The organism is Actinoplanes sp. ATCC 53533 (assembly GCF_003947245.1).
Genome location: NZ_QHHV01000075.1, coordinates 1 through 48,648, shown reverse-complemented (window position 1 = coordinate 48,648; position 48,648 = coordinate 1). Strand labels below are relative to the sequence as shown.

Sequence of the window (48,648 nt, the reverse complement as noted above, 5' to 3'; positions counted from 1 at the left end):
CACGCTACGTGTTGGCAGATTGATAGATCATCTGTTCAAGTTGACAGAAGTTCTGTCAACCGCCACGCTGGGTACATGCTGTTCCGTGCGCCCAGCCTCGACCCGGACGACCTTCGAGTCATCGAAGAAATCAACCAACTACGCCGCGAGCTGCGCATCTACCTCCACGAGCCGAGGCGGTGGAAGGGTCAGATGCGGCGCAACCTCAAGGCCCGAGCGGTTAGAGGATCGAACAGCATCGAAGGGTACGACGTCAGCCTCGATGACGCCCTCGCGATCATGGAGGACGAGGAGCCGCTCGATGCCGACCGACGCACGTCACTTGAGATTGTCGGCTATCGCAACGCACTAACCTACATCCAGCAACTGGCCGATGATGCCGCCTTCAGTCTTGATGAGTCATTGATTCGAAGTCTACATTTCATGATGCTGGGCCATGATCTTTCAAAGAGTCCTGGCCGATACCGACCGGGGCAGATCTTCGTCCATGACGAGGAAAGAAATGTCAAAGTGTACGAGGGCCCGGACGCCGACGATGTGCCTGCCCTGATGCAAGAGCTCGTTGCGAGCCTCACAACATGGGATGACGAGTGTCCTGTTTTTGTCCGAGCTGCGATGGCTCATTTGAACCTTGTCATGATTCACCCCTTCCGGGACGGCAACGGGCGCATGGCCCGCGCGTTGCAGACAATGGTGCTCGCCAGGGAGAAGATCCTCTCTCCGGAGTTCAGCAGCATTGAAGAGTGGCTGGGTCGCAATACGCAGTCGTACTACTCGGTCTTGGCTGAGGTCGGATCTGGGGAATGGCATCCAGAACGAGATGCGAAGGGCTGGGTTCGCTTCAACCTCGTCGCTCACCACATGCAGGCACAAACTGTTCTCAGGCGGGTTGATGATGCCAGCAGGACGTGGGCCGAACTGGAGAAGGTCGTGGTGCAACGCCGATTGCCAGAGCGGGCGGTCTTCGCACTGTATTCGGCCACACTAGGGTTGAAGGTAAGGCGGCCCGTGTACGAAAAGGATGCAGATATCGAAGTCGGAACCGCAAACCGAGATCTTCGATTCATGGTGAGTGCGGGCCTCCTGGAGGCCCAAGGAGAAACGAGAGGGCGTTACTATCTGGGGACGCCCGAGTTGCGCGAGATCAGAAGAAGCGTGATCCGTGAGCGTCCGCGAACCCATAATCCCTACGAGCAACGGACCAACACCGCAAGACGTGCCTGATGCCAGCGGCATCGCTTGACCTGGCAGGAGGAGGGTACCGGGCTACCGCCGGCCAAGACCGAACACGTCCCGGTAGACCATCCTGCGGCGGCTCCAGACATCCTTCGACATACCAGTAACACGCACGCCGGCTCGACTGAACTGAAGATAGCCATAAAGCACGGCCGCCAGATTGGCGAGCCAGAGCAGCGTTGTTGGCCAACGCGGGAGGAAGGACAGGGCGGTGTTGGAGAGGAGCACCGCTGCGATTACCAGCATTGCGCGAAACGCCCAGACTCCGGCCCTGTATTCGGGCTTGTTGCGGGCAGCCGCGAGGGCGTCTTCGACAGTTGACACGCAGGCACCGTAGCGGACCGACCGGCATTGCTGCGGCCCTACCGCTGCCGAGGAACTACCAGCCGCAAGGGCTCACGCGCTCTGCCCGAGCGCAGTCTCGTCCTCGCCGGACAGGCAGGCTCCCAGGATGACGCGATCTCGGCGGTGCTGGGTGGTCGGTGGCTCTGCGGAGCCGGTGCCTTGAGGGCGACGGACGAGTCGACCTGTACGCCGGATTCTGTGCGCGACGGCCTTTCGGCCGCCGGCGGCGGTCATCCATCTAGGCGTGCCGTTGCCGGCATGCTCTTGCGGCCTACCCGCAGACTTGGGCGAGCAGCCCTCGAGTGCCTGCGCCAGCCACCGCCTCGCGGCGGTGGCCTTTCTTGGCCTTGCTCCGGGTGGGGTTTACCAAGCCACCCCGGTCGCCCGGGGTGCTGGTGGGCTCTTACCCCACCGTTTCACCCTTACCGGCACGAGGCCGGCGGTCTCTTCTCTGTGGCACTTTCCCGCGGGTCACCCCGGGTTGCCGTTAACAACCACCCTGCTCTGTGGAGTCCGGACGTTCCTCGGCGGCGTTCTCGGGAGAACACCAACGCGACCGCCCGGTCGACTCGTCCGTCGCGAGACCATCCTACCGACGTCGCAGGGCGCGCGGGCAGCGGACCGACAAGCGACAGGGCCTGCGGCGCCACGTAGATTCCTCGGCATCATGGATCTCGCCCACATCGTGCTGCTGGTCGCCGCCGGGCTGGCGGCCGGAGTGGTCAACGCCATCGCCGGGGGCGGTTCGCTGATCACGTTTCCCAGCCTGATCGCCGTCGGGTTGCCGTCGGTGGACGCCAACGTCACCAATTCGACCGCGGTCTTCCCCGGTTATGTCTCCAGCGTCGTGGGGAGCCGGGCCGATCTTGCCGGGCAGGGGCGGCGGTTGCGGGCCGTCGTGCCGACCAGCCTGCTCGGGACCGTTGTCGGCTGCCTGCTGCTGCTCGGCACGCCGGCCCGGGCGTTCGAGGTCGTCGTGCCGTTCCTCGTGCTCGGCGCCGCCGCGATCCTCTTCTTCCAGGACCGGCTGCGGGCCCTGGTCGGCCGGGCGATCGACAGGCGGACCGGCCAGGCGACCCAAGAGCAGACCAGCCCAGCGGCCCAAGAGCAGATCGGCCAGGCGGCCGACGCGCGGACCAGCGGCCCGATCAACAAAGCAGCCAGCAACAGAACCGGCGAGAGGACCGAAGACAAGACCGAAGACAAGACCGAGGAGAGGGCCGAGGAGAGGGCCGAGAAGAAGGCCGAGAGGGCCGAGAAGAAGGCCGGCGTCAGCAACCTGACCCTGCATATCGTCGTCTTCGCCGGGGCGGTCTACGGCGGCTATTTCGGCGCGGCGCTCGGTGTCATGTACATAGCCGCGCTCGCGCTCGTGCTGGACGAGACGCTGAATCGCATCAACGCGCTCAAGAATGTGCTCTCCGCCTGCGTCGGGCTGACCACCGTGGTGGTCTTCGGGTTCTTCGCCCCGGTGCACTGGGGGGCCGTACTCGCGATCGCCCCGGCCACGATCGTCGGTGGGTACGTGGGCGCGCGGCTTGCCCGTCGCCTGCCCGCGCGGGTGCTCAAGGTGCTCATCGTCACCTTTGGCGCGGTCGTCGGTCTCATCCTGTTGTGGCGGGCCTTCGGCTGACGTGCTTCCGGCGTACTGTCAGGAATCCTCAAAACCATAGCGACGACCGGGGACGGACAGATGGCGGACGACGACTCGGCTCTCGGGGTTATCGAGACCCAGGTGGCCATGCTGATGCGGCTGGGTGAGGCGACCCGCCGTTCCTCGCCGCGCCCGCATCGGGCGCTCGACCGGGCCGCGTACGTGATCCTGCGCTTCCTGCAGGAAGCCGGCCCGCAGAATGTCTCCGCCGTCGCCACCCGGCTCAATCTGGACGGCTCGACCGTGACCCGGCAGGTCAGCGCCCTGCACCGGGACGGCCTGGTGGTGCGCACCCCCGATCCGCAGGACGGCCGCGGCAGCGTCGTCGCGGCCAGCGACCGCGGCCTCGCCCAGGTCGACGCCGTGAGCAAGGCCCGCCGCGAAATCTACGCCGAGGTCCTGCACGGCTGGTCGGCCCAGGAACGCCGGGAGCTCGCGGGCACCCTGCTGCGGCTGACCCAGGACATGGACGCCTACCTGAAAGGCCGCGGCCCCGGATAGGACATCCGGGGCCGCGGCACCGAGGGGCGGTCGGGTCAGGTCGAGGAAGCGAGAGCGTCCGGGGTACGGCGGGACTCCTCCAGCCGCGGGTCGCCCTCGTCGGCGAAGTAGTCGTCCGGCTCGGTGCCGTCGATGCCCTCGGCTGTCCTCATCGCCCGCAGGATCAGTGTCACGACCACCGCGACCAGCAGGTTGAGCAGGACCGCTACGAAGCCGACGTAGATCGTCCTCGGGGTGTCGAAGCCGAACTTCTCCAGCGGGAACGCCGAGCCGCCGAAGTGCGCGCGCTTGGTCGCCGCGTTCGGAATCTGATAGAGCATCCACAGGCCGAGGCCCATGCCGGCGGCCCAGCCGGCGATCAGGCCGCCGCGGTGCAGCCACCGGGTGTAGAGGCCGACGGCCACCGCCGGTGCGGTCTGCAGGATGAGAACGCCGCCGATGAGCTGCAGGTCGATGGAGAACTGCGGGTCCAGGAAGATGATGAACGCGACCGCGCCGAGCTTCACCACCAGCGAGGCGATCTTGGCGACGCCGGCCTCCTGCGCGTGGGTCGCGTCCTTGCGGATGTATTCCTTGTAGATGTTGCGGGTGAACAGGTTCGCCGCCGCGATCGACATGATCGCCGCCGGGACCAGGGCACCGATGCCGATCGCCGCGAACGCGACGCCCGCGAACCAGGACGGGAACTGCTGGTCGAAGAGCAGCGGCACGACCGTGTTGCTGTCGACGCTGCCCTGCGTGGCGCCGGGCAGCGGCTTCACCCCGGCCGAGATGGCCATGAAGCCGAGCAGGGCGATCAGGCCGAGCAGCAAGCTGTACGCCGGCAGCGCCGACATGTTCCGCTTGATCACGTTGCGGTTCTTGCTGGCCAGCACGCCGGTGATGCTGTGTGGGTACAGGAAGAGCGCGAGCGCCGAGCCCACCGCCAGGGTGATGTACTGGAGCTGGTTGTTGGTGTTGAGGGTGAGCCCGTCGTTGGGTGCGGGTGAGGCCTCGAACTTCGCGGCGGCGTCGTCGAAGATCGAACCCCAACCGCCCAACTTGTACGGCAGGTAGAGCACCGCCACCAGGATCACGATGTAGATCAGCGTGTCCTTGACGAACGCGATCAGCGCCGGCGCCCGCAGCCCGGACTGATAGGTGTACGCCGCCAGGATCGCGAAGGCAACGATGATCGGCGCGTGCCGGGCGAGCGCGCTGTCGCCGGTCACGCCCATCGTCTTGAGCACCGCCTCGATGCCGACCAGCTGCAGCGCGATGTACGGCATGGTCGCGACGATGCCGGTGATGGCGACCAGCAGCGCGAGCAGCGGCGAGTCGAAGCGGGTCCGGACGAAGTCGGCGGGGGTCACGAAGCCGTGCCGGTGCGACACCGACCAGAGCCGGATCAGGATGAGGAAGAACAGCGGGTAGATGACCACCGTGTACGGCACCGCGAAGAAGCCCGCCGCGCCGGCCCCGAAGATCAGGGCGGGCACCGCGACGAACGTGTACGCGGTGTAGAGGTCACCGCCGACCAGGAACCAGGTGACCCAGCCGCCGAAGCTGCGCCCGCCGAGCCCCCACTCGTCGAGGTGCGCCATGTCCTTGGGCGCCCGCCACTTGGCCGCCACGAAGCCCATCGCGCTGACCAGCAGGAACAGCAGCGTGAAAACGACGATCTCGGTGATGTGCTCACTCATCCGAAGCCTCCGACGAGGACGAAGACGAAGACGACGGAGCGGAAGCCGGCGAGGACGGTGGCTTCCGGGTCATTTGATACACGATCGACGTCGTGGCGACGCCGACGAAGACGAAGGAGAGCTGCAGCCAGTAGAACGCCGGAAACCCCCACAGCCGCGGGCTGTCGAAGTTGTACAGCGGGGTGATCAGCGGGAGCACGATCGGGATGACCAGCAGCCAGTTCCACGGGCTGCGGTCGCTGCGCGGCGTAGACAAACGCGGGACCTCCTCATCGGAGCGCAGACGAGGCGGTGACCGTAGGTCACGCCATCGCCGCAGGCTACCGAGAGGTTTCGCCCGAGATGTGCCGGGTCGTGATCGAGTTGCGCCGAACGGCCGGAGCGCTGCGCCGAACGGCGCAGCGCTCCGGCCCGCGAAAGCTACCGCCAGGGGGTCCAGAGACCCGCCGAGATGGTACGGGTGAGCGAGGCCCGCTCGTCGTCGCCGTCGAGCGACCACATCATCGCCCCGCCGAGCCCCTCGGTGCGGATGTACGCCGTCTTCTGCAGGATCTGCGCCGGGTCGTCGTAGGTCCAGAAGGTAGTGCCGTCGGAGAGCCACGAGTGCCCGGAACGCCAGTCCCGGTGCAGCCGATAGCCCTGCTTCGGCAGGTTCTTCAGCACCTTGTAGTCCTCGGTGCCCACCGCGAAGGTGCCGGGCGCGCCGCCGGTGGCCGCCGAGAAGAGACCGCCGGTGGTGCCGGTCCAGCCCTGGCCGTAGTACGGGATGCCCAGCACGAGCTTGCGGCCCGGCGCCCCGCGGTCCCGCCACGTGTCGATGGCGACCTCGACGGAGAAGTCGGGGTTGTCGGGCGCGCCCGCCGGGACCCGCAGGGCCGACTGCTGGTTGGTCCTGGCCTCCCACGAGCCGTGGAAGTCGTAGCCCTGCACGGTGCCGAAGTCGAGGTACTTGAAAATCTTCTTCGCCTCGAAGCCGGCGTCGATCTTGGCCGGGGCGGCCGGCAGGAACGCGGTGAGGTCGTAGTGCCGGCGGTTCTTGCGGCCCAGCGCGTCGAGTTGGCTGCGGAACTCGGCGGTCAGCAGGGTGAAGTTCGGCTTGTCCTCGGGCCGGATCACGTTGCCGTCGTTGCCGGAGGAGCCGGGCCACTCCCAGTCGAGGTCGATGCCGTCGAAGATGCCGGCGGCGACGCCCGCGGACAGTCCGGGCAGGTTGCCCTTGAGCCACAGGTCCACGCAGGAGCCGACCAGCTTCTTGCGGGCGGCGTCGGTCAGGGCCGCGTCGGAGAAGGTCGCCGACCCGGTCCAGCCGCCCAGCGAGATCAGCACCCGCAGCTTCGGGTTCTTCCGCTTGAGCTCGGCGAGCTGGTTGAGGTTGCCGGCGATCGGCTGGCCGGCCACGTCGGCGACGCCGTCGACGCTGAGCGCGTCGGTGAACGGCACTCCCCAGTCGGCCCAGGGGTCGGCCGAGTCGCAGACGCCGGCCGCGGTGACCGGCCCGAAGGCGTAGTTGAGGTGGGTGAGCCCGGCGGCCGCGCCGGACTGCTGGACCTTGGCGAGCTGGAAGTCCCGGCCGTAGATGCCCCACTGGGTGAAGTATCCGACCTTGACGTACGACTTCTGCTGGTGCGCCTGTGCGGCGGTGGGTGCGGCGGTGACGCCGACCAGTACGGCGGCGCCGGCGGCCAGCAGACGACGGGAGAATCCGCGCATGTGCCCTCCAGGGGCGGACGGAGGCTGTCGAGAGGAATGGTGAAGAAACTTTCCTATTCGAGGAAGCTAAACGTCCGCACCCGGCGGGTCAATACCTCAGCGCAGGTGGGCTGTCTCGTTCACCGAGCGGACCGCGATGCCGCCGTCGGGCCACATGTCCATGGTGGAGACGCCGGCCGCGTCCAGGAACAGCCGGTGCAGGAAGGCGTCACCCGCGGCCAGCGCGTCGCGCAGGATCAGCTTGATCGGCGAGACGTGCGAGACCACGACCACGGTGCCCGACGGGTACGCCGACTGCAGGGTGGCCAGCGCGCCGCGTACCCGTTTGGCCACGGCCTTGAAGGACTCCCCACCCGGCGGGGCGACGCTGGTCGAATCCAGCCAGCGGTCCAGCTCGGCCGGCGAGCGCTCGCGGACCTCCGCGAACGTCAGGCCCTCCCAGTCGCCGAAGTCGCACTCGATCAGCTCCGGCAGCACGGTGACCGTGACGTTGCCCAGCTCGGCGGCGATCAGCTCGGCGGTGCGCGTACACCTCCGCAAGGGTGAGGAGACGACGGCCGTGACGTCGCGCGAGATGCCCGCCACCCGCCCGGCCGCGGCCATCGCCTGGGCCTCGCCCTGCTCGGAGAGCGGGACGTCGCCGCGCCCGGAATAGCGGCCCTGCACGGTCAGCGCGGTCTCGCCGTGGCGGACCAGGATGAGCCGGGTCGCGGTCTCCAGCGACGGCGGGGCCCAGTTCTTCGGGGCCTTGGCCTCGGTCGGGGAGGCGAAGGCCGGGGTGTCCGAGGGGACCCGCTTGCCGGCCGCCTCGTCCATCGCGCGGTTGGCCAGCGCGTCGGCCAGCTTGTTGCGCTCGCGCGGGATCCAGTCGAAGGTCACCGCCGCGAAGCCGTCCACGAGCTTCGCCGCCTCGGCGGCCAGCGGGCGCAGACCCGGGTTCTTGATCTGCCACCGGCCGGACATCTGCTCGATAACCAGCTTGGAGTCCATCCGCACGTCGACCCGGGTGGCGCCCAGCTCGGCGGCGGCGCGCAGGCCGGCGATCAAGCCGGAATACTCGGCGACGTTGTTGGTGGTGACGCCCAGCGCGGCATACCGCTCCAGCAGCACCTCGCCGGCGCCCTCGGTCAGCACGACAGCGCCGTAGCCGGCCGGTCCGGGGTTGCCCCGAGACCCGCCGTCGGCCTCGACGGTGACCCGCAGCTCGGTGCTCATAGGCCGGATTCCGCGGTACGGACCATGATCCGACGGCATTCCTCGCAGCGGACGACCTCGTCGGCGGGCGCGGACTTCACCCGGGCCAGGTCGGCGCCGTACAGCTCGATGCGGCAGCCGCCGCAGCGGCCGGCGCGCAGCAGCGCGGCGCCCAGGCCCGAATCCTGGCGGATCTTGTCGTACAGGGTGACCAGGTCGGACGGCAGGTCGGCCGCGAGCGGGGCCCGCGACTGCGTCTTGAACTCCCGCTCCTTGTTGATCTCGTCGGTCGCCTCGTCGCGCCTGGCCTCGGCCGCGGACCGCCGGCCGCCCGCCTCGGTGAGCTTCTTCTTCACGTCGTTGAGCGCCTGCTCGGCGCTCTCCCGCTGCTCCATCAGCTCCAGCTCGGCGTCCTCCAGCTCGGACTGGCGGCGGTTCAGCGTGGCCAGTTCGTGCTGCAGGCCCTCGATCTCCCGCAGCGCGCCGCCGGCGTTCAGCCGGGCCTCGTCGCGGCTCTTGCGGGTGCGGACCTGCTCGATGTCCTTCTCGAAGCGGGCGATGTCGCGGTCGAGGTCGTCGACGGCCACCTGGGCGCGGACCCGCTCGTCCTCCAGCGCGGACAGCTCGCGGGAGATCGTGGCGATCTCCGCCAGCTCCGGCAGCGACTTGAGGCGGTGGGCGAGCTGTGCCAGGGCGATGTCGACGGCCTGCAGATCGAGGAGTCGGCGCTGGTCTTTCGGGGCGGCCTTCACGGCAGGTACTCCTTATTTTCCGCTGACCGCGTGCACGGTCCAGGGGTCGGTGTCGAGGTCGGACACGAGGGCCGTGACCGGGAACTGGGCGCGCAGCCAGCCTGCGAGGTCGTCGAGCCAGGGGCGTTCGGTGGCCCAGTGCGCGACGTCGAGCAGCGCCGGGCCGCCGGCGGCGAGATTCTCACTGACGGGATGGTGCCGCAGGTCCGCGCAGAGATAAGCGTCCACCCCCGCGGCGGCGGCCGCGGACAGGAACGAGTCGCCCGCGCCGCCCAGGACCGCCAGGGTACGGATCAGCCGCTCGGGGTCGCCGGCCGCACGCACCCCGCCCGCGGTGGCCGGGAGCCGCCGCGCCGCGAAGGAGGTCAGCTCGGCCAGCGTCATCGGGGCGGCCAGCTCGCCGATCCGGCCGAAGCCTCGGCCGTCGCCCGCCGCCGGGCTGCCCGGCGCCGCCGGGAGCAGCGGGCGCGGGTTTACCAGATCCAGGCGGGTGACCAGGGAATCGGCGACTCCCGGGTTGGCGACGTCGGCGTTGGTATGGGCCGTGTAGACGGCGACACCGGCCTTGATCAGGCGATGCACGAGGCGGCCCTTGGAGGTGTCCGGGGAGAGCGAGGAGACGCCCCTGAGCAGCAACGGGTGGTTGGCGACGATCAGGTCGGCGCCGACGGCGACCGCCTCCTCGACGGTTGCCGCCACGCAGTCCACCACGCAGAGGATGGTGCGCACCGGGGTGTCGAACTCGCCGAGGACGAGGCCGACCCTGTCCCACTGCTCGGCCCAGGCGTGCGGAAAACGGGCGTCGAGGGCGCCCACGACGTCACGGACGGTCGGCGGCGCATCGGCGGTATCGGTCACGGCCGCCAACTCTACTCAATCCACGAACTTGCCTTTTTGTTTTCCGCCGCGGGTTGGCAGAGCTTTAGGAACGGGCTCCCGGCTCGACTCGGTTGTCGGTCTGGAAACGGGTGTGCAGGGCCTGCAGCGCTCGCCGCCACGGGAACTGGCTCCGGAAACGATCGTTCTGTCCCGGTCCGCCGAGCCGTACGACGTCGTCGCCGTAAAGCACCTGAACGCCCCAGTTGCGCAGTCTGGCCATGCTCTCGTGCAGCGTGGGGTGCAGGGCCATGACCTTGTTCGTGTACGGCACCACGACGGTCGGAATGCTGAAGCCGTACCCCTCGACCAGCAGCCCGAGCACCAGGGTGTCGGTGATGCCGGCGGACCACTTGTTGATGGTGTTGACCGTCGCCGGGGCCACGATCATCGCGTTGGCCGGCGGCAGCAGGTCATCGTCGCCGGGGTTCTTGTAGTAGCTGCGTACGGCGTGCCCCGTCTGGGCCTGCAGCGCGGCGGCGTCGACGAACTTGCGCCCGTCCGGCGTGGTGATCACACAGACCTCCCAGCCGTCACGCTGCGCCAGGTCGACGAGGATGCCGACATCGCGGGCGATGGGCGAGCCGCACACGAGGATGTACAGCACGCCGGGTGAGGTGTCGACGCTCATCACCCGAGAACCCACCTCATACGCCGACTCCCATCTGCTCTGCCAGCTCCGCGATCGGCGCCGGCGGTGTGCCCCGGGTGCGTCGCAGCACGTCGGAGATGACCTCGTGGGCGAGCGGCCGGCAGCGGATCTCCGAGGGGGCGAGCCGATCGCCCTCCAGCAGCATCTCGCTGGCCTTCTCCACGTCGCCGACCTGCGTGTAGCCCCGGGCGATGTCCAGGTAGTGGTGGGCGCGGCGCTCCGGCAGCATCGCGGCGAAGTGCTCCTGGTTGATCCGGTTGTGCGTCTCGATCGCCTTGCCGCCGTCGCCGAGCTCGACCGCGGCGGCGGCCCGGTGCAGCTCCACGTTGGTCGGCCCGAAGGACGTCCAGTAGTAGTTGTAGTCACCACCGAGCGCGCCGGCCGCCTGCTCGGCGCCGCACACCAGGTCACGGACCGTGGCGCTGTCGCCGATCCGGGCGGCGGCCATGGCGCCGGTGAGCAGCAGCAGGCCGTAGACCGAGAGCCGTTCCGGGGTGGCCGCCTCGGGCGTCAACGGCGCGAGCCGGTTGGCGATGTTGACGTTGACTTCGAGGGCCGAGCGGACCCGGCCGAGTGAGAGCAGCGCCATGCCGACCCGGTGACTCGCCATCCCGGCGAGCAGCTGGTCGCCGGCGCGCTGCGAGACCGCGATCGAGCGGTCCGCGGCCAGCCAGGACAGCTCGTGCTCGCCGACCTTGCGCAGCGCCGACGAGGCGATCTGGTAGACCTGCCCGAGCAGGTGGGCCGCGGCGCGAGCGTCCTCGCCGCTGGCGTTGGCGCTGTCCGCCGCCTGGGCGTCGCGCAGCAGCTGGGGAAGTTTGCGGGCGAGGACGCCGTACTTGGCGTGCTGGTAGGTCAACCAGGCGTGGCTCACCGCCTTGTGCATCTCGATCAGCGGCGGCGCCACCGGCACGGGATTGAAGAACGCGCTCATCTGGTCGTACCGCTCCAGCGCCGCGCGGATCTCCTCGACCTCGACCTGGTCTATGCAGTTCTGCGTCTCCGGCTTGCGCTCGACGTCCTTGCCCAGCAGCAGCTGGACGTCGATCTGCAGGACGTCGGCGATCTCATAGACGACGGAGAACTTGTCGAGCCGGCGGACGCCGCGCTCCACCTTGTCGACCCAGCTCTTCGACTTGCCCAACCTGTCCGCGAAGACCTGCTGGGACATCTTTCGGCGACCGCGCCAGTATGCGACTCGGCGGCCGATCGGCAGCTCGTCCACGGTGCCTCCCCCACTCATCCGGCGACCCCCGCCGGTGAGCATTTCGGTGTATCAGCCGCAGTGTGGACCTCACTCCTCAGTGCGGGTCGCACAAGCTGTGTGATCGTCTGCTCACCGATGCTCGATAGTTTCTCATGCAAGTTGCAAAACGTGATCTGCCCGAACAAACGAGGCGTGTCGAGCTTGGTAACGGCCGTCGCACCTGCTAAAGCGGCCACAAGTGCCGGATCGGGGGTATTCCGACCATGCAGTGGAACAACCGATGGCCGATCGGCCCATGGGAGTTCATGGATCGGCTGCGACTGCGGCGAGCCGCCCTGCGGTACGCCGGCAGAGGCTGGGCCGTGACACCGGGCGCCTATCTGGCCGGCCACCGCTTCGCCTGCGGCCGGCCCGGCTGCCCGATCATGGGCTGCCATCCGGCCATCGAGTCCTGGGAGGACGATTCCAGCACCGACCCGGTGCGGGTGGCGCGCTGGTGGCACCGTCGGCCGTACACGGTGCTGCTGGCCACCGGCTGGAAGTTCGACGTGCTGGAAGTGCCCGCGGCCGTCGGCCTGCGGGTGCTGGGCGCGGTGCGCCTGCACACCGGCGTGCTCGGCCCGGCCAGCGGCGACGCGCACGGTCCGGTCGCGGTGACGCCGTCCGGCCGCTGGATGTTCCTGGTGCGGCCGGGCGCCGACCTGCGGCCGGAGCTCGGATCCTGCCTGGACGTTCTGCGGCACGGTCGCGGCTCGTGGATCCCGGCGGCACCCAGCCGTACGCCCGAGGGCCCGGTGCGCTGGGCCGTCTCCCCGGAGCAGACCGGCTGGCACCTGCCCGAATCGGCGGTCGTGCAGGCGATGCTGCTGGACGCGTTGGAGACGCTCGGCCGCCGGCCGCAGCCCGCCGTCGCGGTGAGCGTGCCCCGGCAGATGTCGACTGCCCGCCGGGCCGCCTGACCGGGCGCCGCCGGACGCCGCGAACCCGCCGCCGCCCGGATCGTTGATCCTCGCAGCGGACGACCTCCGGGCATGGTCAGCAGCGCTCATGTCAGGTGACAACCTATTTGCCTACCTTGGGGTAGCGAGTCACCCGAATGGGTGATTGCCTGCTCAGGCCCCCTGGGATGGGGCCGACGTGATCACCAAGAGGTACGTCGCGCCCGCTACGCGCGGATCATTTCGTTCGCCAAGGACCTCTAAGGTGTCCACATGGGGCACTCACCCGACTCCGTGGACTGGGCCGAGTACGGTCCCGACCTGATCGCCGACGCCGAGATCAACGCCCCGATGGTGAACCGGGCGCTGGAGTGGCTGTCCCGGCGCGTGCCGCAGGCCGGCCTGATCCTCGATGTGGGCAGCGGGCCCGGCGTCGCTGCCTGCAGGTTCGCCCAGTTGCTGCCCGGCGCGACCGTGGTGGCGGCGGACGGCGCCGCGCCGCTGCTGGCGCTGGCCCGCGAGCGGGCGGAGCGGCTCGGCGTCGGCGACCAGCTCACCACCCGGGAGGTACGGCTACCGGAGGGCATTGCCGCCCTGCCCCGGGCCGACCTGATCTGGGTCGGGGGCGTTGCGCACCATCTGCCAGATCCGGCGGCGGGGATCCGGGCGTTCGGCGAGCTGCTCCGGCCCGGCGGCGTGCTCGCGCTGCGCGAGGGCGGGCTGCCGCTGCACTATCTGCCGGCGGCCGCGGACGACGGACTCACCGCCCGGATCAACGGGGTGGACCACAAGCTGTCCCACGATCACGCGCACCCGATGGGCGCCATCGTGGCGCCGCGCTCCTGGCCGGAGCTGCTCGCGGAGGCCGGGCTGACCGGGGTGCGGAGCCGCAGCTTCCTGCTGGACCTGCCGGCGCCGCTGGCCGACGCGGCCCGCCGCCACCTGGCCCGCACGCTGCACCGCACCCGGGAGTTGCTCGCGAAGCACCTGACCGCCGACGACGTCGACCGGCTGGACATCCTCACCGATCCGGAGCACCCGGAGAGCGTGCTGCGCCGCCGCGACGTCTTCATGCTGCGCGCGACGACGATCCACACCGCCGTCCGCACCCGCGGCCTCTGACTTTCTCGGTGGACGGCCTCTTTCTCAGTGGGCGGCCTCTCTCAGTGGGCGGCCTCTGACCTTGCTCAGTGGGTCGAGCGGGCCCGGACGTGCATACGCTCGCCTTGGCGGCCGAAGATGCTCAGGAACTCGACTGATTCGCCGTTGGCGCTGCCGAACCAGTGCGGAACCCGGGTGTCGAACTCGGCCGCCTCACCCTCCGGCAGGACCAGATCGTGCTCGCCGAGGACCAGCCGCAGCCGGCCATGCAGGACGTACAGCCACTCGTACCCCTCGTGGGTCTTCGGGTCCGGCTCGGCCGGCGGGCCGGCCACGATGATGTGCTTGAAGGCCTGCAGGCCGGTGGCCTGCCGGCTCAGCGGCAGGATGGTCTGGCCGCTGCGGTGCCGCAGCGGGCGGGCGTAGATCCGCGGATCGCCGGTGGGCGGGGCACCGACCAGCTCGTCCAGCGGCACCCGGTAGGCCCGGGCCAGCGGCAACAGCAGTTCCAGCGTGGCGCGCCGCTGGCCGGACTCGAGCCGGGAGAGCGTGCTCACGGAGATTCCGGTGATCTCCGACAGCGCCGCGAGCGTGGTGCCTTGTTCCTGCCGCAGCGCCCGTAACCGGGGCCCGACCGCTGCCAGCACGTCCTCATTTGCCGTCATGGCAACAAAGTTTGCCACTTTCCCCCCGCTGGGGCGACCGTCATGACATGACCTATGACGTGATCGTGATCGGCGGCGGGCCCGCCGGACTGAGCGGCGCGGTGGCCCTGAGCCGCGCACTACGCTCGGTGCTGGTAATCGACGCGGGCGAGCCCCGCAACGCGCCCGCCGACGGCATCCACAACTTCCTGACCCGAGACGACATCGCGCCGGCCGACTTCCGGGCGGCCGGCCAGACCGAGGTACGGCACTACGGCGGCGAGATCATCAAGGGCCGGGTGACCGGGGCCGGCCGCGACGGCGACCTGCTCACCGTGCGACTGGCCGACGGACGGTCGTACGCCGCCCGGCGCCTGCTGGTCACCACCGGGCTGACCGACGAGCTGCCGGACCTGCCCGGCCTGCGCGAACACTGGGGCCACGCCGTGGTGCACTGCCCGTACTGCCACGGCTTCGAGGTGCGCGGCCGGTCCATCGGCATCCTCGGCTCCTCACCGATGTCCCTGCACCAGGCGCTGATGTGGCGACAGTGGAGCGACGACATCACGCTGTTCCTGCACACCGCACCGGAGCCGGACGCGGAGCAGGCCCGGCAATTCGCGGCGCGCGGCATCACCGTGGTGACGGAGAAGGTCGCCGAGGTACTGGCCGAGGACGGCAAGCTGACCGGCGTACGGCTGACCAACGGCACCGTGGTCGCCCGCGACACCCTGGTCGTCGCCCCGCGCTTCGTCGCGAACGCGGAACCGCTACCGTCGCTGGGCCTGACCGCGACCGACAACGACTTCGGCAGCGCGGTAGCGGCCGAGCCCACCGGGCGCACGGCAGTGCCGGGGGTCTGGGTGGCCGGCAACGTCAGCGATCAGATGGCCCAAGTGATCAGCGCGGCCGCGGCCGGCCTGAACGTGGCCGCCCAGATCAACTCTGATCTGATCATGGAAGACACCACCCGGGCGGTAGCGGCTCTCGGCTAACCCACAGCCGACTGGACCGCAGCCGACTGGACCGCAATCGGCTGGACCGCAATCGGCTGGACCGCAGCCGGTTGGGCCGCAGCCGGAGCGAGCGCGACCCGGTTGGGCCACAGCCGGTTAGACCACAGCCGGGTAGGCCGCCACCCGAAGCAAGCGCGACCCGGTTGGGCCACAGCCGGTTGGGCCGCGACCGGGTAGGCCGCCACCCGCTGAGCCGCAGCCGGCTGGCGATCGGTGGTGGGTCCGGTTCGGGCTTCAGCGGTCGGCGGCCAGCTCTCGGTAGGCGGCGATCACCGCTGCCGTGCGTTCGGCCAGTTCGGGGCCGGCCTCGATCTGGGGTGGGCCGGCCGCCGTCAGGCGGGAGATGGCCAGTTCCGCTTGCCGGGCGGTTTCGCCGATGCCTTGCTCGCGGATGAGATTTTCGCCCGCCAGCGCGGCGGCGTTGATGCTCGCCAGGATGCGGTTGGCCGCCGCCGCGGTGGACCGCCAGAGCGCCTCGGCCTTCAGGCGTTGCTCGGCCAGGGCCCGCACGGCCGGGCTGTCCGCCGGCAGGTCGTGCCGCGTCGCCTGGGCGAGTTCCTCACGCAACCGGCGGATCTGCTGACGGCGGGCCATGATCCCGGCGAGTTCCGCCAGGGCCGCGGACAGGCTGCGGTCGGCGTCGTCCGGGTCGATCATGTGCCGAAGCGCGGGCCAGGTGCGCCGCACCCGCTTGGCCACGACGACGGCACGCTCGAAGGCGAGCCGTTCCTCGACGGCGTGCAGCACGTGCGAGCCCTCGCCCTTGGGCAGGGCGATGACCCCGGCCCGGGCGGCACGGGCCTGCTCAACCACGACAAAGGCGACGAGCGCCACCGAACCGCTCGCCGCCGCCCACCAGGCGATGCCGAGCGCGCTCAGCACCGCCGAGAGCACGACCAGCGCGAGGGTGAGCTGCGAGGCGAACCGGATCCGGTCCTCGCGGCTACGCCCGCTGGGCGGAACCGGCACGACCTCGGTGACAGATCCGCAGCGGGACCGCTTGGCCCGGCCGATGCGCATCTTGAGCGGAAGCGGCGACACGACGACCTTCTCCGCGTCGATGCCGATGTGCAGACCCTTGGGCCCCGGTGCCACCACGGTGCGCCCTTCCGTCTGCGGGTAGCTGAGCGGGCCCAGGCGCCGAGGGGGTGCACCCGGGCCCGCTCACTAGCGGAGCCGTCCGCCAGTGCCTGAAGGAATCGGGTGGCCACCGCCCTACTTGAGCCCGCCCCGGGTGCAGGGTGGGTGCATCCCTCCGGGCACGCCCCCTTCCAGGCACGGTCCGCTTCCGGCACTGTCACGACCAAGGCGATCACGACCAGGCGATCACGACCAGGCGCCGTGGCCGAGCGCCATGACCGAGCGCCATGACCAAGCGCCATGACCAAGCGCCATGACCAAGCGCCATGACCGAGCGCCATGACCAAGCGCCGTGACCAAGCGCCGTGACCAAGCGCCGTGACCAAGCGCCGTGACCAAGCGCCATGACCAAGCGCCATGACCAAGCCGGTAGCCCAGGTTGGGAGGACGCGGGCCGCGCGGACGACCCGCGTCCGCTGCTCACGCCGCCTCGGAGATCACCCCCGTTTCCTCGCCCGGACCACTGCCGCCGCCCTTTCTCGCGGTGACCGGCACGCCGTCCGGGGTGATGAGGCCGAGGTGCTCCAGCCGGGCGGTGATGCCGCCGCGGCTGCGGCCGAACTCCTCCATCAGCGCCTTCGGGCTCGCGCCCGCCCGGTGGCGCGCCGCCAGCCGTTCGTCGTCCTCGGCCGACCAGCGAACGCCCTGGTTACGATGACGCTTCGGCGGCAGCCCGGGCAGGGCCGACGGTGCCGTCGAGGTCAGGCGCTGGCGGCGCAGCGCGGCCAGGCCGGCCAGCGTCGAGGTCAGCGCGTCCGCCACCGGGGCCAGGTCGGTGGGCGACATCCCTCCGCTGATCTCGCTCACCACCTCGCCCGAGGCGTTCCAGCCGACCAGGGAGAGACCGATGCGGTCGTCGCCCGTGCCGGACGCGGTGAGCTGGTAGACGTGCGGGCCGACGGTCAGATGTCGCTCGACGCTGAGGTGTGGGCGGCGGTCGCTCTCAGGTGGGTACTCGTTGTCATCCATGCCGCGACGCTACGACCGGCCACCGACATTTTTCGGCCCGGCGTGGCGCGCGGTGAGACCGGCGTGGCGTCTCGAGGGCTCGGCAGAAACGCGGCAGAAACGGCGTGGACGCCGCATGGAGCGAGCGTGACCGTCCGATCAGGACCGCAAGCTCACGCCAGACGGTTGCGGAGGATCGGCACGCCGGGGCCGTCAAGCTCCGTCAGGGCCACGCCGCGGCCCGTCATCGCCAGCATCAGCGCCTCCGCCGGGCCGGCCACCAGCGGCCCCGATCCCGAGGACCACTCCAGGTCCGCCGCCTCGAAGCGCAGACCCGCCAGCCGTCTCCTCGTAGTGAAGCCGATCGCCCGCCCACCCACCAGGAAGTCCAGCGACATCCGCAGCCGCTCCGGCCGCAGCCCGTGCGGGAGGCCCAGCGGCCTCCGCATGTCCTGCCCGTGCACCTGCAGGTCGGTCAGTTGCCCCGGATAGCCGACGATCGGCGGCCGGAACGGGTTCTCCGCGTTGTCGCGCAGGCCCTGGGCCAGCTCGGCCGGCGGCCGCTCGGCCATCAGCACCGCGAGCCGCGAGTTGGCCTTGTGGATGTTGAAGCCACTGCGGGCGATCAGCGGCAGCACCGGCGTGGCCGGCTTGCCGATCGCCGCCAGCAGGTGACCCGCGACCTGCTTGACCGTCCACTCACCACACAGGCTCGGGGTTTCCAACTGCGCCGGGGTCAGCGATTCCACCAGATCAGCGACTCGGCGTCGTTCGTCGGCGATCGCGGGCTGGATATCCACAGGCACAGGTTAACGCCGCCGCGAGCATGGTCTTGGCCCGTACTCTGACCGGCGTGACGACCGACTGGACGGCCACGTCGCCGCGCAAGCGGATGGGCCTGCCCGACTACGACTTCAACACCCTGGGGCACGCGTCGTCGTTCTCGTTGCGGACCAGCACGTTCGAGGCGAACCCGCGGCACGCCGGGCCGGCGTGCTTCAGCGTGTTCGTCAACGACTCCTGGACATCGACCTGTTCTCCTTCGGCTACAACGCGGCCACGCCCGACTCGGCCTACGCGACCGCCGACGATCTGGTCGCCCACCTCGTGGACATCGTCTGCTAAAACGGCGACCTGCTATTGGACATCGGTCCCCACCCCGACGGCGCTATCCCGGAAAATCATGCAGCAGCGGCTGCGCGAGATCGGCGCCTGGCTAGCCGTCAACGGCGAAGCGATCTACGACACCACCTACCGGGCCAACGGCGCCGCCGACGGCAACCTACGGTTCACCATCCGGCCGAACGAAGCGTTCTACCTCCACTCGCTGACCCCGCCGGGCAGCACCGTGAGCTCCGGTATGCCAGTACCGATCCGCGACACCGACCAGATCACCGTGCTCGGATACCAGGGCCGCCCGCCGCGCTGGACCAGAAACCCCACCGACGGCATCACCATTGACGTGCCCACCGCCGCGCACGACGCCGGCAACCAACTCTGGACCTGCAAAGCAAGCAAGCGGCGCTGATCATTCGCCTCGTGGATTCAGGCGCTCGGCCACATGCTGAGGGCCTGGTCGGCGGCGCGGTGCAGGTCCTCGCGGCTGGCGCCGCCGGCGGCCTGCACCGATATGCCATGTGCGACGACCGTCAGGTAGCGGGCGAGGGAGTCCGCGTCGACCGCTGGGGGTAGGTCGCCGTCGGCCTGGGCGCGTGCGAAGCGTGCGCGCAGGGTTTCCACCGCGGCTTCTCGGCGGTCGGCTAGGTCGAGGCGGACCGGTTCGCTTTCCGGGCCGCAGGCCAGCGCGGACTGCACCAGCAGGCAACCGCGCGGACGGCCGGGGGTGGTGTTGGCGTCCACCGTTCCGTGCAGCAACGCCTCGGCCACCTGCCGGGAGGTGGGCAACTCCAGGGCCGGAGCGACGAAGGCTCCGGGACCCTCGATGTAGCGGTCGACCGCCTTGCGGAACAACTCTTCCTTGTTGCCGTACGCGGCGTAGATGCTGCGCCGGTTGATCCCCATCGCCTCGGTCAGCGCGGCGAGCGAGGCACCCTCGTAGCCCTCGGCCCAGAACAGCCGCATCGCGACGTCCAACGCCTCGTCGGTGTCGAACGACCGGGGCCGACCCGTCTTGGCCATCGAAGCCTCCTGAAGAAAATTTCGCCGCCGGAAGAAAACTGTTGGCTGGCTCAGGTTAGTGTCTCGTGGTTATAGTAACCGAGCGGTTCGGTTCGTAACTAGGGTGTCGAGGAGAGTCGCACCCCCCGGTAACGGGCGTTTAGCCCACGAGGAGGACTTCCATGCGAGCAGTGACTTATCACGAGTACGGCGACCCGTCGGTGTTGCGGGTCGAGGACATTCCCGAACCGCACGCCGGCCCCGGGCAGGTCCGGATCCGGGTCGAGGCGGCCAGCGTCAACCCGATCGACTGGAAGCTGCGGGCCGGTTATCTGCAGCAGGTGATGCCGTTGCGGTTCCCGGCGATCCCGGGACGCGACGCCGCGGGCGTGGTCGACGAGGTCGGCGACGGCGTGTCCGGCGCCACCGTCGGCGACCGGGTGTTCGGGCTGTCGGACACCGGAACCACCGCCGAGCGCGCGATACTCACCGCATGGGCAGCGGCCCCCGACGCGTGGACGCCGCAACAGGCCGCCGCCGCGGGCGCGTCGAGCGAGACCGCGATCCGCGTGCTGAACCTGCTGGGCGTCCGTGCGGGCAGCACCCTGCTGATCGAAGGTGCCGCCGGCGGCGTCGGCAGCGCCGCCGTCCAGATCGCCGTCGCGCGTGGCGCCACCGTGATCGGCACCGCCAGCGAGAACCACCACGACTTCCTGCGATCGCTGGGCGCCCTGCCCACCACCTACGGGCCCGGGCTGCCCGAACGGGTCAGCGCCCTGGCCCCCGGCGGCGTGGACTTCGCCTTCGACGTGGTGGGCTCCGGCTCGCTGCCAGACCTGATCAAGATCGCGACCAGCGCGGACAACGTCGTCAGCATCGCCGACTACACCGCCTCAGAACACGGCGTCCGCCTCACCACCGCCCCCGACGCGCCGGCGGAAGCCCTGGCCGAGGCCGCGACCCTGGGCGCAGCCGGCACATACGTCCCGCAGGTCACGGCCACCTACCCCATCGACAAGATCGCCGAGGCCCACGCCCACAGCCAGGCCGGCCACACCCGCGGCAAGGTCGTCATCACCGTCTGAACAGCCTCGCCTGCCCGGCGAGCCTCCTCGCCGCCACGGCCCCCATTGCTTGAGCTACCTGAGGCGACCCTGCCGAGCGCCTGACCCAACCGAGGCTCTGCGCAGGCCCCCTCGACCGGCACCCAGGGCGGGGCGACTGGAGCCGGGCGATCCTCGTCGCCGCCGGTTGCGCATCACGGACGGGCTTCGGTGGCAACTGCGCGCGTATAGAACCGAACGGATCGGTTTGTAAGTCCAACGTTGAAGAAGTCGGAGAACCCCACCCATGAGCACCCAACTCGCCCCCGGCACGGCACCAACCGGCGCACGGCCCCTCGCAGGCAAGACCGCCTTGGTCACGGGCGGATCCCGGGGCATCGGCGCCGCGATCGTGCGCCGCCTGAGCGCGGACGGTGCCCAGGTCGCCTTCACCTACGCCAACGCCATGGACCAGGCCGACGCCGTGGCCGAAGCGACAGGCGCCCTGGCCATACAGGCGGACAACGCGGACCACGATGCCGTCCGGGCCGCGGTCAGCCGCACCGCGGAACATTTCGGCGGACTGGACATCCTCGTCAACAACGCCGGTGTCGCCCACCTGGCGCCGATCGAGGACGTCTCGCTGCAGGAGTTCGACCGGCTGATCGCGGTCAACGTCCGGGGCGCGTTCAGTGCCATCCAGGCCGCCGCGGCCCACCTCGGCCAGGGAGGTCGCATCATCACCATCGGCAGCGTCAGCGCCGACCGCGCTCCCGGACCCGGCATCAGCGTCTACGCCCTGACGAAAGCCGCCGTCACCGGTTTCACCCGCGGCCTGGCCCGTGAGCTCGGCCCACGCGGCATCACCGTCAACACCGTGCAGCCCGGCCCGACCGATACGGACATGAACCCTGACTCCGGCCCGGCCGCGGAATGGATGAAGCAGCTTACGACGGTTGGCCACTACGGCAAGCCCGCCGACATCGCCAGCGCCGTCGCCTACCTCGCCAGCCCCGAAGCCCGGTTCGTCTCCGGCACCACCTGGAACGTCGACGGCGGCTCCTCGATCTGATCACCCACCCGAGGCACCCGCAACTCACCCGACCCCCGCGTTCGACACCCACGACAAGGAGCACCACCATGACCGCTTCCGCCGCAGCCACGACCCCCGCAGCCATCGAGTCGGAGGAGCCACTCAGCCCTGGCTACGACACGGCGACCAAGCACGACGCCGAGTTCAACAAGGACTTCCGGCACGGCTTCACCACCATCGACGACGTTCAGATGCACTACGTCATCGGCGGCCACGGCCCGCAGGTCATGGTGCTGCTGCACGGCTGGCCGCAGAGCTGGTACGAGTACCGCCAGATCATGCCCAAGCTGCTGCCCGGCCGCACCGTCATCGCCGTCGACCTGCCCGGCATGGGCGACTCGACCGGAACGCCGCCCTCCATGGTCAAGACGGTCCTGGCCGGCTACGTCCACCGGCTGCTCGACCACCTCGGTTGCCGCGAGAACGTGCAGGTCGTCGCGCACGACTTCGGCGTCGGCGTCGCCTACCCGCTGGCCGCCCAGTACCGCGAGCAGATCGCGGGGCTGTTCCTCATGGACTACGGCCTGCTCGGCAAGAACCTGAAGTTCGCCGCCCTGGAACCGATGTTCTGGCACAACTCGTTCAACAAGCAGCGCCCCCTCGCGGAGGAACTGGTCACCGGCCGGGAGGAGACCTTCCTCGCCTACTTCTTCCAGGGAATGCAGACCACCGGCGAGAACGTGACCGACGACGAACTGGCCGAGTTCGTCCGGGTGTACTCCCGCCCCCAGGTCCTGAAAGCCGGCTTCGAGCTCTACCGGTTCGAGACCGAGGAAGAGACCGACAACGCCACGCTGCAGGACACCCCGCTAACCATCCCGGTCCGCATGATCACCCAGGCCGGCCTCGCCGAGCTGGTCCTGCCACCCCTGCAGGACGCCGCCCCCGACGCCACCTCCGCCGACGTCCCCGGCGCCGGACACTTCCTCATGCACGAAGCACCCGACCACGTCATCGCCGAGATCAACGCCTTCTACCCCACCCCCACGACCTGACCGCACACCAAACGACTCCGCACGTCCGATGCGGACCCGCTCACGCAGACCGGCGACACCACCTACGAGCTCGACCCGGCGCACAAGCGGGTCGGCTTTGCCGCCCGGCACCACCGGCCAGGCCGACTCGCTTCCGTGCACGCTGTCGGCCGGACGACTCGCTAGCGTGCCCGTATGACCTCCGAAACGACTTCTCAGGCCGCGCCGGCCGTTCCGGTAGCAGAGTTCGATGCGGCGTTGCCGCGTAAGCGCATGGCCTCCACGGTCCTGCTGTTCGACGAGTCGGATCGGGTGCTCGTGGTGGAGCCGACGTACGTCGATTTCATGGAGCTGCCCGGCGGCTGCGTCGAGCTCGACGAGTCGCCTCGGCAGGCGGCCATTCGAGAGGTCAAGGAAGAACTCGGACTTGATCGGGATCCCGGCCGCTTGTTGGCCATCGATTGGGTTCCGCCGCGACCAGGGCGCAGTGAAGGTCTGATCGCGGTGTTCGACGGTGGCCGGCTGACCGCACAGGAGATCGCCGGTATTCGGTTGCCGGCCGACGAGCTTCGCTCGTATGCGTTTCTCCCGGCGGCCCAGGCCGCGCAGGCCTTGCCCGACTTGCTGGCACGGCGACTGCTGTCGTGCCTGGCCGCCAGGGACGCGGCGACCACCGTCTACCTGGAGAACGGCTCGTTGACGGGTTGACCTCACGCCATGATCTGCGACACCGCTGAAGTCCCAGCATGAATGGGGAGCTGCCCGGCGGGGTGGCCGAGGCCGAGCTACGCAGCTGGGCCTGGTCCGACCCCGGCGAGGCCGCGCAACGCCTGCCCCCACGCTCGCCCGCCGGGCCGCAGCCACCCTGCGGGCGGTTCACACCGGCGCCACGACCTACCTGGAGGACGGCCGGGCGCCGCCGGCAGGCATCGAAAGACAAAGATCCGACGATCCTTGACCGGATGTCACGGCCACGGCGAGAGTCGGGGTATGACCGTGGCGCCGGAGCAGTTGTGGCGCAACCGGGAGTTCAATCTGCTCTGGGTCAGCCAGTCGTTCTCCGACGTCGGCAACGCCATCGCCGCGTTGGCCGTGCCGCTGCTGGTGCTGGCCCTGACCGCCTCTCCGGTGCAGGCCGGGCTGGTCGTCACGGTCGGTCTGGTCACGACGGTCGTCTGCCGGCTGCCGGCCGGCGTGCTCGTCGACCGGGCCGACCGGCGCCGCATCATGCTGATCTGCGACGCGGTCCGGCTGGTCGCCTATCTCGCGCTCGGCGTCGCGGTGCTGCGCGAGCAGGCGACGCTCGGCCTGGTCTTCGTGGTCGTGGTGATCGGTTCGGCGGCCAACGCCTTCTTCGGTACGGCGGAATATTCCTGCATGCGCACCATCGTGCGGCCCCGGCAGCTACCGGCGGCGGTCGCGCGCAACGAAGCCCGCTCGTACGCGACCACTCTGGCCGGCCCGCCCCTCGGCGGCCTGCTGTTCGGCATCGGCCGGGCGTTGCCGTTCTTCGGCGACGCGGTGACCTTCCTGGCCTCGTTCGCCGGGGTCTGGTTGATCCGCCGTCCGTTGCAGGAGGCGCGGGACGTCGAGCCGGGCGGGCACGCGGCGGCCCTGGCCGAGGGCTTCCGGTTCGTGTTCGGCGATCCGTTCCTGCGGGCCGTCCTGTTCGTCGTCGCGCCGCTCAACCTGGCCATCCACGGCATCATCTTCACGATCATCGTGACGCTGCAGCGTGACCACGTAGCCCCGGGGATCATCGGCGGGGTCGAGGCCGTCGTCGCCGTCGGCGGCCTGCTGGGCGCGCTGGCCGCGCCCGCCCTGCAGCGGCGGCTGCCGTTGCCGGCGCTGATCCGCAGCATCTGCTGGACCGCCGCCCTGCTGATGTCGGCTAGCGCGTTGGTGATCCACAGCGTGGCCGCGGCGATCCCGGTGGGGCTGGTGGTGTTCCTGGGCCCGGCGTCGAACGCGGCGCTCTTCGGCCACCAGGCCGCGATCACGCCGGACCGGCTGCAGGGGCGGGTGGTCAGCGTGATCATCGTGGTCGCCACGTCGGTGGCGGCGGCCGCGCCGCTGATCGCGGGCGCACTGATCACCATCTGGGGTCCGCCGGTGCCGGTGCTGGTCTTCGCGGCCACGGTGGCGGGCGCGGCAGTCGCCGCGACCCTCAGCCGCGGGATCCGCTCGGTCCAGCCGGTTGAATATGACCCATGACAGCTGAGGGGCCGCCGCCCGCGGCGCAGGCGGCATGCCGATCCGCATGCCGGAGCAGATCGTGCACGGTGACCTGCTCGGCAACGTGCTGTTCGCCGACGGCCTGCCGCCCGCGGTGATCGACTGGCCGGCGTACTGGCGGCCGGTGGCGTGGGCGGCGGCGGTCGCGGCGGTGGACGCGATGGTGTGGCACGGCGCCGGCGCGGGGGTGATCGAGCGGTGGGCACATCTGCCGGAGTGGGGGCAGATGCTGCTCCGGGCCGCGATCTACCGGCTGGGCACGTGGGACGCGGCGGGATGGCCGCAGGAGCCGGAGGAGCCGTACCGGCCGGTGGTGGCGGAGATCGTCGGCTTCGCGGCCGGTCAGACCCGGTCGAGCCAGGTGACATAGTGCGAGCCGAACGGTTCGACGCGCTCGCGGGACGCGGTGAGGATCCGCTGGGCCGATTCGGCGGCCTGCGTGATCACCTCGGCCGGGTAGCCGTAGCTGACCTGATGGACGGCGAACTCGTCCTCGTCGAGCAACTCGACGCGGCCACGGTGGCTGCGGGTGACGTCCAGGTCGAGGTCCACGATGCTGACCTGCGCCGGACCGGTCCAGGCGGCCGGCGCGGTGATGTCGCAGTACATCTCGAGGCTGCGGGTCGGCGCGAAGAACATCGCGGTGAACCAGCCGTCGCGCGGGATGAGGCGCACGCCGCGGTGCCGGTCGATGCGGCTGACGCCGGCGGGGGCGTAGTAGACCTCCGTGCCGATCGGCGCGCCGAGCCAGGTCCCCCACTCGTCCTCACCGAGGCGCACCTCGACGGCCCGGCGGTGCAGCCTGCCGTCGTACTTGCGGAACACCACGTCGACCTCACCCATGCGGCGCACCCTAGCGGCGGCGCGCTATCCGCAGCGCCCGCATTGTGGGTCGGGTGAGCTGAACAGGCGAGTTGGAGATCAAGGACGTCTGGTCCGGACCAGCCTTCTGGCTGCGCTATCGCGCATATCCTCCCGGTCTTCGCTCAGTGAGCGTGATATTCCTCGTCGGTGACCAGGTCGCCCCACTCGCTCTCCGGGCCCTGGCCTTCGCCTGGTCCCTCCCACATGGCGAGGTGCACCATGAAGTCGCGCGGCGCGGCGCCGTGCCAGTGCCACTCGCCCGGCGGGGTGTAGATGGTGTCGCCGGGCCGGATCTCGATGATCTCGCCGCCCCTGGCCTGGATCAGCCCACGCCCGTCGGTGACGTGCAGTGTCTGCCCCACCGCGTGACAGTGCCAGGCCGTACGGGCGCAGGGCGCGAAGCGCACCGTGTTGACCCGCATCCGCGAGGGCTCCTCGCCCTTGGCGATGACGTCGAACCAGACGTCACCGGTGAACATCTCGGCCGGCCCCTTGGTGGATGGCGTCTTCGGTTGGATCTCCATCGGTCTTCTCCCCTGTGCGCGCCGGAGTCAGCTCGGGCAGATCCCAGCGAACCCGGCAAGCCTGGGTCCTGGGAGGGCCTGCCGAGGCAGGTACTGACAGAACCCCCTTGCCGCGCGGGCGCGGCCGTACGGTTGAGGGTGTGGACAACCGCAACGACATCCGCACCTTCCTGGCCTCGCGGCGCGCGAGGATCACCCCCGACCGGGCCGGCCTGCCGAACTACGGCGGCCATCGGCGGGTGCCCGGCCTGCGGCGCGAGGAGGTGGCCCTGCTCGCCGGCGTGAGCCCGGACTATTACACGCGGCTGGAGCGGGGCAATCTCGGCGGGGTCTCCGAGGGCGTCTTGGACGCGATCGCCCGGGCGTTGCAGCTCGACGAGGCCGAGCGCGCGCACCTGACCGACCTGGCCCGGGCCAGCAACACCCCGGCCCGCGCCCGGCGCCGCCCGGTCTCCCAGCGGATCCGCCCGGGCGTGCAGCAGTTGCTCGACGCGATGACCGACGCACCGGCCTTCGTCCGCAACGGCAGGCTGGACGTGCTCACCGCGAACCGGCTCGGCTACGCGCTCTACGCGCCGGTGTTCGACGGCCCGGCCACGCCGCCGAACCTGGCCCGCTTCGCCTTCCTGGACCCCAGGGCGACGGAGTTCTACCCCGAGTGGGAGGAGGCGGCGAACACGACGGTCGCGCTGCTGCACACCGAGGCCGGGCGGGACCCGTACGACCGAGGGCTGACCGACCTGGTCGGTGAGCTCTCCACCCGCAGCGAGACCTTCCGGGCCCGGTGGGCCGCCCACGACGTGCGGCTGCATCAGACCGGGACGAAACACCTGCGCCACCCGGTCGTCGGCGAGCTCAAGCTCGGTTTTGAGGCGATGCCGATGCCGGCCGACCCGGGCCTGACCCTCACGGCCTACAGCGCCGAGCCGGGCACGCCCTCCCAGGACGCGCTGCGGCTGCTCGCGAGCTGGTCCGCGACCCCGGAGCGGAGCATCATCGCCCCGGCCTAATGGCACGGCAGGCACCGCTGGCTCCGCCCAAGCGGACTGCTGCATCAAGCGGTGGCGGCAGTGAAGTCAACGGCCTCGGTCGGGACCGTGCCGGCGGTCCGTCCGGGGGCCGTGTGGTATTTCCAGTAGAGGTTTGTGTGGGCGATGACCAGGTCGGGCGAGGGCGCGCCCCACTCGCTCTGATCCTCGGTGGTGTGGGCGTCGCTGACCAGCGTCGCGTCGTAGCCCCGGACGATGGCTCCGTGCAGCGTCGAGCGGATGCACTCGTCGGTCTGCGCGCCGGTGACGATCAGGCGGCCCACCTTGTGCTCGGCGAGGACGGCCGCCAGGTCGGTCTCCTCGAAGGAGTCGGCGTATCTCTTGGGCACCAGTGGCTCGGCCTCCTCCCGGCTGAGCTCGGGGACGAACTGCCAGCCGTCGCTGCCCTGGAGCAGCTGCTCGCTGGAGTGCTGCACCCAGATGACCGGGGTGCCCTGGGCTCTGGCCTTGCCCACCAGGACGGCGATGTTGGCGACCACGCTGTCCCGGTGGTGAGCGCCGCCCACGACGTCGTTTTGCACGTCGATGACGAGCAATGCGGTGTTCGGACGGTCGGCCAGGGTCGTCATGGTGCACTCCTCCGCAACAGGGTTCGGACGTGCGATAACTCTAGGGCGGGGGTGTGACATTTCGCTGACGTCGCGCGCTACTGACCGTCGACCAGCTCGTCGATCTCGGCGAGCAGCTCCTCGGAGCGTTCGTCGGTGACGGCGTCCGGGCAGCATCCGGCCGTTACAGCAGGCCGTCGCCGGAGCGGTGCTGGGACAGCGGGATTCGCGCCAGTTCCGCCTCCGCCAGCACCTCGGCGGTCAGGTTCGGGGCAATGGTCAGGAAGCCGGGCGTGTCACCGTTCTCCAGGTCGAGCAGATCGACCCCGAGCGCGACCAGCGCGGCGTTCACCGCGCTGACCACCACGTGCTGCAGCCCCTCATCCCCGGCGTGGAGCGGGTCGTCGGCGCCGACCGGCTCGCCGCCGAACCGCTCGCGGTCCGCCTCGACGCAGCGGGACACGAAGGCGTCGTACTCCGGCACCGCCTCGCGTACCCGCCTCGCGCCGTCGGGCAGGATCCGCAGCCGCCCGAGCGCCTTGGCCGCCTCGGTGCGGGTGCACTTCCAGTCCAGGACGGTGAGCGCCCCGGCGTCGAGCAGCGCGTCGTGGAGAGCGCTGACCACGAGCGACGCCGCCTCCCAAGGGTCGGCGAACTGATCGTGGTACCGATCCGGCGCCAGCCACGCCAGACCGGCCCTGGTCGGCACCGCGCCGCCGTCGAGCGCGGCCAACCGCCGCGCCAACCGGTACGCCGGGCGGTCGGCCGCGTGTCGGGCGGCCAGTTCCGGGTCATGAGCGTCCCAGTCGACGACGACACCCGCCTGCGGCGCGACCTCCGCCAGCGCGCCGGACACGTTGCTTTCGAGCTCGGGCGTGTACGTGCCCGGGCCGCGCAGCACCAGCGGATCCGCGTGGTAGCGGCCCAGCCACCCGGCCGCGTCGCGAGACAACTCGACACACGCGTGATCGATACCGCTGTCGCGCAATGCCCGGGCCACCGCCGGCCACGGTGCCTGCCCGGCTCCGGCCAGAGCCGGGTCGACACCGGTCAGGGTGATGGTGAAATCGAGGACCGCCATGGGGCCCAGCCAAGCACAGCCGAGCCTCAGCACGGCCGATCAGCGCGCGGGTGGCTGCCGGTACGCCGCGACCAGCTGATCCATCGCCGCGTCGAGACGCTCATCGACGACCTGCCGCGCGGGGTCCGCGTCGTGCCAGGCCACGATCTCCCGGGCACCGGTCTCGAACGGGATCGTCGCGACGTAGCCGGGCACGACCGAGCGCAGCTTCGCATTGTCGAAGATCATCGAGTGGGCCTTGTCGCCGAGGAGTCCCGCGCCCCATTCCGGGTCGGCGGCGGCGATGGCGTCGGACGGCACATGCACGATGCGGGGTGTGACGCCGAGCGCCGCGGCGAGGCTCTCGGTGATCTGGTTCCAGGTCAGCGCCTCGTCGGAGGTGATGTGGAACGCTTCGCCGACCGTACGCGGGTGGCCCAGCAGCGGCACGAAGCCCTTCGCGAAGTCCTCGTGGTGGGTCAGCGTCCACAACGACGTCCCGTCGCCGTGCACCACGACCTCCTTGTGCTGGCGCATCCGGGCCAGCGCCGTCCAGCCGCCGTCGAGCGGCACGAGCGTCCGGTCGTACGTGTGGGAAGGCCGGACGATCGTCGCCGGGAAGCCCTCCGCACGGTAGGCGGCGACGAGCAGGTCCTCGCAGGCGATCTTGTCGCGGGAATACCGCCAGAACGGATTCCTCAGCGGCGTGGATTCCACGACCGGAACCCGCGCCGGCGGTGTCTGATAGGCCGACGCCGAGCTGATGAAGACGTATTGACCCGCGCGGTCACGAAAGAGATCGATATCGGCCTGTACCTGCTGCGGGGTGAACGCCACCCAGTCGACCACCGCGTCGAACTCCACGCCGCCGAGCGCCTCCTTGACCGAGGCGGGATCGCGGATGTCGCCGCGCAGCACCGTCGCGGCCGCGGGCACCGGGCGGGGACCACCTGTGCTCCGCTTGAGCAGGTACAGGTCGATACCGCGTTCGACGGCGAGCCGGGAGCAGGCCGAACTGATGATGCCGCTGCCGCCGATGAACAGAACCTTCATCGCACCCATGAGCCCACGCTATACACATTCCGAGCGCCCGGCGATCGGCACGCTTCGCCCGGGTAGGCTCACCGGCACCTGTTCCTGATGGGTTGGGCCACTCATGAGCGACCTGCCATACATCGACGAGCACCGCATCACGATCGCCGCACCCCGGGACGTCGTATGGACGGCCCTCTGCCGATACGCCGACGCGTCCATCGGCCTGCCGACCGGCAACCCGCTCGCCAAACTGCTCGGCGCCGTCCCGGCCAGCGGCTTCGCGGTGACGGAATCCCACCCGCGGCAGCATCTGGGCCTGGGCGGACGGCACCGGTTCTCCCGCTATCTGCTGACCTTCGACCTCACCGACCTGCGAGACGGCGGTACGGGCGTGAGCGCCCGTTCGTACGCGGAGTTTCCCGGGCTGCCCGGCCTGGCCTACCGCACCCTGGTCATCGGCAGCCGGGGCCACGTCCTGGCGGTCCGGCGCATGCTGCGGGGCATCCAGCGGCAAAGCCTCAGCTACTCGTCACCGTAGGCGACGTCCGGCTACCCGTCACCGTCGGCGACGGCCAGCTACTCGTCACCGTCGGCGGCGTCAGGGACGAGGCGGCGACCCGCCGCCCGGGGAACGAGCCGCACCGGACCGGCGGCGGGAAAACGCGGTGGTTCCCATGCCGCCAGCCCGGTGCCCGTCGGGTGTCAGCCGCAGTGGACGCGGTCGTAGCCGACGGTCGATCCCCCACCGGACGTGTCGAAGCCGCCGGTCAGGTCGATGCAACTGCTCGGGGCGTAGACGTAGAGCGGCCCCGCGTACTTGGTGAAGCTCTGGCCCGGCTTGTTGCCGTCGGACTGCCAGGTGCCGCCGCTCTTGCGGGCCGCGACGACGATGTCCCAGGCGCTGTTGATCACGCTGTCGTTCGTGCGGGAGATGACACAGTTGTAGCCGTTCGAGCTGTTGTAGTAGACGTCGATGTAGCCGCCGACCTCGCCCCGCCAGCCGATGGGCCAGGACTTCAGGAACCCGTACGCGCTGCCGCAGTAGTTCGTCCGCGGGATCGCGCTGGCTGGGCTCGCCGAGAGCCCGACCAGGCCGCTGGTGGCCAGCGCGACAGCGCCGAGCACGGCGGCGGCGCGGCTGCGGAGGGCGCCGGTGAGGGTGCGGCGAAAGATCGGCATGGCGGGGTCCTTCCCTGGTTCCGTTGGGCCGCAACGAGACAACCAGGTGTCCACCCCCGACGGACAGGTGCCGATCCGGCCACCATTCCCTCCCGGGCGCGGATCTAGTGCAGCGTGATCTGCACCATCGGTCCGGACACTCTGCCACCGAGTCGCTTCCACCGCGCCTCGTAGAGTCGGCGGTCTTCGTCCCACGCCGGATCATCGGGGCCGACGACGCTGGCGGTCCCCTGGCGCGGCTTGCCCCGCAGCCGCACGGTGACCTCCTGCGGAGTCCGGAAGTTTCGCCACCAGGCCTTCGCCGCGGGGTCTTGCACCGCCACGAGCAGCCGTTCTCCCTCGCGGGCGTACTGCACCGGCAGCGTGAACTGACGGCCGCTGCGCCGACCGGTGTAGCTGAGCTCGATCGTCATGCCACTGAGCAGACGGTGCGCCGGGGAGCGTAATAGCGCCAGCACCAGCCCGTTGCCCTGTGGTTTCCTGGTCGGCATCACCGCTCCTTCCGCCGGCGAGACGCGCTCACCCACCAGTGTGCCCGTGGCAGGCGTCGAGACCCATCGACCACGGCGATTCGCATTGGCGGCATGCGGCCAACTGGTAACACATCGTAGCCAATGAGTTGCTCGCAGTTGTCACGCTGACCTCGACCCCTCATCCCCCGCGTGGATCGCAGGTGCCCCATGACAGCTCGTTCGGCCTTCAACGGTGAGCAGACACGGCGATTGCTGATAGCGGGCGGGCTCCTCGCCGCCGTCGCCGCGGTGCTGATATCGCCGCTGATGATGGTTCGCCTCTCATCCGACGATCTGCCCTGGGGACAGCTCGCCGACGTCGGCCAGGCATACGGAGGAGCCTCGGCGATCCTGTCGGCGGTTGCCCTCTGCGGCGTAGTGGCGTCCCTGCTCGCCCAACGTCGACAGTTGCGGCAAGAGCTGGCCGAAATGGATCGCGAACATCATCGCGACCTCATCGGGCTCGCCCTGGACAATCCAGAATTTCTTGAGGTGCTCGACGCCAAAACGGCATCGGGTCCGCACGCCCGGCAGGAACTATTCCTAAACTTGATCATGATGTACTGGCTGGCTATTTTCGAGCTGGGCGGCATTGACGAGGCTGAGCTTCGTGCCATGACCGCCGGCATGTTTGAAAATGAGGTGTCGAGACGCTGGTGGGCGAGAATCGAAGGTGTCTGGATCGGCACACGTGGCCGGCGAGAGCGCCGCCGATTCATTGCGATTGTCTCCGAGGAACTAGCCAGAGCGCAGCTATCCCCGGCGACCATGCCGGCCAGTGCGCCACCCAAGGTCGATGACCACCGCGGCGAGCAGCCGGCCCCGAGTCGACGGCGCCACCTGACAACGCTGGCCGCAGCGGCCGCCGCGGGTGGGCTCTGCGTCGCGGCGGCTCAGTCACTGCGCGATGGAAAACGGAAGGTCAGACCCGTCCGAGGCGGTCGGCCCTGATGTCCTCTATGAATGCCATCCAGGCGTCCTGACCGAAAGCGAGGACCCCGCCGTACGGGTCCTTCGAGTCCCTCATCAGCACTTTTCTGAAATCATCGCTCGCCGCCACCTCGACGCAAGCACTATTCGCGACCGAATACGTGCTCTTGGTCCACGTCGCTTTCATCCGAGATCCCGATCGCAGACACTCAAGAAGATTGGCACGCACTGTCCTTTCGCCCCCGCTCAACGGCCGCCGCAACACATGGACGACCCACGTGATCAATAGTAGATGATCTTGCCCGAACATACGCCACACTTGGACTCAGAAGCGAAGCGTTTCACCCCGACAAGGCTGGTACCGCCGCACGCCCGAGCGCCGGCGCAGTTCGACCGCGACGCGTCATGTCGTCGCCCGCCAGAACCAACGATCGGGGTCGCGTTCAGTCGTGGAGGACCATCGGACGAGCTCGCCGACATCGGGACCACCGACGGCCGCCGGACCGCCGACGCCACCGCCTCCTGGACCCAAGAGTCCTAACCGGATGCTGAACATGGCAAATGTCCAGGCGGCAACCCACCCCGAGTGACAAGCACCTCGCCCTGGGTCACCATTCGTGCATGGTGCGACGACTGACTGCGATGCAGTGGCTGGCGGTAGGGGCGGGACTGCTCGCAGCTGCTGTGCTCCTCGACGTCCGGCCCTGGGGGTGGGAGCTATGGCAATCCGTCTGGGCAGCCCTGACCGATCATGCCGCCCTGGTCCTACTGGGCCTGCCCAGCCTGGTAGCGCTGGGCGCGGCTGCGGTGGCACTCCGCCGCGCACGACGCGGTTCTGCCGCGCCGGCTGAAAGTGCGGCAGGGTCGTGGCTGCTGTCCTATCCGGGCGTGCTGACGGTTGCGACCGTCGTCGCCGCGCTGGGCGTCATCGCCCTCGTGATCATGCTGCGGGTCGCCGCCGGTTCGCCCACCGCCGACCGGGCCAAATTGCAGATCGATGCCATCAAGTACGGCCTCGGCATCTTCGCCGCCGGCGGTGCCGCCGCCGCTCTACTCCTCGGGGTACGGCGCCAGCAACACACCGAACACGCCCAGCGGAAGATCGAAGAAGCTCAGGCGCACACCGAATTCGACGCAGCCCAACGCCGCGTCACTGATCTCTACACCAAAGCCGTCGAACAGATAGGGCACGCCGACGCGGCTGTGCGCCTCGGCGGCCTGTACGCGCTGGAAAGGGTGGCGCAGAACAACGTGTGGCAGCGACAGACGATCGTCGACGTTCTCTGCGCCTACCTCCGCATGCCCTACACACCCCCTGCCGAGAGAACCGCTGACCGGCCAACTGATTCGAGTACGGCACCGCTCACGGACCCACCGCTGAATCAGGCCAGGCCGGCGCCCGACGGAGGCCGAGACGCCCACCAAGAACTGCAGGTCCGGCTCACGGCCCAGCGGATCATCCGCACGCACCTCACCCTGCCGACCGGCGTCGAGCCGCAACAGGCTCACGTCCTGAAGCCGGACCCGCAACAGCCGTTCTGGCCCGACACCGACATCGACCTGACCGGCGCGACGCTGGTCGACTGGAGGATGTCCCGCTGCCGCGTGCGCGACGCGGCGTTCGACAAGGCGACCTTCACCGGCAACGCGGCGTTCGACGAGACCACCTTCACCGGCGACGCGGCGTTCGGCGAGACGACCTTCACCGGCGTCGCGGTGTTCATCGAGGCGACCTTCGCCGGCGACTCGTGGTTCACCAAGGCGACCTTCACCGGCGACGCGGCGTTCGATAAGGCGACCTTCACCGGCGACGCGGCGTTCGATAAGGCGACCTTCACCGGCGACGCGGTCTTCGACAAGACGACCTTCACCGGCGCCACGTGGTTCAACGACGCGACCTTCACCGGCGACGCGAGGTTCGACAAGACGACCTTCACCGGCGCCGCGAGATTCAACGACGCGACCTTCACCGGCAACGCGGTATTCATCGAGGCAACCTTCACCGGCGTCGCGGTGTTCATCGAGGCGACCTTCACCAAAGACGCGAGGTTCGACAAGACGAGCTTCACCGACGACGTCAGGTTCGACAAGACGACCTTCGCCAACAGGCCTGAGCTCGGTCGCAGCCAAGTGACACCGCGCAACGATCGGCGCGATGTATGGCCCGCACACTGGCGCCTTGTGCCCGCCGCGGACGGCATGGGCCAACTGGGCTACGAGCGGCCGCCCGCACAGCACCCAGCTGACTGACCTCGAAGACGTCGACCCCGGTCCGCTTCCCCGTTTCTCGCAAGCCGGGGTCGGCCGCCTGCGCTCCTCCCCCAGCAGGAGCGCAGGCCGTCATGCAGGTGAGGGGCGGTTGGTTGGCGCGGCAGGTTTCGAACGTTCGTCCAGGTGCGCGGCACGGACAGCGGGCTCATCTGGCGTGACCGGAGGACGAAGGAGGAGCCTTGCGACGTGCCCGGGGGTCGCCTACCTCAGCCCCACCGGCCGTGGACTTTGTTGGTCCCCACGTTGAGCGTGCTGCCGTCAGGCAGCCGGACGGTCGCCTTGGCATAGATCTCGTCCCCAGCGCCGGGGTCCTCGTTGAGCTTGCCCCCGTCGACGATGATCTCGTATCCGTCGCGTTGGGTGAAGAGCCAGTCGTCGTCCCACAGGTCGGAACCGTGCACCGAGAAGCTAACGACGTTTCCCGCCGTGCAGCCGACGTGCAGCAGGAAGTAGTCCTGATAGGGCGGGTACGCCGCACCGATGGTGAGGGTGCATTTGGGCGTCGCGGCCGCGGCCGCGGGTGCGGCCGGGAGAGCTGTCGCAGCCAGCCCGAAAGCTACTGCCAGCCCGACCACTCGGGAGAAGCGCATGATCTTCCTTTCGTCGGTGATCGCGGTGGGGATCCGCCGACCAGCCTTCCCGATCAAGATCCGCGCAGGTATTCCTAGAACTCGGTATACCGGCTGGACGCTGACAGGCGTTGATCAAAGTCGCCTCCGCACCACCTCGAGCACTCGGCGTAACCGAGTAGCCGGCCGTTCTGGGCGTGCCGAGGCGGGCCGTCATGGAGGTGATGGGCTCGTCACAGATGTCGATGACGACCCGTTACCAGCACGTCACCGCCGAGTTGGTCGCTGGCGTCGCGCAACAGGTTGAGGTCTGCTATGGAAGGCCCCGCGACGGACAACTGAGACGGCAGCGGCACCGGTGATCTTGATGCCCACTGTTCGGGCTGGTGGGGATGTGTGGGCGCGGCAGGTTTCGAACCTGCGACCCCTCGCTTGTAAGGCGAGTGCTCTCCCGCTGAGCTACGCGCCCGGTTCCGCGGCAACCGGAGTGACCATCCTAACGGAGGCGTTAGAAGATCGTCTCCTTCAGGGTGTCCCGCCAGGTCTTCTGGTCTCGTGCCTCGCCCGGGCCCTGCGTGTGGGCGTAGCGGACCACGCCCTGCTTGTCGATCACGAACGTGCCGCGGTCGGCGAAGCCCCTGGTGTCGTTGAAGACCCCGTAGGCCTGGGCCACCGCGCCGTGCGGCCAGAAGTCGGCCAGCAGTGGGAAGTTGTAGCCCTCGCGTTCCGCCCAGATCTTGTGGCTGTATGCCGAGTCCACGCTCACCGTCAGCACCTGGACGTAGTCGTTCGCATACTCGGGGAGGTTGTCGCGGATCTCCGCCAGCTCGCCCTGGCAGGTGCCGCTGAAGGCCAGCGGGTAGAACACCAGCAGGACCGCCTTGCGTCCCTTGAAGTCCGCGAGTGCGACCTCCTGGTTGTTCTGGTCCTTGAGGGTGAAGTTCGGCGCCTGCGCCCCTACCTCGATCGGCATGGGATCACGATAGCCGAGGCCACGTCGAATGGCCGGTCGCCCGTCGTGGGGCGCCGGCCGGCAGAAGCGCCGAAGCTACTTCTTCTTCGTGCCGCGGGGTGAGACCAGCCTTGCGGCCGTCCAGTCCTTGCCCGCGTTCACCGTGGAGGTCTGCTGAAGGCCGGCGGTCTGCGCGGACTCGCTGACCTCACTCGGCTCGACGTGGCCGTCGCGGCCGGCCTTCGGAGTCAGCAGCCACACCACTCCGGTGTCTGCCAGTGGCCCCAAAGCATTGGTGAGCAGGTCGAACAGGTCACCGTCGCCATCGCGATACCAGAGCAGTACCGCGTCGACCACCTCATCGGTGTCCTCGTCTTCCAACTCCCCACAACGTTCGGCCAGGGCGTCACGGAGGTCTTCGTCGACATCGTCGTCGTAGCCCATCTCCATGACCACCATGTCCGGTTCGATCCCGAACCGGTCCGCCGGGCTACGTACGCCGTCGGCCTGACCAGCGGTCGCGCTCACTGTCGAATGCCTCCTTGTTCCGGGTAGGGCCGAGTGCCGGCCCCGGTCTGGGTAGTCCACACAGTTGTGGCTCTGCGCGCAAGTGGCACACCGAGTGTGTGGCAATTTACCGCGCCAACAGCGCGTAGGCACCCTGTGTGATGGCATCTTCCCCGATCAGGACCTGTTGTGCTGCCGGACCGAGCGGAACGAACGAGTCCGCGGCGGCTATCCGGCGGGCCGCGCCGACGAATCCGCCGTCCACCAGAGCCGCCAGAATGCCCTCGCCGACCCCGCCGGAGCGCCGGGTCTCGTCCACGATCAGCACCCGTCCGGTCGCCGCCGCCTCCCTGACCAGGTCGGCTGCGGGCAGCGGGGACAGCCAGCGCAGGTCCACCACCCGGGAGCCGTACCCCTCGGCCGCGAGCCGGGCTGCCACCCGCAGCGACATCGGCACCCCGTTGCCGAAGGTGATAATGGTCAAATTGTCGGCTGACCCGATCGGGTACATCCGGGCGCGCCCGATCGGCGTGTGCCCGCTCGCCCACTCCTTCGGGCCCTCGTAGGGCGCCAGCCATTCGTTGTCGCCCGGCTCGTACAGGTCCCGGGTGTGGTAGAGCGCGATCGGCTCCAGGAAGACGCAGACGCTGCCGTCGGCCGCGGCGGCGGCCAGGCAGGCCCGCAGCATCGGCGCGGCGTCCGCGGCCCGGGCGGGCACCGCCAGGACCAGCCCCGGTACGTCGCGCAGCACGGCCACCGAGTTGTCGTTGTGGAAGTGGCCCCCGAAGCTCTGCTGGTAGGCCAGGCCGGCGACCCGGACGACCATCGGGTTGCGGAAGGCGCCCTGGGAGAAGAACCCCATCGTGGCCGCCTCGCCGCGCAACTGGTCCTCGGCGTTGTGCAGATAGGCCAGATATTGGATCTCCGGGATCGGGAGCATGCCCGCCAGCCCCGCGCCCAGCCCGAGGCCCAGCACGGAGGTCTCGTCGAGCAGGGTGTCGAAGACCCGGTCGGCACCGAACCTGTCCCGCAGGTTCTTCGTGACGCCGTAGACGCCGCCCTTGACGGCCACGTCCTCGCCGAACAGGATCGCGCCCGGGACGGTGAGCAGGGCGTCGGTGAGGGTGGCGTTGATGGTCTGCGCCAGGGTGAGCGGGTTGCCGCGCTCGGGCAGCCGGCCGCCGAAGGCCTGCAGCCGGGCAGCCGAGCCGGGACCGCCGGCCCGGGTGGCGGCGTCGGCGATGACCCGGGCCGTGCGCAGCGGGCGGCGCGGGGCCAGCGGCGCCATGACCTCGGCCGCGCTCGTCAGCTTCGGCTCGTTGAGCACCTCCTCGGCCACCTTGCGGACCTGCCAGCCGACCTCGTCGTAGCGGGTGATCAGCTCGTCCACGCCCGCGAAGCCGCCCTCGATGAGCAGCCGGGCGGTGCCGACCAGCGGGTCGCGTTCCAGGTCGCGGGCGATCTCGTCGGCCGGGCGGTAGGCCACCTCGGCGTCGGCGCCGGCGTGGCCCATGAGCCGGACCATGGTGAGATGCAACACGGCCGGGCGGCGCTGCTCGCGCACCCAGTCGGCGGCCTCGCGGGCGGCGTCGTAGGTGGCGGCCAGGTCGCAGCCGTCGGCGGCGAAGTAGCGCAGGCCCGGGCGGGCGCGCAGCGTCTCGGCCGTCCAGCCGGCGGGCGACGGGACGCTGATGCCGTACCCGTTGTCCTCGCAGACCAGCAGCAGCGGCAGCCGCTGGCCGACGTGGTCGTACCAGCCGGCGGTGTTGAAGGCCGCGGTCGCGGTCGCGTGATTGACCGAGGCGTCGCCGAAGGACGCCACCGCGAGCGCGTCGGCCGGCCAGGGGGTCTGGGTGCCGCGGGCGAGGCCGAAGGCGAGGCCGAAGGCGAGGCCGACGGCCCGGGGCAGGTGCGAGGCGATGGTCGAGGTGGTCGGGATGATCTGCAGGTCGGCACGGCCGAAGACCTTGTGCCGGCCGCCGGCGATGGGCTCGGTGGCGGCGGCCACCACCCCGCGCAGCACGTCCCGCGCGGCCTCGACCAGCGGATCCTTGCGGGCGTCGTCGTCACCGTCGGCGCCGGCCTGCTGGGCGCGGGCACAGTAGAACCCGCCGGACCGGTAGTGCAGCAGCGCCGGGTCGTCCGGGCGCAGGGCGGCGGCCACCGCCGCGTTTCCCTCGTGGCCGGACGAGCCGATCGTGTAGAAGCCCTCGTTGAAGCTGCGCAGCCAGCGCGCCGCCAGGTCGAGATGTCTGCTGGTGAGCTGGGCGTCGAAGAGCTCCCGGGCACGGATCCCGGTGAGGGCGGAGCCGTCGCGCACCGGTTCGTCGGGCGCCGGCCGGCGGTCGCTCGGCTGCAGGGCCGAGACGGCGTCGCGGAAGCGCTCGTCGAGGTTCTGCGGGGTGGTCACGCGACCCAGCATTGCCGACCATCGCCGCCGCCGCCACCGCACGTGAGTGCCGTCGGACACTCTGCCGGAAGTCCACTTGCCACCGATGCCCCCACGGTCTAGCTTCAATGTTCAGAAGGTACTGAACGTTGGATTTTTCAAGGGAGCACGATGGACCTCAGCGCCGAGCGCCGCTATGCCGAGGAGGCCGGCGTCGTGCTGGCCGGCATGGGCATGCCCCAGGCGTACGGGAAGCTGCTGGGCTGGTTGCTGATCTGCACCCCGGCCGCGCAGAGCGGCGCGGAACTGGTCGCCGCCCTCGGGCTCTCCAAGGGCTCGGTCAGCGCCGGCCTGCGCACGTTGCAGGCCGGCGGCATGGTCCGGCGGGTGGCCATGCCCGGGCGCCGCGGCTCCTTCTTCGAGATGGCCCCCGACGCGATGATGCAGGCCGCGAGCTCGGAGAAGTTCACCCAGTTTCGCGTGCTGATGGAGCGCGGCCTGGACGTGCTGGGCGGCGAGGCCGCGCCCGGCGCCGAGCGGCTCCGCACCACCCGAGATTTCTACGCCTTCATCGAGACCGAGTTGCCCAAGCTCATCCAGCGTTTCCAGGACGAACAGAGAGGACGGTCCGATGGCTGACCCGGCCATCTCCACCCAGGATCTGATCAAGACCTACGGCCGCGGCAGCCGCGGCCTCGCCGGCCTCGACCTCGAGGTCAAAACCGGCGAGGTGTACGGCTACCTGGGCCCCAACGGCGCCGGCAAGTCGACCACCATCCGCATCCTGCTGGACCTGATCCGCCCCACCGCCGGCACCGTGCGCGTGCTGGGCCTCGATCCACGCGCCGACGGCGTGACGCTGCGCCGGCGGATCGGCTACCTGGCCGGCGACTTCATCGTGGACGGCCGGCAGACGGCCCGGCAGTTGCTCACGTACCTGGGCAACCTGCGAGGCGGCGTCCCGGCCGCGCGGATCGCCGAGCTGGCCGAGCGCCTGGGCCTGGACCTGGATCGGCAGATCCGCGGCCTGTCCAAGGGCAACCGGCAGAAGGCCGGGATCGTCCAGGCGTTCATGCACTCCCCCGAGCTGCTCGTGCTCGACGAGCCGACCAGCGGGCTGGACCCGTTCCTGCAGCAGGAGTTCGTGCACCTGGTGCGGGAGGCCCGGGCCGGCGGCGCGACGGTCTTCATGTCGTCGCACGTGATGAGCGAGGTACAGCAGACCGCCGACCGGGTCGGCATCATCCGCGACGGCCGGCTGATCGCCGTGGAGAGCGTGGAGTCGCTGCGCGCGCATGCCGTCCGCAGCGTGACCCTGACCTTCGACAGCGCGTTCGAGGTGGCCGACTTCGCCCGGGTGCCGGGCTTCACCGGCCTGACCGTGGCCGGCACCACCCTGCGCGGGCGGCTGGCCGGGCACACCGACGAGCTGGTCAAGGCCGCGTCCCGGTACACGGTCCGGGATCTGCTCTGCGAGGAGCCGGACCTCGAGGAGATCTTCTTCCACTACTACGCGCCGCCGGAGGCCGACCATGTTGCTGCGTGACGTCTATCCGAAGGCGCTCTGGGACGCCCGGCGGTCGCTGCCGGGCTGGACGGGTGCGATCGCGGCGGTGGCCCTGATGTACGCGGCGTTCTGGCCCACCGTCAGCTCGCCGGAGATGGCCGGCGCGCTCGCGGCATACCCCCAGGACGTGCTGGCGGCCTTCAACGCCGAGGACCTGGGCACGGCGCAGGGTTACCTGGGCGGCACGGTCTACGGGCTGCTGGTGCCGCTGCTGGTGGCGGTCTTCATGATCGCCGCGGGGGCGCGCGGCATCGCCGGCGACGAGGAGGCGGGGACGCTGGAGCTGGTGCTGGCGCACCCGGTGAGCCGGCGCCGGCTGGCGCTGCAGCGGCTCGGCGCGGTGCTGACCGAGATGGCGGTGGTCGCGGTGGTGCTGTTCACGGTGATGGTGGCGACGCGGGCCCCGTTCGAGCTGGACGCGGTCTCCGTCGGCGGGTTCCTGGCGATCAACGCCCAGCTGGCGCTGTTCGGCGCCCTGTTCGCCGCGCTGGCCTTCGCCGTCGGTGCGGCGACCGGCCGCCGGGCCGCCGCGCTGGGCGCCAGCGCCGGCGCCGCGGTGCTGGCCTACCTGGCGAACAGCGTGTTCCCGCAGGTCGCCGCGCTGGAGTGGACGAGGTCGCTCTCGCCGTTCCACTGGTACCTCGGCGGCGATCCGCTCACCAACGGCCTGCAGTGGCCGGGGACGCTGGCCCTGGCCGGCACGACGCTGGTGCTCGCCGCCGCCGGCACCTACCTGTTCGCCCGCCGCGACATCGCCGGGTGACCGCGGGCCGAACGGCTGCGCGGCCCGGTGAGCAGCTGCTGAGCTGGGGGCATGGCGGTGGTGGGCCGGCTCGGCCAGTGCGGAATCTGGTATCTGATCGTGGGCCTCGTGTTCCTCGTGCTCGACCTCCACACCTGAGGTCCAGACCCGAATGGCAGACTCCCCCGACATGGACACCACGGTGATCACCGTCCGGACCGGGGACCGGCCGGTCGTCCGGGACATCACGGGCGAGGCCGAGCAGTTCGTCAGCGGGCGCGGCGACGGCCTGCTGCACGTCTTCGTCCCGCACGCCACCGCCGGGGTGGCCATCATCGAGACCGGCGCCGGCTCGGACGAGGACCTGCTCACGGCCATCGACGAGCTGCTGCCCACCGAGGACAAGTGGCAGCACCGGCACGGCTCGCGGGGGCACGGGCGCGACCACGTGCTGCCCGCCTGGATCCCGCCGTATGCGTCCCTGCCGGTCCTGGACGGGCGCATCCAGCTCGGCACCTGGCAGTCGATCTGTCTCGTCGACCCCAACGGCGACAACCCGACGCGGCAGGTCCGGTTCAGCTTTCTCGGGGGTTAACCCGAAGTTACTGCTCAGTACGTGTGTCGCGCGTCGCGTACCCGGACGGTAGGCGTGACGACAGACACCGGCAGGGGGCAGGATGGAGCTATTCCCGTGCGATTCACACAATGGTTCGCACGGTCCGACACCGACCTAGAGGAATGCCTGTGGCCACGGAGCGCAAGCGCCCGGTGATCAGCGACGGCCTGCCGAGCCAGCTTCCGGACATCGACCCCGAGGAAACCAGCGAGTGGGTCGAGTCGCTCGACGGAGTCATCGACGAAGGCGGCGCCAAGCGCGCCCGCTACGTGATGTTGCGCCTGCTCGAACGGGCCCGGGAGCGACAGGTCGGTGTCCCACCGCTGACCTCGACGGACTACATCAACACGATCTCGCCCGAGCAGGAGCCCTGGTTCCCGGGTGACGAGTTCGTCGAGCGCCGGATCCGGGCGTACATCCGCTGGAACGCCGCGATGCTGGTGCACCGCGCGCAGCGGCCCGAGATCGGCGTCGGCGGGCACATCTCGACCTACGCCTCGTCGGCCAGCCTCTACGAGGTCGGCATGAACCACTTCTTCCGCGGCAAGGAGCACCCGGGCGGCGGCGACCACATCTTCTTCCAGGGCCACGCCTCGCCGGGCATGTACGCCCGCGCGTACCTCGAGGGCCGGCTCTCGGAGAACGACCTGGACGGCTTCCGCCAGGAGCTCAGCCACAAGGCCGCGAACGGTGGCGGCAGCCTCCCGTCATATCCGCACCCCCGGCTGATGAACAACTTCTGGGAGTTCCCGACGGTCAGCATGGGCCTCGGCCCGCTGAACGCGATCTACCAGGCCCGCTACAACCGCTATCTGCACAACCGCGGCATCAAGGACACCAGCCAGCAGCACGTCTGGGCGTTCCTCGGCGACGGCGAGATGGACGAGGTCGAGTCGCTCGGCGCGATCGGCGTGGCGGCCCGCGAGGAGCTCGACAACCTGACCTTCGTGATCAACTGCAACCTGCAGCGTCTCGACGGCCCGGTGCGCGGCAACGGCAAGATCATCCAGGAGCTGGAGTCGTTCTTCCGCGGCGCCGGCTGGAACGTCATCAAGGTCGTCTGGGGCCGCGAGTGGGACTCGCTGCTACACGCCGACGGCGACGGCGCCCTGGTCAACCTCATGAACGTCACGCCGGACGGCGACTACCAGACATACAAGGGCGAGTCCGGCGCGTACGTCCGGGAGAACTTCTTCGGCCGCGACCCGCGCACCCGCAAGCTGGTCGAGGGCATGACCGACGACCAGATCTGGAACCTCAAGCGCGGCGGCCACGACTACAAGAAGCTGTACGCGGCGTACAAGGCGGCCACCGAGCACACCGGCCAGCCGACGGTGATCCTGGCCAAGACCGTCAAGGGCTGGACGCTGGGCTCACACTTCGAGGCCCGCAACGCCACGCACCAGATGAAGAAGCTGACCCTGGACGACCTCAAGCAGTTCCGGGACCGGCTCTATCTGGACATCCCGGACAAGCAGCTGGAGGAGAATCCCTACCTCCCGCCGTACTTCCACCCCGGTGCGAAGTCCGACGAGATGCAGTACATGCTCCAGCGCCGCAAGGAGCTGGGCGGCTTCGTGCCGAGCCGGCGCACCAAGCACAAGTCGCTGGCGATCCCGGAGTCCAAGACCTTCGGCGACATCAAGCGCGGCTCGGGCAAGCAGAAGGTCGCCACCACGATGGCCTTCGTCCGGCTGCTCAAGGACCTGATGCGCGACAAGGCGTTCGGGGAGCGCTGGGTGCCGATCATCCCGGACGAGGCGCGCACCTTCGGCATGGACTCGCTCTTCCCGACCAAGAAGATCTACTCGCCGCACGGCCAGACCTACACCTCGGTCGACCGCGAGCTCTTCCTGTCGTACAAGGAGTCGACGAGCGGGCAGATCCTGCACGAGGGCATCAACGAGGCCGGCTCGACCGCCAGCTTCATCGCGGCCGGCACCTCGTACGCCACGCACGACGAGCCGATGATCCCGCTGTACATCTTCTACTCGATGTTCGGCTTCCAGCGCACAGCCGACGAGCTGTGGGCGGCGGCGGACCAGATGACCCGCGGCTTCCTGCTCGGCGCGACCGCCGGGCGCACCACGCTCAACGGCGAGGGCCTGCAGCACGAGGACGGGCACTCGCTGCTGATCGCGGCGACCAACCCGGCCGTGGTGGCGTACGACCCGGCGTTCGCGTTCGAGATCGCGCACATCGTCGAGAACGGCCTGCACCGGATGTACGGCGAGCACCAGGAGAACGTCTTCTACTACCTGACCATCTACAACGAGCCGATCCTGCAGCCGGTCGAGCCGGCCGAGGTCGACGTCGAGGGCCTGCTCAAGGGCATCTACCGCTATGCGGCGGCGCCCGAGACGACCGGACCCAAGGCCCAGCTCCTCGCCTCCGGCATGGGCATGCAGTGGGCCCTCAAGGCCCAGCGGCTGCTCGCCCAGGACTGGGGCGTGGGCGCGGACGTGTGGTCGGTGACGTCCTGGACGGAGCTGCGCCGCGACGCCGTGGAGACCGAGGAGCACAACCTGCTCAATCTCGGTGAGCAGCTGCGCAAGCCGTACATCCAGACCAAGCTGGAGGGCACCGAGGGCCCGGTCGTCGCGGTCAGCGACTGGATGCGGGCCGTGCCCGACCTGATCAGCCGCTGGGTGCCGAACGACTACACGTCGCTGGGCACGGACGGCTTCGGCATGAGCGACACCCGGCACGCCCTGCGCCGCCACTTCCACGTGGACGCGGAGTCGATCGCGGTGGCCACGCTGCGCCAGCTCGCGCTGCGCGGCAAGGTGCCAGCGCACGTGCCGGCCGAGGCCGCGAAGAAGTACGCGATCGACGACGTCGCGGCCGCCCCGGTGGGCGAGACCGGCGGCGACAGCTGACGCTGACACCGACGAGAAATGGGGAAGCCGGCCGGCTTCCCCATTTTTCTGCGGCTTACGGCTCAGATATGTCCGGATAGTGCCGAACGGCCGGACATGGGGTTCCAGATCAGCCACAAACTGCTCGCGCTCGGTCTGGGAGGGGTGGTCGGCACGGCCGCTGTCCTCGTCGGAGTCGGCGCCTGGCAGAGCGACGCGTTCGCCGACAAGACCAGCGCCCAGGTGGCGCAGCTGAACGCGAAGGATCTGGACCAGACCACCGCCGGCGTGGCCCGGCTGGTCGGCTCGGTCGGCAGCGAGGTGCAGGGCGGCGTCGCCGGCAACATGCAGACCGCGTTCGGGCTGCTCACCCAACGGGGCGGGCTGCAGCAGCAGAAGCAGACCGCCACCTGGACGGCCATCAACCAGCTGACCCAGGCGAAGTCGACGGTGACGCTGCCGCGGTTGGCCGTCAACGGGCAGTGGCTCGGGCAGAACTCCGACATGAAGACCGCGACGCCGTTCGTCGACGACGTGAAGTCGCTGATCGGCGGCACGGTCACCGTCTTCCAGCGGATGGACGACGCGGGCAACCTGATCCGGACCGCGACGAACGTGCCCAACAAGACCGGCAACCGCGCGATCGGTACGTACATCCCGGCGCTCACCGTCGACGGCAAGCCGAACGCGGTGGCCGCGTCCATCAAGGCCGGTAAGCCGTACCGGGGCGTCGCGCAGGTGGTCGACACCTGGTACGTCACCGCCTACGACCCGATCAAGGACTCCTCGGGGAAGGTGATCGGCGCGCTCTACGTCGGCGTGCCGCAGGCGACCGCGCTGAAGAGTCTCACCGACGCGATCGCCGCGACGCCGGTCCGCGAGAACGGCTGGGTGACCGTCTACAGCACCGGGAAGACGGACACCGGCCGGGTCATCGCCTCCAGCCTCGACGGCGCCACCGGGACCACCGATCTGACCGTCACCGACGCGGCCGGCACCAAGTACGTCGAGCAGATCGTCGCGCAGGCTCCGCAGCTCACGGACGGCGGCACGTGGCGGACCACGTACCAGTTGCCGGGCGCGGCCGGCGCTCCCGCGGGTGCCACCACCACGACCGTCGCCTACTACGCGCCGTACTCGTGGGCGATCGCCGTCGGCGGTTACGACGCCGACGCGGCCGGCGCGACCAACGCGGTCAACGACGGCCGCCGGAACATGCTGAACGCGTTCCTGATCGCCGCGGTGCTGCTGGCCCTGGCCTGCGGCGTGATCGCGAGCTGGCAGGCCCGCCGGATCTCGGGGCGGCTCAGCGTGCTGACCGCGGCGCTGACCCGGCTCGCCGGGCGGGACCTGACGGTGGCGGTCCCGCCGAGCGGCCAGGACGAGATCGGCCGGGCCGGCACCGCCCTGAACACCGCCGTCGCCGAACTGCGCGGGGTGATCGTCGAGGTCACCGGCGCCTCGGGCGGTGTCTCCCGCTCCGCCGCGCAGGTCGCCGCGACGGGCACCGAGCTGGCCGCGTCCGCCCAGGACGCGTCCGGTCAGGCCGGTGCGGCCAGCGTGGCCGCCGCGGGCATCAGCCAGGTCGTGCAGACGGTCGCGGCCGGCGCGGAGGAGATGGGCGCGTCGATCGGCGAGATCTCCGGCAACGCCCAGGACGCCGCGCGGGCCGGCCGGGACGGCGTCGGGCTGACCGAGACGGCCACCAGCGTGATCGGCGAGCTGCGGCTCTCCACCACCAAGATCAGCGACGTGGTGCGGCTGATCGCCAGCATCGCCGAGCAGACCAACCTGCTGGCGCTGAACGCCACCATCGAGGCGGCCCGCGCGGGCGACCTCGGCAAGGGCTTCGCGGTGGTGGCCGGGGAGGTCAAGGAGCTGGCCCAGGAGACCGCCCGGGCGACCGACGACGTCACGGCCCGGGTCGCGGCGATCGAGGGTGACACCGCCCGCGCGGTCGACGCGATCAACGCGATCACCGCCATCATCGCCCAGGTCAACGACTACCAGACGGCGATCGCGGCGGCGGTGGAGGAGCAGGCCGCCACGACCGCGGAGATGGCCCGCAACATCAGCGAGGTGGCGACCGGCAGCCAGGACATCGCGGTCGGCATCACCGCGGTCAGCGGCGCGGTGGACAGCACCCGTTCCTCCGTGACGGCCTCCCACCAGGCGGCCGACGAGCTCAACGGGACGGCCCGGCGGCTGACCGAGCTGGTCGGACGCTTCACGGTCTGAGCCGGGCAGGTATCAAGACGTGATAAAAGGTCGACGACAAGGCCCTCGACACGCGCCGTAGGCTGGTCGGGTGACAGTACGCGTACGCTTCGCCCCTTCTCCGACCGGAATGTTCCACGTTGGCGGCGCCCGCTCGGCGCTGCAAAACTGGATCTTCGCCCAGCAGAACGGGGGCGTCTTCGTCCTGCGCATCGAGGACACCGACGCCGCCCGCAACCGCCCGGAATGGACGGAGGGCATCCTCTCGGCGCTCGACTGGATCGGCATCGAGCGCGGCTCCTACGAGGGCCCCTACTTCCAGTCGACGTACGCCGGTGAGCACACCGCCGCCGCGACCCGCCTCTACGGCGAGGGCCGCGCCTACTACTGCGGTTGCACCCGCGACGAGGTCATCGCCCGGACCGGCAACACCCACACCGGCTACGACGGCTTCTGCCGGGACCGCGCGCTGGGCCCCGGCGAGGGCCGGGCGCTGCGCTTCCGCACCCCGGACGAGGGCGAGACCGTCGTCGTCGACATGGTCCGCGGCGAGCCCACCTTCGAGAACAAACTGCTCGAGGACTTCGTCATCGCCCGCAGCGACGGCTCGGCCGTCTTCCTGCTGGCCAACGTCGTGGACGACATGACCATGGGGATCACCCACGTCATCCGCGCCGAGGAGCACCTGCCCAACACCCCGAAGCAGCAGCTGCTCTGGGAGGCGCTGGGGGTCAAGCCGCCGGTGTGGGGGCACGTGCCGGTCATCGTCAACGAGAAGCGGCAAAAGCTTTCCAAGCGGCGCGACAAGGTGGCGCTGGAGTCGTACCGCGACGAGGGCTATCTCGCCGCCGCCATGCGCAACTACCTGATGCTGCTCGGCTGGGCGCCCTCCGGCGACCGCGAGATCGTGCCGTGGTCGGTCGTCGAGGAGGAGTTCAAGCTCCCCGAGGTCAGCCACTCCCCCGCGTTCTTCGACGTGAAGAAGCTGCGGGCGTTCAACGGCGACTACATCCGCGCCCTGGACTCCGAGGAGTTCGCCGCGGTGTGCGCGCCGTGGCTGGGCGGCACCGACACGATCCCGGCACCGCCGTGGGAGCCGGCCGCCTTCGACTCCGGCGTGTTCGCCGCGGTGGCGCCGCTGGCGCAGACCCGCATCGCGGTGCTCAGCGAGATCGTCGACTATGTCGACTTCCTCTTCCT

General features: G+C 69.9%; 51 protein-coding genes, 1 tRNA gene and 1 other RNA gene. 25 read left to right on the top strand and 28 right to left on the bottom strand.

Translation table 11 applies throughout. The features are described from left to right. The first annotated feature begins 75 nt into the window (after positions 1-75). Entirely contained in the window at positions 76-1,224 is a 1,149-nt protein-coding gene (locus DMB66_RS25155; protein WP_125806584.1) for a Fic family protein, read from the top strand. 42 nt (positions 1,225-1,266) lie between these two features. Here DMB66_RS25155 and DMB66_RS25150 read toward each other — a convergent pair whose 3' ends face one another. Continuing rightward, positions 1,267-1,560 carry a hypothetical protein gene (locus DMB66_RS25150; RefSeq protein ID WP_125806583.1) on the bottom strand — a complete coding sequence of 98 codons (294 nt, stop codon included), beginning with the start codon at positions 1,558-1,560 and terminating at the stop codon, positions 1,267-1,269. Between the two features lie 190 nt (positions 1,561-1,750). Further along, positions 1,751-2,153: RNase P RNA component class A (rnpB, locus tag DMB66_RS25145), an RNA gene on the bottom strand. Positions 2,154-2,248: 95 nt separating this feature from the next. On the opposite strand from rnpB, the gene DMB66_RS25140 reads away from it, so the two are divergent. Further along, on the top strand, positions 2,249-3,214 hold the full coding sequence (locus DMB66_RS25140; protein ID WP_125806582.1) for a sulfite exporter TauE/SafE family protein: 966 nt from the start codon (positions 2,249-2,251) through the stop codon (positions 3,212-3,214). Positions 3,215-3,274: 60 nt separating this feature from the next. Continuing rightward, positions 3,275-3,736: a MarR family winged helix-turn-helix transcriptional regulator gene (locus DMB66_RS25135; protein WP_125806581.1), complete on the top strand. Its 462-nt coding sequence runs from the start codon at positions 3,275-3,277 to the stop codon at positions 3,734-3,736. 35 nt (positions 3,737-3,771) lie between these two features. Here the strand turns inward: DMB66_RS25135 and mctP are convergent, their stop codons facing one another. The 8 genes from mctP to DMB66_RS25095 form a co-directional block, all read right to left on the bottom strand. Next, positions 3,772-5,418 carry a monocarboxylate uptake permease MctP gene (gene mctP / locus DMB66_RS25130; RefSeq protein ID WP_125806580.1) on the bottom strand — a complete coding sequence of 549 codons (1,647 nt, stop codon included), beginning with the start codon at positions 5,416-5,418 and terminating at the stop codon, positions 3,772-3,774. After that, positions 5,411-5,674: a DUF3311 domain-containing protein gene (locus DMB66_RS25125; protein WP_199752618.1), complete on the bottom strand. Its 264-nt coding sequence runs from the start codon at positions 5,672-5,674 to the stop codon at positions 5,411-5,413. Before DMB66_RS25125 ends, mctP begins: the two co-directional genes overlap by 8 nt. 164 nt (positions 5,675-5,838) lie before the next feature. Continuing rightward, a complete protein-coding gene (locus tag DMB66_RS25120; RefSeq protein WP_125806579.1) occupies positions 5,839-7,128 on the bottom strand; it encodes a glycoside hydrolase family 18 protein in 1,290 nt (429 codons plus the stop codon). Between the two features lie 96 nt (positions 7,129-7,224). Beyond that, entirely contained in the window at positions 7,225-8,343 is a 1,119-nt protein-coding gene (locus DMB66_RS25115; protein ID WP_125806578.1) for a bifunctional RNase H/acid phosphatase, read from the bottom strand. Further along, positions 8,340-9,074, bottom strand: a complete 735-nt coding sequence (locus DMB66_RS25110) for a zinc ribbon domain-containing protein (protein WP_125806577.1) — start codon at positions 9,072-9,074, stop codon at positions 8,340-8,342. The genes DMB66_RS25115 and DMB66_RS25110 overlap by 4 nt, the downstream gene beginning before the upstream one ends. Positions 9,075-9,086: 12 nt before the next feature. Further along, positions 9,087-9,932 carry a Nif3-like dinuclear metal center hexameric protein gene (locus tag DMB66_RS25105; RefSeq protein ID WP_125806576.1) on the bottom strand — a complete coding sequence of 282 codons (846 nt, stop codon included), beginning with the start codon at positions 9,930-9,932 and terminating at the stop codon, positions 9,087-9,089. A 64-nt stretch (positions 9,933-9,996) separates the two neighbouring features. After that, a complete protein-coding gene (locus DMB66_RS25100; RefSeq protein WP_125806575.1) occupies positions 9,997-10,581 on the bottom strand; it encodes a flavoprotein in 585 nt (194 codons plus the stop codon). A 16-nt stretch (positions 10,582-10,597) separates the two neighbouring features. After that, positions 10,598-11,827, bottom strand: coding sequence for a helix-turn-helix domain-containing protein (locus DMB66_RS25095; RefSeq protein WP_125806574.1), 1,230 nt, complete (start codon positions 11,825-11,827; stop codon positions 10,598-10,600). A gap of 245 nt (positions 11,828-12,072) precedes the next feature. On the opposite strand from DMB66_RS25095, the gene DMB66_RS25090 reads away from it, so the two are divergent. After that, positions 12,073-12,768, top strand: coding sequence for a bifunctional DNA primase/polymerase (locus tag DMB66_RS25090; RefSeq protein ID WP_125806573.1), 696 nt, complete (start codon positions 12,073-12,075; stop codon positions 12,766-12,768). Between the two features lie 252 nt (positions 12,769-13,020). Next, entirely contained in the window at positions 13,021-13,869 is an 849-nt protein-coding gene (locus tag DMB66_RS25085) for a bifunctional 2-polyprenyl-6-hydroxyphenol methylase/3-demethylubiquinol 3-O-methyltransferase UbiG (protein WP_125806572.1), read from the top strand. 65 nt (positions 13,870-13,934) lie between these two features. Here the strand turns inward: DMB66_RS25085 and DMB66_RS25080 are convergent, their stop codons facing one another. After that, positions 13,935-14,513, bottom strand: a complete 579-nt coding sequence (locus DMB66_RS25080) for a helix-turn-helix domain-containing protein (RefSeq protein ID WP_125806571.1) — start codon at positions 14,511-14,513, stop codon at positions 13,935-13,937. Positions 14,514-14,560: 47 nt separating this feature from the next. Here DMB66_RS25080 and DMB66_RS25075 point away from each other — a divergent pair, with 47 nt between their 5' ends. Beyond that, positions 14,561-15,487, top strand: coding sequence for an NAD(P)/FAD-dependent oxidoreductase (locus DMB66_RS25075; protein ID WP_125806570.1), 927 nt, complete (start codon positions 14,561-14,563; stop codon positions 15,485-15,487). 255 nt (positions 15,488-15,742) lie between these two features. Here DMB66_RS25075 and DMB66_RS25065 read toward each other — a convergent pair whose 3' ends face one another. The 3 genes from DMB66_RS25065 to DMB66_RS25055 all read right to left on the bottom strand — a co-directional run bounded on the left by DMB66_RS25065 (position 15,743) and on the right by DMB66_RS25055 (position 18,396). Next, the gene (locus tag DMB66_RS25065; protein WP_233624822.1) at positions 15,743-16,606 is read right to left on the bottom strand and encodes a hypothetical protein; all 864 of its coding nucleotides are present in this window, start codon (positions 16,604-16,606) and stop codon (positions 15,743-15,745) included. Between the two features lie 462 nt (positions 16,607-17,068). Then, positions 17,069-17,617: a hypothetical protein gene (locus DMB66_RS25060; protein WP_125806569.1), complete on the bottom strand. Its 549-nt coding sequence runs from the start codon at positions 17,615-17,617 to the stop codon at positions 17,069-17,071. A gap of 152 nt (positions 17,618-17,769) precedes the next feature. Then, complete coding sequence (locus DMB66_RS25055) at positions 17,770-18,396, bottom strand: maleylpyruvate isomerase family mycothiol-dependent enzyme (protein ID WP_158647349.1); 627 nt, start codon at positions 18,394-18,396, stop codon at positions 17,770-17,772. A gap of 193 nt (positions 18,397-18,589) precedes the next feature. On the opposite strand from DMB66_RS25055, the gene DMB66_RS65305 reads away from it, so the two are divergent. Then, entirely contained in the window at positions 18,590-18,721 is a 132-nt protein-coding gene (locus tag DMB66_RS65305; RefSeq protein WP_255440920.1) for a hypothetical protein, read from the top strand. A gap of 58 nt (positions 18,722-18,779) precedes the next feature. Beyond that, positions 18,780-19,124: a hypothetical protein gene (locus DMB66_RS25050; protein ID WP_125806567.1), complete on the top strand. Its 345-nt coding sequence runs from the start codon at positions 18,780-18,782 to the stop codon at positions 19,122-19,124. A gap of 17 nt (positions 19,125-19,141) precedes the next feature. On the opposite strand, the gene DMB66_RS25045 is transcribed toward DMB66_RS25050, so the two are convergent. Further along, positions 19,142-19,735: a TetR/AcrR family transcriptional regulator gene (locus DMB66_RS25045; protein WP_125806566.1), complete on the bottom strand. Its 594-nt coding sequence runs from the start codon at positions 19,733-19,735 to the stop codon at positions 19,142-19,144. 161 nt (positions 19,736-19,896) lie between these two features. Here DMB66_RS25045 and DMB66_RS25040 point away from each other — a divergent pair, with 161 nt between their 5' ends. The 6 genes from DMB66_RS25040 to DMB66_RS25015 all read left to right on the top strand — a co-directional run bounded on the left by DMB66_RS25040 (position 19,897) and on the right by DMB66_RS25015 (position 25,429). Then, complete coding sequence (locus tag DMB66_RS25040; protein WP_125806565.1) at positions 19,897-20,799, top strand: NADP-dependent oxidoreductase; 903 nt, start codon at positions 19,897-19,899, stop codon at positions 20,797-20,799. A gap of 265 nt (positions 20,800-21,064) precedes the next feature. Next, complete coding sequence (locus DMB66_RS25035) at positions 21,065-21,829, top strand: 3-oxoacyl-ACP reductase family protein (RefSeq protein ID WP_125806564.1); 765 nt, start codon at positions 21,065-21,067, stop codon at positions 21,827-21,829. Positions 21,830-21,897: 68 nt separating this feature from the next. Then, on the top strand, positions 21,898-22,845 hold the full coding sequence (locus DMB66_RS25030) for an alpha/beta fold hydrolase (protein ID WP_125806563.1): 948 nt from the start codon (positions 21,898-21,900) through the stop codon (positions 22,843-22,845). A gap of 174 nt (positions 22,846-23,019) precedes the next feature. Beyond that, on the top strand, positions 23,020-23,532 hold the full coding sequence (locus tag DMB66_RS25025; RefSeq protein WP_370319128.1) for an NUDIX domain-containing protein: 513 nt from the start codon (positions 23,020-23,022) through the stop codon (positions 23,530-23,532). A gap of 282 nt (positions 23,533-23,814) precedes the next feature. Beyond that, positions 23,815-25,038, top strand: coding sequence for an MFS transporter (locus tag DMB66_RS25020; protein WP_125806562.1), 1,224 nt, complete (start codon positions 23,815-23,817; stop codon positions 25,036-25,038). A 34-nt stretch (positions 25,039-25,072) separates the two neighbouring features. Continuing rightward, entirely contained in the window at positions 25,073-25,429 is a 357-nt protein-coding gene (locus DMB66_RS25015) for a hypothetical protein (protein WP_199752617.1), read from the top strand. On the opposite strand, the gene DMB66_RS25010 is transcribed toward DMB66_RS25015, so the two are convergent. After that, positions 25,402-25,902 (bottom strand): DUF402 domain-containing protein, encoded by a 501-nt coding sequence (locus DMB66_RS25010; RefSeq protein WP_125806561.1) that lies wholly within the window; start codon positions 25,900-25,902, stop codon positions 25,402-25,404. The genes DMB66_RS25015 and DMB66_RS25010 overlap by 28 nt on opposite strands. A gap of 143 nt (positions 25,903-26,045) precedes the next feature. After that, positions 26,046-26,447, bottom strand: coding sequence for a cupin domain-containing protein (locus DMB66_RS25005; RefSeq protein WP_125806560.1), 402 nt, complete (start codon positions 26,445-26,447; stop codon positions 26,046-26,048). A gap of 140 nt (positions 26,448-26,587) precedes the next feature. On the opposite strand from DMB66_RS25005, the gene DMB66_RS25000 reads away from it, so the two are divergent. Next, entirely contained in the window at positions 26,588-27,457 is an 870-nt protein-coding gene (locus tag DMB66_RS25000; RefSeq protein WP_125806559.1) for a helix-turn-helix transcriptional regulator, read from the top strand. A gap of 44 nt (positions 27,458-27,501) precedes the next feature. Here DMB66_RS25000 and DMB66_RS24995 read toward each other — a convergent pair whose 3' ends face one another. The 3 genes from DMB66_RS24995 to DMB66_RS24985 form a co-directional block, all read right to left on the bottom strand. Next, positions 27,502-28,065, bottom strand: coding sequence for an isochorismatase family protein (locus tag DMB66_RS24995; RefSeq protein WP_125806558.1), 564 nt, complete (start codon positions 28,063-28,065; stop codon positions 27,502-27,504). 163 nt (positions 28,066-28,228) lie between these two features. Next, positions 28,229-29,125: a hypothetical protein gene (locus tag DMB66_RS24990; RefSeq protein ID WP_125806557.1), complete on the bottom strand. Its 897-nt coding sequence runs from the start codon at positions 29,123-29,125 to the stop codon at positions 28,229-28,231. Positions 29,126-29,164: 39 nt separating this feature from the next. Continuing rightward, the gene (locus DMB66_RS24985) at positions 29,165-30,166 is read right to left on the bottom strand and encodes an SDR family oxidoreductase (RefSeq protein ID WP_125806556.1); all 1,002 of its coding nucleotides are present in this window, start codon (positions 30,164-30,166) and stop codon (positions 29,165-29,167) included. Positions 30,167-30,260: 94 nt separating this feature from the next. On the opposite strand from DMB66_RS24985, the gene DMB66_RS24980 reads away from it, so the two are divergent. Then, positions 30,261-30,677 (top strand): hypothetical protein, encoded by a 417-nt coding sequence (locus DMB66_RS24980; RefSeq protein ID WP_125806555.1) that lies wholly within the window; start codon positions 30,261-30,263, stop codon positions 30,675-30,677. A 164-nt stretch (positions 30,678-30,841) separates the two neighbouring features. On the opposite strand, the gene DMB66_RS24975 is transcribed toward DMB66_RS24980, so the two are convergent. Together DMB66_RS24975 and DMB66_RS24970 are read right to left on the bottom strand one after the other, a co-directional pair. Further along, on the bottom strand, positions 30,842-31,318 hold the full coding sequence (locus DMB66_RS24975) for a spore-associated protein A (protein WP_125806554.1): 477 nt from the start codon (positions 31,316-31,318) through the stop codon (positions 30,842-30,844). Positions 31,319-31,422: 104 nt separating this feature from the next. Continuing rightward, on the bottom strand, positions 31,423-31,809 hold the full coding sequence (locus DMB66_RS24970; RefSeq protein WP_125806553.1) for a nitroreductase/quinone reductase family protein: 387 nt from the start codon (positions 31,807-31,809) through the stop codon (positions 31,423-31,425). A 189-nt stretch (positions 31,810-31,998) separates the two neighbouring features. On the opposite strand from DMB66_RS24970, the gene DMB66_RS24965 reads away from it, so the two are divergent. Next, positions 31,999-32,781 carry a DUF6082 family protein gene (locus DMB66_RS24965; protein WP_125806552.1) on the top strand — a complete coding sequence of 261 codons (783 nt, stop codon included), beginning with the start codon at positions 31,999-32,001 and terminating at the stop codon, positions 32,779-32,781. On the opposite strand, the gene DMB66_RS24960 is transcribed toward DMB66_RS24965, so the two are convergent. Then, entirely contained in the window at positions 32,753-32,947 is a 195-nt protein-coding gene (locus DMB66_RS24960) for a DUF397 domain-containing protein (RefSeq protein WP_125806551.1), read from the bottom strand. The two genes, DMB66_RS24965 and DMB66_RS24960, sit on opposite strands and share 29 nt — an antisense overlap. Before the next feature lie 434 nt (positions 32,948-33,381). On the opposite strand from DMB66_RS24960, the gene DMB66_RS24955 reads away from it, so the two are divergent. Continuing rightward, entirely contained in the window at positions 33,382-35,010 is a 1,629-nt protein-coding gene (locus DMB66_RS24955; RefSeq protein WP_158647348.1) for a pentapeptide repeat-containing protein, read from the top strand. 227 nt (positions 35,011-35,237) lie between these two features. Here DMB66_RS24955 and DMB66_RS24950 read toward each other — a convergent pair whose 3' ends face one another. The 5 genes from DMB66_RS24950 to DMB66_RS24930 form a co-directional block, all read right to left on the bottom strand. Continuing rightward, positions 35,238-35,621, bottom strand: a complete 384-nt coding sequence (locus DMB66_RS24950; RefSeq protein ID WP_125806549.1) for a hypothetical protein — start codon at positions 35,619-35,621, stop codon at positions 35,238-35,240. A gap of 376 nt (positions 35,622-35,997) precedes the next feature. Beyond that, a tRNA-Val gene (locus DMB66_RS24945) sits at positions 35,998-36,069 on the bottom strand. A 39-nt stretch (positions 36,070-36,108) separates the two neighbouring features. Next, on the bottom strand, positions 36,109-36,573 hold the full coding sequence (locus DMB66_RS24940) for a peroxiredoxin (protein ID WP_125806548.1): 465 nt from the start codon (positions 36,571-36,573) through the stop codon (positions 36,109-36,111). A 75-nt stretch (positions 36,574-36,648) separates the two neighbouring features. Further along, positions 36,649-37,080, bottom strand: a complete 432-nt coding sequence (locus DMB66_RS24935; protein WP_125806547.1) for a DUF3052 domain-containing protein — start codon at positions 37,078-37,080, stop codon at positions 36,649-36,651. Between the two features lie 106 nt (positions 37,081-37,186). After that, on the bottom strand, positions 37,187-39,481 hold the full coding sequence (locus DMB66_RS24930) for a thiamine pyrophosphate-dependent enzyme (protein WP_125806546.1): 2,295 nt from the start codon (positions 39,479-39,481) through the stop codon (positions 37,187-37,189). Between the two features lie 138 nt (positions 39,482-39,619). On the opposite strand from DMB66_RS24930, the gene DMB66_RS24925 reads away from it, so the two are divergent. The 7 genes from DMB66_RS24925 to gltX all read left to right on the top strand — a co-directional run. After that, complete coding sequence (locus tag DMB66_RS24925) at positions 39,620-40,087, top strand: GbsR/MarR family transcriptional regulator (protein ID WP_125806545.1); 468 nt, start codon at positions 39,620-39,622, stop codon at positions 40,085-40,087. Further along, the gene (locus DMB66_RS24920) at positions 40,080-40,994 is read left to right on the top strand and encodes an ABC transporter ATP-binding protein (RefSeq protein ID WP_125806544.1); all 915 of its coding nucleotides are present in this window, start codon (positions 40,080-40,082) and stop codon (positions 40,992-40,994) included. The genes DMB66_RS24925 and DMB66_RS24920 overlap by 8 nt, the downstream gene beginning before the upstream one ends. Then, positions 40,981-41,778 carry an ABC transporter permease subunit gene (locus DMB66_RS24915; RefSeq protein ID WP_125806543.1) on the top strand — a complete coding sequence of 266 codons (798 nt, stop codon included), beginning with the start codon at positions 40,981-40,983 and terminating at the stop codon, positions 41,776-41,778. The genes DMB66_RS24920 and DMB66_RS24915 overlap by 14 nt, the downstream gene beginning before the upstream one ends. A gap of 169 nt (positions 41,779-41,947) precedes the next feature. Further along, the gene (locus DMB66_RS24910) at positions 41,948-42,352 is read left to right on the top strand and encodes a YjbQ family protein (RefSeq protein ID WP_125806585.1); all 405 of its coding nucleotides are present in this window, start codon (positions 41,948-41,950) and stop codon (positions 42,350-42,352) included. A gap of 149 nt (positions 42,353-42,501) precedes the next feature. Then, positions 42,502-45,252 carry a pyruvate dehydrogenase (acetyl-transferring), homodimeric type gene (aceE, locus tag DMB66_RS24905; protein WP_125806542.1) on the top strand — a complete coding sequence of 917 codons (2,751 nt, stop codon included), beginning with the start codon at positions 42,502-42,504 and terminating at the stop codon, positions 45,250-45,252. Between the two features lie 96 nt (positions 45,253-45,348). Continuing rightward, entirely contained in the window at positions 45,349-47,469 is a 2,121-nt protein-coding gene (locus DMB66_RS24900; protein WP_125806541.1) for a methyl-accepting chemotaxis protein, read from the top strand. Positions 47,470-47,539: 70 nt separating this feature from the next. After that, positions 47,540-48,648: glutamate--tRNA ligase (gene gltX, locus DMB66_RS24895; RefSeq protein ID WP_125806540.1), on the top strand; the 1,109-nt coding region annotated here is incomplete at its 3' end.

Excerpts from the sequence above, each read along its gene's own strand:
- DMB66_RS24930 (WP_125806546.1), bottom strand. The coding sequence starts at position 39,481 with ATGCTGGGTCGCGTGACCACCCCGCAGAACCTCGACGAGCGCTTCCGC.
- DMB66_RS25030 (WP_125806563.1), top strand. The coding sequence starts at position 21,898 with ATGACCGCTTCCGCCGCAGCCACGACCCCCGCAGCCATCGAGTCGGAG.
- DMB66_RS24985 (WP_125806556.1), bottom strand. The coding sequence starts at position 30,166 with ATGGGTGCGATGAAGGTTCTGTTCATCGGCGGCAGCGGCATCATCAGT.
- DMB66_RS24900 (WP_125806541.1), top strand. The coding sequence starts at position 45,349 with ATGGGGTTCCAGATCAGCCACAAACTGCTCGCGCTCGGTCTGGGAGGG.
- DMB66_RS25025 (WP_370319128.1), top strand. The coding sequence starts at position 23,020 with ATGACCTCCGAAACGACTTCTCAGGCCGCGCCGGCCGTTCCGGTAGCA.
- DMB66_RS24920 (WP_125806544.1), top strand. The coding sequence starts at position 40,080 with ATGGCTGACCCGGCCATCTCCACCCAGGATCTGATCAAGACCTACGGC.
- DMB66_RS25140 (WP_125806582.1), top strand. The coding sequence starts at position 2,249 with ATGGATCTCGCCCACATCGTGCTGCTGGTCGCCGCCGGGCTGGCGGCC.
- DMB66_RS24970 (WP_125806553.1), bottom strand. The coding sequence starts at position 31,809 with ATGCCGACCAGGAAACCACAGGGCAACGGGCTGGTGCTGGCGCTATTA.
- DMB66_RS25115 (WP_125806578.1), bottom strand. The coding sequence starts at position 8,343 with ATGAGCACCGAGCTGCGGGTCACCGTCGAGGCCGACGGCGGGTCTCGG.
- DMB66_RS24910 (WP_125806585.1), top strand. The coding sequence starts at position 41,948 with ATGGACACCACGGTGATCACCGTCCGGACCGGGGACCGGCCGGTCGTC.
- DMB66_RS24940 (WP_125806548.1), bottom strand. The coding sequence starts at position 36,573 with ATGCCGATCGAGGTAGGGGCGCAGGCGCCGAACTTCACCCTCAAGGAC.
- DMB66_RS25120 (WP_125806579.1), bottom strand. The coding sequence starts at position 7,128 with ATGCGCGGATTCTCCCGTCGTCTGCTGGCCGCCGGCGCCGCCGTACTG.
- DMB66_RS25080 (WP_125806571.1), bottom strand. The coding sequence starts at position 14,513 with ATGACGGCAAATGAGGACGTGCTGGCAGCGGTCGGGCCCCGGTTACGG.
- DMB66_RS24955 (WP_158647348.1), top strand. The coding sequence starts at position 33,382 with ATGGTGCGACGACTGACTGCGATGCAGTGGCTGGCGGTAGGGGCGGGA.
- DMB66_RS25060 (WP_125806569.1), bottom strand. The coding sequence starts at position 17,617 with ATGGATGACAACGAGTACCCACCTGAGAGCGACCGCCGCCCACACCTC.
- DMB66_RS25015 (WP_199752617.1), top strand. The coding sequence starts at position 25,073 with ATGCCGATCCGCATGCCGGAGCAGATCGTGCACGGTGACCTGCTCGGC.
- DMB66_RS25040 (WP_125806565.1), top strand. The coding sequence starts at position 19,897 with ATGCGAGCAGTGACTTATCACGAGTACGGCGACCCGTCGGTGTTGCGG.
- DMB66_RS24950 (WP_125806549.1), bottom strand. The coding sequence starts at position 35,621 with ATGCGCTTCTCCCGAGTGGTCGGGCTGGCAGTAGCTTTCGGGCTGGCT.
- DMB66_RS24975 (WP_125806554.1), bottom strand. The coding sequence starts at position 31,318 with ATGCCGATCTTTCGCCGCACCCTCACCGGCGCCCTCCGCAGCCGCGCC.
- DMB66_RS25045 (WP_125806566.1), bottom strand. The coding sequence starts at position 19,735 with ATGGCCAAGACGGGTCGGCCCCGGTCGTTCGACACCGACGAGGCGTTG.
- mctP (WP_125806580.1), bottom strand. The coding sequence starts at position 5,418 with ATGAGTGAGCACATCACCGAGATCGTCGTTTTCACGCTGCTGTTCCTG.
- DMB66_RS25135 (WP_125806581.1), top strand. The coding sequence starts at position 3,275 with ATGGCGGACGACGACTCGGCTCTCGGGGTTATCGAGACCCAGGTGGCC.
- DMB66_RS24980 (WP_125806555.1), top strand. The coding sequence starts at position 30,261 with ATGAGCGACCTGCCATACATCGACGAGCACCGCATCACGATCGCCGCA.
- DMB66_RS24915 (WP_125806543.1), top strand. The coding sequence starts at position 40,981 with ATGTTGCTGCGTGACGTCTATCCGAAGGCGCTCTGGGACGCCCGGCGG.
- DMB66_RS25010 (WP_125806561.1), bottom strand. The coding sequence starts at position 25,902 with ATGGGTGAGGTCGACGTGGTGTTCCGCAAGTACGACGGCAGGCTGCAC.
- DMB66_RS24990 (WP_125806557.1), bottom strand. The coding sequence starts at position 29,125 with ATGGCGGTCCTCGATTTCACCATCACCCTGACCGGTGTCGACCCGGCT.
- DMB66_RS25090 (WP_125806573.1), top strand. The coding sequence starts at position 12,073 with ATGCAGTGGAACAACCGATGGCCGATCGGCCCATGGGAGTTCATGGAT.
- DMB66_RS24965 (WP_125806552.1), top strand. The coding sequence starts at position 31,999 with ATGACAGCTCGTTCGGCCTTCAACGGTGAGCAGACACGGCGATTGCTG.
- DMB66_RS25050 (WP_125806567.1), top strand. The coding sequence starts at position 18,780 with ATGCAGCAGCGGCTGCGCGAGATCGGCGCCTGGCTAGCCGTCAACGGC.
- DMB66_RS25005 (WP_125806560.1), bottom strand. The coding sequence starts at position 26,447 with ATGGAGATCCAACCGAAGACGCCATCCACCAAGGGGCCGGCCGAGATG.
- DMB66_RS24925 (WP_125806545.1), top strand. The coding sequence starts at position 39,620 with ATGGACCTCAGCGCCGAGCGCCGCTATGCCGAGGAGGCCGGCGTCGTG.
- DMB66_RS25155 (WP_125806584.1), top strand. The coding sequence starts at position 76 with ATGCTGTTCCGTGCGCCCAGCCTCGACCCGGACGACCTTCGAGTCATC.
- DMB66_RS25035 (WP_125806564.1), top strand. The coding sequence starts at position 21,065 with ATGAGCACCCAACTCGCCCCCGGCACGGCACCAACCGGCGCACGGCCC.
- DMB66_RS25075 (WP_125806570.1), top strand. The coding sequence starts at position 14,561 with ATGACCTATGACGTGATCGTGATCGGCGGCGGGCCCGCCGGACTGAGC.
- DMB66_RS24960 (WP_125806551.1), bottom strand. The coding sequence starts at position 32,947 with ATGAAAGCGACGTGGACCAAGAGCACGTATTCGGTCGCGAATAGTGCT.
- DMB66_RS25020 (WP_125806562.1), top strand. The coding sequence starts at position 23,815 with ATGACCGTGGCGCCGGAGCAGTTGTGGCGCAACCGGGAGTTCAATCTG.
- DMB66_RS25100 (WP_125806575.1), bottom strand. The coding sequence starts at position 10,581 with ATGAGCGTCGACACCTCACCCGGCGTGCTGTACATCCTCGTGTGCGGC.
- DMB66_RS25085 (WP_125806572.1), top strand. The coding sequence starts at position 13,021 with ATGGGGCACTCACCCGACTCCGTGGACTGGGCCGAGTACGGTCCCGAC.
- DMB66_RS24995 (WP_125806558.1), bottom strand. The coding sequence starts at position 28,065 with ATGACGACCCTGGCCGACCGTCCGAACACCGCATTGCTCGTCATCGAC.